The 57671-nt window shown below is 64.9% G+C and carries 48 protein-coding genes and 2 pseudogenes (2 of these 50 only partly in view); 20 read left to right on the forward strand and 30 right to left on the reverse strand.

Annotated features, from left to right (window positions below; all coding sequences use genetic code 11):
• The 11 genes from accD to leuC form a co-directional block, all read right to left on the reverse strand.
• Positions 1 to 587 carry the 5' portion of an acetyl-CoA carboxylase, carboxyltransferase subunit beta gene (accD, locus tag U5A52_RS02990; RefSeq protein WP_321909788.1) on the reverse strand. Its footprint begins 286 nt before the window's first position, so only the first 587 of its 873 coding nucleotides appear in the window; the start codon lies at positions 585 to 587; its stop codon lies off the left edge, out of view.
• Positions 588 to 717: 130 nt separating this feature from the next.
• Positions 718 to 1527: a tryptophan synthase subunit alpha gene (gene trpA, locus U5A52_RS02995; protein WP_321933861.1), complete on the reverse strand. Its 810-nt coding sequence runs from the start codon at positions 1525 to 1527 to the stop codon at positions 718 to 720.
• Between the two features lie 53 nt (positions 1528 to 1580).
• Positions 1581 to 2492 carry a site-specific DNA-methyltransferase gene (locus U5A52_RS03000; protein WP_321909792.1) on the reverse strand — a complete coding sequence of 304 codons (912 nt, stop codon included), beginning with the start codon at positions 2490 to 2492 and terminating at the stop codon, positions 1581 to 1583.
• 21 nt (positions 2493 to 2513) lie between these two features.
• Positions 2514 to 3707, reverse strand: a complete 1194-nt coding sequence (trpB, locus tag U5A52_RS03005; protein ID WP_321909794.1) for a tryptophan synthase subunit beta — start codon at positions 3705 to 3707, stop codon at positions 2514 to 2516.
• Between the two features lie 77 nt (positions 3708 to 3784).
• Positions 3785 to 4465, reverse strand: a complete 681-nt coding sequence (locus tag U5A52_RS03010) for a phosphoribosylanthranilate isomerase (protein WP_321909795.1) — start codon at positions 4463 to 4465, stop codon at positions 3785 to 3787.
• A 46-nt stretch (positions 4466 to 4511) separates the two neighbouring features.
• Positions 4512 to 5327, reverse strand: coding sequence for a tRNA pseudouridine(38-40) synthase TruA (gene truA, locus U5A52_RS03015; protein ID WP_321933863.1), 816 nt, complete (start codon positions 5325 to 5327; stop codon positions 4512 to 4514).
• A gap of 16 nt (positions 5328 to 5343) precedes the next feature.
• Complete coding sequence (locus U5A52_RS03020) at positions 5344 to 7626, reverse strand: FimV/HubP family polar landmark protein (protein WP_321933865.1); 2283 nt, start codon at positions 7624 to 7626, stop codon at positions 5344 to 5346.
• 166 nt (positions 7627 to 7792) lie between these two features.
• On the reverse strand, positions 7793 to 8914 hold the full coding sequence (gene asd, locus U5A52_RS03025) for an aspartate-semialdehyde dehydrogenase (RefSeq protein WP_321909800.1): 1122 nt from the start codon (positions 8912 to 8914) through the stop codon (positions 7793 to 7795).
• Between the two features lie 324 nt (positions 8915 to 9238).
• Entirely contained in the window at positions 9239 to 10306 is a 1068-nt protein-coding gene (leuB, locus tag U5A52_RS03030; RefSeq protein ID WP_321933867.1) for a 3-isopropylmalate dehydrogenase, read from the reverse strand.
• A 58-nt stretch (positions 10307 to 10364) separates the two neighbouring features.
• Positions 10365 to 11015: a 3-isopropylmalate dehydratase small subunit gene (gene leuD, locus U5A52_RS03035; RefSeq protein WP_158760568.1), complete on the reverse strand. Its 651-nt coding sequence runs from the start codon at positions 11013 to 11015 to the stop codon at positions 10365 to 10367.
• A 12-nt stretch (positions 11016 to 11027) separates the two neighbouring features.
• On the reverse strand, positions 11028 to 12437 hold the full coding sequence (gene leuC, locus U5A52_RS03040; RefSeq protein WP_321909805.1) for a 3-isopropylmalate dehydratase large subunit: 1410 nt from the start codon (positions 12435 to 12437) through the stop codon (positions 11028 to 11030).
• A gap of 715 nt (positions 12438 to 13152) precedes the next feature.
• Here leuC and U5A52_RS03045 point away from each other — a divergent pair.
• Entirely contained in the window at positions 13153 to 13983 is an 831-nt protein-coding gene (locus U5A52_RS03045; RefSeq protein WP_321909808.1) for a MipA/OmpV family protein, read from the forward strand.
• A gap of 12 nt (positions 13984 to 13995) precedes the next feature.
• Here the strand turns inward: U5A52_RS03045 and U5A52_RS03050 are convergent, their stop codons facing one another.
• On the reverse strand, positions 13996 to 14355 hold the full coding sequence (locus tag U5A52_RS03050) for a hypothetical protein (protein WP_321933870.1): 360 nt from the start codon (positions 14353 to 14355) through the stop codon (positions 13996 to 13998).
• Between the two features lie 200 nt (positions 14356 to 14555).
• On the opposite strand from U5A52_RS03050, the gene U5A52_RS03055 reads away from it, so the two are divergent.
• The 3 genes from U5A52_RS03055 to U5A52_RS03065 all read left to right on the forward strand — a co-directional run bounded on the left by U5A52_RS03055 (position 14556) and on the right by U5A52_RS03065 (position 16439).
• Complete coding sequence (locus tag U5A52_RS03055; protein WP_321933873.1) at positions 14556 to 15542, forward strand: TerC family protein; 987 nt, start codon at positions 14556 to 14558, stop codon at positions 15540 to 15542.
• Between the two features lie 128 nt (positions 15543 to 15670).
• Entirely contained in the window at positions 15671 to 15976 is a 306-nt protein-coding gene (locus U5A52_RS03060; RefSeq protein WP_321933875.1) for a zf-TFIIB domain-containing protein, read from the forward strand.
• 55 nt (positions 15977 to 16031) lie between these two features.
• On the forward strand, positions 16032 to 16439 hold the full coding sequence (locus U5A52_RS03065; protein ID WP_321909813.1) for a TerB family tellurite resistance protein: 408 nt from the start codon (positions 16032 to 16034) through the stop codon (positions 16437 to 16439).
• Positions 16440 to 16559: 120 nt separating this feature from the next.
• Here the strand turns inward: U5A52_RS03065 and U5A52_RS03070 are convergent, their stop codons facing one another.
• The 4 genes from U5A52_RS03070 to U5A52_RS03085 all read right to left on the reverse strand — a co-directional run bounded on the left by U5A52_RS03070 (position 16560) and on the right by U5A52_RS03085 (position 20224).
• A complete protein-coding gene (locus tag U5A52_RS03070) occupies positions 16560 to 17216 on the reverse strand; it encodes a response regulator transcription factor (RefSeq protein WP_321909815.1) in 657 nt (218 codons plus the stop codon).
• Positions 17217 to 17257: 41 nt separating this feature from the next.
• Positions 17258 to 18586: a HAMP domain-containing sensor histidine kinase gene (locus U5A52_RS03075; RefSeq protein ID WP_321933877.1), complete on the reverse strand. Its 1329-nt coding sequence runs from the start codon at positions 18584 to 18586 to the stop codon at positions 17258 to 17260.
• Positions 18587 to 18658: 72 nt separating this feature from the next.
• The gene (locus U5A52_RS03080) at positions 18659 to 19150 is read right to left on the reverse strand and encodes a hypothetical protein (RefSeq protein ID WP_321933878.1); all 492 of its coding nucleotides are present in this window, start codon (positions 19148 to 19150) and stop codon (positions 18659 to 18661) included.
• Positions 19151 to 19375: 225 nt separating this feature from the next.
• On the reverse strand, positions 19376 to 20224 hold the full coding sequence (locus U5A52_RS03085; RefSeq protein ID WP_321933880.1) for an alpha/beta hydrolase: 849 nt from the start codon (positions 20222 to 20224) through the stop codon (positions 19376 to 19378).
• A gap of 180 nt (positions 20225 to 20404) precedes the next feature.
• Between U5A52_RS03085 and U5A52_RS03090 the strand changes: the two genes are divergently transcribed.
• Complete coding sequence (locus U5A52_RS03090) at positions 20405 to 20869, forward strand: VOC family protein (protein ID WP_321933882.1); 465 nt, start codon at positions 20405 to 20407, stop codon at positions 20867 to 20869.
• Positions 20870 to 20987: 118 nt separating this feature from the next.
• On the opposite strand, the gene gltA is transcribed toward U5A52_RS03090, so the two are convergent.
• From gltA to U5A52_RS03125, 7 genes are all read right to left on the reverse strand, one after another.
• Positions 20988 to 22289 carry a citrate synthase gene (gene gltA / locus U5A52_RS03095; protein WP_158760579.1) on the reverse strand — a complete coding sequence of 434 codons (1302 nt, stop codon included), beginning with the start codon at positions 22287 to 22289 and terminating at the stop codon, positions 20988 to 20990.
• 90 nt (positions 22290 to 22379) lie between these two features.
• Positions 22380 to 22646, reverse strand: coding sequence for a succinate dehydrogenase assembly factor 2 (locus tag U5A52_RS03100; protein ID WP_321933885.1), 267 nt, complete (start codon positions 22644 to 22646; stop codon positions 22380 to 22382).
• 15 nt (positions 22647 to 22661) lie between these two features.
• Positions 22662 to 23363, reverse strand: a complete 702-nt coding sequence (locus tag U5A52_RS03105; protein WP_321933886.1) for a succinate dehydrogenase iron-sulfur subunit — start codon at positions 23361 to 23363, stop codon at positions 22662 to 22664.
• Positions 23364 to 23391: 28 nt separating this feature from the next.
• Complete coding sequence (gene sdhA / locus U5A52_RS03110) at positions 23392 to 25167, reverse strand: succinate dehydrogenase flavoprotein subunit (RefSeq protein WP_321933888.1); 1776 nt, start codon at positions 25165 to 25167, stop codon at positions 23392 to 23394.
• Positions 25168 to 25171: 4 nt separating this feature from the next.
• Positions 25172 to 25540: a succinate dehydrogenase, hydrophobic membrane anchor protein gene (sdhD, locus tag U5A52_RS03115; protein ID WP_158760582.1), complete on the reverse strand. Its 369-nt coding sequence runs from the start codon at positions 25538 to 25540 to the stop codon at positions 25172 to 25174.
• A 3-nt stretch (positions 25541 to 25543) separates the two neighbouring features.
• Positions 25544 to 25960: a succinate dehydrogenase, cytochrome b556 subunit gene (gene sdhC / locus U5A52_RS03120; protein WP_133183855.1), complete on the reverse strand. Its 417-nt coding sequence runs from the start codon at positions 25958 to 25960 to the stop codon at positions 25544 to 25546.
• A gap of 148 nt (positions 25961 to 26108) precedes the next feature.
• The gene (locus U5A52_RS03125) at positions 26109 to 26906 is read right to left on the reverse strand and encodes a GntR family transcriptional regulator (RefSeq protein WP_158760584.1); all 798 of its coding nucleotides are present in this window, start codon (positions 26904 to 26906) and stop codon (positions 26109 to 26111) included.
• A 601-nt stretch (positions 26907 to 27507) separates the two neighbouring features.
• Here U5A52_RS03125 and U5A52_RS03130 point away from each other — a divergent pair.
• The 5 genes from U5A52_RS03130 (at position 27508) to acnA (ending at position 34832) form a co-directional block, all read left to right on the forward strand.
• Positions 27508 to 28494, forward strand: coding sequence for a malate dehydrogenase (locus tag U5A52_RS03130; protein WP_158760585.1), 987 nt, complete (start codon positions 27508 to 27510; stop codon positions 28492 to 28494).
• A 238-nt stretch (positions 28495 to 28732) separates the two neighbouring features.
• Positions 28733 to 29758, forward strand: coding sequence for an HpcH/HpaI aldolase/citrate lyase family protein (locus tag U5A52_RS03135; protein WP_321914326.1), 1026 nt, complete (start codon positions 28733 to 28735; stop codon positions 29756 to 29758).
• Positions 29759 to 30045: 287 nt separating this feature from the next.
• Entirely contained in the window at positions 30046 to 30564 is a 519-nt protein-coding gene (locus U5A52_RS03140; RefSeq protein ID WP_321914327.1) for a hypothetical protein, read from the forward strand.
• Between the two features lie 22 nt (positions 30565 to 30586).
• Complete coding sequence (locus tag U5A52_RS03145) at positions 30587 to 32038, forward strand: bifunctional 2-methylcitrate dehydratase/aconitate hydratase (protein WP_321914328.1); 1452 nt, start codon at positions 30587 to 30589, stop codon at positions 32036 to 32038.
• A 76-nt stretch (positions 32039 to 32114) separates the two neighbouring features.
• Entirely contained in the window at positions 32115 to 34832 is a 2718-nt protein-coding gene (acnA, locus tag U5A52_RS03150) for an aconitate hydratase AcnA (RefSeq protein ID WP_321933891.1), read from the forward strand.
• Between the two features lie 100 nt (positions 34833 to 34932).
• Here the strand turns inward: acnA and U5A52_RS03155 are convergent, their stop codons facing one another.
• Positions 34933 to 35535: a response regulator transcription factor gene (locus U5A52_RS03155; RefSeq protein ID WP_321914330.1), complete on the reverse strand. Its 603-nt coding sequence runs from the start codon at positions 35533 to 35535 to the stop codon at positions 34933 to 34935.
• A 177-nt stretch (positions 35536 to 35712) separates the two neighbouring features.
• Here U5A52_RS03155 and U5A52_RS03160 point away from each other — a divergent pair, with 177 nt between their 5' ends.
• From U5A52_RS03160 to U5A52_RS03185, 6 genes are all read left to right on the forward strand, one after another.
• The gene (locus U5A52_RS03160) at positions 35713 to 36432 is read left to right on the forward strand and encodes a TetR/AcrR family transcriptional regulator (RefSeq protein WP_321914331.1); all 720 of its coding nucleotides are present in this window, start codon (positions 35713 to 35715) and stop codon (positions 36430 to 36432) included.
• Positions 36429 to 37379, forward strand: coding sequence for an HlyD family secretion protein (locus U5A52_RS03165; protein WP_321933893.1), 951 nt, complete (start codon positions 36429 to 36431; stop codon positions 37377 to 37379). Before U5A52_RS03160 ends, U5A52_RS03165 begins: the two co-directional genes overlap by 4 nt.
• Positions 37376 to 38329: an ABC transporter ATP-binding protein gene (locus U5A52_RS03170; RefSeq protein WP_321933895.1), complete on the forward strand. Its 954-nt coding sequence runs from the start codon at positions 37376 to 37378 to the stop codon at positions 38327 to 38329. The genes U5A52_RS03165 and U5A52_RS03170 overlap by 4 nt, the downstream gene beginning before the upstream one ends.
• Entirely contained in the window at positions 38326 to 39468 is a 1143-nt protein-coding gene (locus tag U5A52_RS03175) for an ABC transporter permease (RefSeq protein ID WP_321914334.1), read from the forward strand. Before U5A52_RS03170 ends, U5A52_RS03175 begins: the two co-directional genes overlap by 4 nt.
• A 16-nt stretch (positions 39469 to 39484) precedes the next feature.
• Positions 39485 to 40996 (forward strand): efflux transporter outer membrane subunit, encoded by a 1512-nt coding sequence (locus U5A52_RS03180; protein WP_321933896.1) that lies wholly within the window; start codon positions 39485 to 39487, stop codon positions 40994 to 40996.
• A gap of 120 nt (positions 40997 to 41116) precedes the next feature.
• Positions 41117 to 42592, forward strand: coding sequence for an amidase (locus tag U5A52_RS03185; protein WP_321914336.1), 1476 nt, complete (start codon positions 41117 to 41119; stop codon positions 42590 to 42592).
• Positions 42593 to 42654: 62 nt separating this feature from the next.
• Here the strand turns inward: U5A52_RS03185 and U5A52_RS03190 are convergent, their stop codons facing one another.
• From U5A52_RS03190 to U5A52_RS03205, 4 genes are all read right to left on the reverse strand, one after another.
• Complete coding sequence (locus U5A52_RS03190; protein ID WP_028202887.1) at positions 42655 to 43494, reverse strand: ABC transporter permease; 840 nt, start codon at positions 43492 to 43494, stop codon at positions 42655 to 42657.
• A 13-nt stretch (positions 43495 to 43507) separates the two neighbouring features.
• Positions 43508 to 44785: an ABC transporter permease gene (locus U5A52_RS03195; RefSeq protein WP_321914469.1), complete on the reverse strand. Its 1278-nt coding sequence runs from the start codon at positions 44783 to 44785 to the stop codon at positions 43508 to 43510.
• A gap of 89 nt (positions 44786 to 44874) precedes the next feature.
• Positions 44875 to 45918, reverse strand: coding sequence for an ABC transporter substrate-binding protein (locus U5A52_RS03200; protein WP_415764486.1), 1044 nt, complete (start codon positions 45916 to 45918; stop codon positions 44875 to 44877).
• Positions 45919 to 46045: 127 nt separating this feature from the next.
• Entirely contained in the window at positions 46046 to 47137 is a 1092-nt protein-coding gene (locus U5A52_RS03205) for an ABC transporter ATP-binding protein (RefSeq protein ID WP_321914337.1), read from the reverse strand.
• A 159-nt stretch (positions 47138 to 47296) separates the two neighbouring features.
• Here U5A52_RS03205 and U5A52_RS43270 point away from each other — a divergent pair.
• Together U5A52_RS43270 and U5A52_RS03210 are read left to right on the forward strand one after the other, a co-directional pair.
• A pseudogene (locus U5A52_RS43270) lies at positions 47297 to 47579 on the forward strand (GntR family transcriptional regulator); the annotation flags it as partial.
• A 71-nt stretch (positions 47580 to 47650) separates the two neighbouring features.
• Positions 47651 to 48832 (forward strand): annotated as a pseudogene (locus U5A52_RS03210) (PLP-dependent aminotransferase family protein); the annotation flags it as partial.
• Between the two features lie 38 nt (positions 48833 to 48870).
• On the opposite strand, the gene U5A52_RS03215 reads toward U5A52_RS03210, so the two are convergent.
• Together U5A52_RS03215 and U5A52_RS03220 are read right to left on the reverse strand one after the other, a co-directional pair.
• Positions 48871 to 52665, reverse strand: a complete 3795-nt coding sequence (locus U5A52_RS03215; RefSeq protein WP_321933900.1) for a DUF748 domain-containing protein — start codon at positions 52663 to 52665, stop codon at positions 48871 to 48873.
• Between the two features lie 329 nt (positions 52666 to 52994).
• A complete protein-coding gene (locus U5A52_RS03220) occupies positions 52995 to 54458 on the reverse strand; it encodes a DUF1254 domain-containing protein (RefSeq protein WP_321914340.1) in 1464 nt (487 codons plus the stop codon).
• 305 nt (positions 54459 to 54763) lie between these two features.
• Here U5A52_RS03220 and U5A52_RS03225 point away from each other — a divergent pair, with 305 nt between their 5' ends.
• Together U5A52_RS03225 and U5A52_RS03230 are read left to right on the forward strand one after the other, a co-directional pair.
• Positions 54764 to 57256: a heavy metal translocating P-type ATPase gene (locus U5A52_RS03225; protein ID WP_321933902.1), complete on the forward strand. Its 2493-nt coding sequence runs from the start codon at positions 54764 to 54766 to the stop codon at positions 57254 to 57256.
• A 265-nt stretch (positions 57257 to 57521) separates the two neighbouring features.
• Positions 57522 to 57671 carry the start of a Cache 3/Cache 2 fusion domain-containing protein gene (locus tag U5A52_RS03230; protein WP_321933904.1) on the forward strand. 1845 nt of this gene lie beyond the right edge of the window, so only the first 150 of its 1995 coding nucleotides appear in the window; the start codon lies at positions 57522 to 57524; the stop codon falls past the right edge of the window.

Here is a 57671-nt window from a genome sequence, read left to right on the forward strand (position 1 = left end):
AGCTTGGCTTCGGCCAGTTTGGTCAGCATGGCCGTGGTCTTGGCCATCTGCATGAGCGAAAGCAGGCTTTCCTGCATGCGCGCGCCGCCCGAAGCCGTGAAGCAGATGAACGGCACTTGCTGCTCGAGCGCGTTTTGCGCGCCGCGCGCGAAGCGCTCGCCGACCACCGAGCCCATCGAGCCGCCCATGAACGAGAACTCGAAGCAGGCCACCACCACGGGCAGCGTGCGGATCGCGCCGCCCATCACCACCATGGCGTCGGTTTCGCCGGTATCGTCCATCGCCTCTTTCAGGCGGTCCGGGTACTTGCGGCTGTCCTTGAACTTGAGCGCGTCGACCGGAACGATTTCCTGGCCGATTTCATAGCGGCCTTCCGGATCGAGCAGGCCGTCCAGACGCTCGCGCGCGCCAATGCGCATATGGTGATCGCACTTCGGGCAAACGTGGAGATTCGCCTCGACGTCGTTGCGGTACAGGACCGCTTCGCACGACGGGCACTTGATCCACAACCCTTCCGGAATGCTCTTGCGGCTTTTCGGATCGGTTTGCTTGATCTTGGGCGGCAGCAGTTTGTCGAGCCAGCTCATTGATGTTCCTTCCTTGACCTTCGTGATGCGCGGGCGCGGTGGATCGGTCCCGTCAACCGATCGGTAAAACCGACCGGGTTCCGACCCCGACCGCGCATGGCGAAAAGTGGATTTTACAGCAGTCTCGGAACTAGCCGACAGAGACTTCATCCAACGCCGTTCGAATGCCCGTGATGAATTGCGTGAGCGCGTCGGCGGCCGTTTCCGGCGCGGCCTGTTCGAGCAACTGGACAATGCGGCTGCCGATCACCACGGCGTCCGACACCTGCGCGACGGCAGCGGCCGTTTGCGCATCGCGAATGCCGAAGCCCACACCCACGGGCAGCGAGACATGCTTCTTGATCGCCGGAATTTTACCCGCGATGCTCGAAACGTCGAGATTGGCTGCCCCCGTCACGCCCTTGAGCGAGACGTAGTAAACATAGCCGCTCGCCGCGGCGCCCACTTCGGCGATGCGCTCATCGGTCGAAGTCGGCGCGAGCAGGAAGATCGGATCGATGTCGGCGGCCTTCATCTTCGCCGCGAACTCGACCGACTCCTCGGGCGGATAGTCCACCACGAGCACGCCGTCCACGCCCGCTTCCTTTGCGGCCTGCGCGAACGCGTCGGCGCCCATGCGCTCGATGGGGTTCGCGTAGCCCATCAACACGACGGGCGTCTTGTTGTCGGTTTCGCGAAAGCGCTTCACGTCGGCGAGCACGCTCTTGAGCGTCACGCCCTTCTCGAGCGCGCGCTCGGACGACTGCTGGATCACGGGGCCGTCGGCCATCGGGTCCGAGAACGGCACGCCGAGTTCGATGACATCGGCGCCGCCGGCGGCCAGCGCGTGCATGAACTCGACCGTGCGCGCGGGATCGGGGTCGCCCGCCGTCATGAACGGGATCAGGCCTTTGCGGCCCTGGGCGGCGAGCGCCTCGAACGTGGTCTTGATACGGGACATTTCAGGGTCCTCAGCTTTTAGGCGTTACTGCGCGTGAGTCCGGCGGCGGCGCATCAGGCGCCGGCCGCGACGGCACTTGCGGCGGCCGCGCTGACGCGTTCGCGCGCGATCGCGCAGTAACTTTCGTTAATTTCATAGCCGACGAATTCGCGCTGTTGACGCGCGCAAGCCACTGCCGTGGTGCCGCTGCCCATGAACGGGTCCAGCACGCGGCCGCCCGGCGGGCAGCTCGCGAGCACCATGCGCTCGACGATCTCCAAAGGCTTCTGGGTGGGATGATCCACGCGCTCCGCGTGCTGGCGATGCAGCCGCGAGACGGACCAGACGTCCTTGGGGTTGTAGCCGAGCTCCAGCCACTTGCTGCCTTCGAACAACTTGCGCGAACGCGCCTTCTTCGTGACGGCATCGTACGGGATGCGGACGGGATCGAGATCGAAGTAATAATCCTTCGAAACCGCGAAGAAACCGATGTTGTCGTGCACCGAAGTGAAACGGCGCGTCGTGCCGCCCATGCTGGGTACGCGACGATCCCAGACGATCTCGTTGATCATCGTGAGTTTCGACTTGAGATAGACGAAGATCTCGGGCGCGTACTGCCACGTGCAGAACACGTAGAGCGAGCCCGTGGGCTTGAGCTTCGGAATCGCCAGGTCGAGCCATTCATACGTCCAGGCGAGAAAGTTCTCGCCCGAACGCATGTCGGAGTCGTTGCCGTAGTCCTTGCCGAGCCCGTAGGGCGGGTCGGCGACGATCAGATCGATCGAGGCGTCGGGCAGGTTGGCTGCATCGGTCAGAAAATCGCGGTTCAGGAGCCGGATGGTTTCCGGCACGACCGGCACCGTGGGCAGCACGGCTGCGTTGGCGACCGCTTCGGCGGCTTCCAGAGCAGCCGCTTCTGCGTTCACCTCGGCATTCACCTCGCCCACGGGCGCCGGCACTTCCGGCTCGTCGAACTCGTCACGCATCGCTTACGTCGCTCCGGGCGCTCAGAACTGGATGCCCGATCGCTCGGCGACCGTGTGCATGTCCTTGTCGCCGCGGCCCGACAGGTTCACCAGCAGGATTTTGTCCTTCGGCAATGTCGGGGCGAGCTTCGCCGCGTAAGCGAGCGCATGGCTCGATTCGAGCGCGGGAATGATGCCTTCGATGCGACAGCAGTCGTGGAAGCCCTTGAGCGCTTCTTCGTCGTCGATCGTGACGTATTGCGCGCGGCCGCTGTCCTTGAGCCACGCGTGCTCGGGACCCACGCCCGGGTAGTCGAGGCCCGCCGAAACCGAATGCGTCTCGATGATCTGGCCGTTCTCGTCCTGCAGCAAGTAGGTGCGATTGCCGTGCAGCACGCCCACGGTGCCCGCCGCGAGCGAGGCGGCGTGACGGCCCGTTTCCATGCCGTCGCCGGCAGGCTCGACGCCGATCAACTGCACCGAAGTGTCCTCGATATACGGGTAAAAGATACCCATCGCGTTCGAACCGCCGCCCACGCAGGCGATCACGGAGTCGGGCTGGCGGCCCGTCATTTCGGGCATCTGCACGCGGCATTCGTCGCCGATCACGCGCTGGAAGTCGCGCACCATCATCGGGTACGGGTGCGGGCCCGCCACCGTGCCGATAATGTAGAACGTGTTTTCGACGTTGGTGACCCAGTCGCGCATGGCTTCGTTGAGCGCGTCCTTGAGCGTGCGCGAGCCCGACTCGACCGGAACCACGGTCGCGCCCAGCAGTTTCATGCGGTAGACGTTGGCGGCCTGGCGGCGCACATCTTCGGCGCCCATGTAGACCACGCATTCCATGCCGAAGCGCGCCGCGATGGTCGCGGTGGCCACGCCGTGCTGACCCGCGCCGGTTTCGGCGATCACGCGCGGCTTGCCCATGCGCTTGGCGAGCAGCGCCTGGCCGATCACGTTGTTCACCTTGTGCGCGCCGGTGTGATTCAGGTCTTCGCGCTTGAGATAGATCTGCGCGCCGCCCAGCAGCTCGCTCCAACGCTGCGCGTGATAAATCGGCGACGGACGGCCGACAAAATGCTTCAACTCGCGCTCATATTCGGCGCGGAAGTCGGGATCGTCCTTGAATTTCGCGTAGGCGTCGCGCAGCTCGTCGATCGCCTGCATGAGGGTTTCGGCAGCAAAAACGCCGCCATAGGGGCCGAAATGGCCACGTTCATCTGGCAAATTGTACATAAGTCACTCGCTCGGCCGGACTTGGGAAGGCCCACGTTGCGTGGACCGTGCCGGCCAAAGGGGCATCCGCCCCGGATTCATCCCGCGTCCGCTTCGCGCACTGCGCGCACGAACGCCGCCATGCGGGCGTGATCCTTCACGCCCTTTGCGCCCGGAACCTCGATGCCACTGGAGACATCGACAGCGAACGGACGCACCTGGCGAATCGCATCACCGACGTTTTGCGCGTTCAAGCCACCACTCAAAACGGCCCGACGCGCGAGCCCTGCGGGAATAAGTGACCAATCGAAGACCTTTCCGCCGCCGCCGTAACCTTCGACATGGGTGTCGAACAAGAGGCCGCTGGCTGATGAATAACGATTAGCCGATTCTATCAAATCGGCTTGCTGAGTATCGGCCGCCACTCGCAGCGCGCGCAACCAGGGCAAACCGGCAACGGAAGCCAGCGACTCGCACTGCTCGGGCGTTTCGTCGCCGTGGAACTGGAGCATGGTGAGCGAGACGTTGCTCGCCACTTCGCTCATCCACTGCGGCGTGGCGTTCACGAAGAGACCCACGACCGAGACGAATGGCGGCAGGTCGTGCGTGAGCTCGACCGCCTGCGCCACGCTCACCGAGCGCGGGCTGGGCGGATAGAACACGAGGCCGACGGCGTCCGCGCCGAGATCGATGGCGTGCGCAAGCGCCTCGGGCGTCGAAAGTCCGCACAGCTTGATGCGGGTGCGGTGCGCGGGGGCGGATGGCTCGGCTGACGTCATGATCGTAAGTGCGGTGTCGGTCTCGATGATTCAAGCAGGCGGCGCTTCAGGCGCGGCCTTCGGGCGCGTCGCTCCAGATCGCGCTCCACGGCACGCTGGCCGTATGCGGCCCAGGGACCGCGAACTCATCAGGATAGCCTACCTGGGCGAGATAGAGGCCGTCGGGCATGAAGGTCGGCGCGGCCACGGTGCGGTCGCGCCCCGCCAGCACTTCAGCCATCCACGCGGCCGGATAGCGCCCTCGCCCCACGGCCACGAGGCAACCCATCAGGTTGCGGACCATGTGGTGCAGGAACGCGTTGGCGCGAAAGCGGAAGTGGATGAAGTCGCCCTGCGGCCGGATATCGATCTGGTACAGATGCTTCACCGGCGTCTTCGCCTGGCACTCGGACGAGCGAAACGACGAAAAATCGTGCTCGCCGATGAGATGCGCCGCCGCCTCGCGCATGGCATCGACGTCGAGCGGCGTGTGGATCCAGCCCGCCCGGGCCGCCAGCATCGGCGAGCGCACGGGGTTCACGTAGAGCACGTAGTAGTACGTGCGCTCGAACGCCGCAAAGCGCGCGTGGAACGCGTCGGGCATCGGCTTGGCCCACTGCACGGCCACCGTGGAGGGCAGGAACGCGTTGGTGCCGCGCACCCACGAGAACGGCGTGCGGTCGAGATCGGTGTCGAAATGCACCACCTGGCCGAGCCCGTGCACGCCCGTGTCGGTGCGCCCCGCGACGATGGTGGACAGCGGCACGGTGGCGAACTCGCGCAGCGCGCGCTCGAGCGCGTCCTGCACCGTCTTGCCGTGCGGCTGCGACTGCCAGCCGCAGAACGCGGCGCCGTCGTACTGGATTCCTAGCGCGATACGCATACGGCTTGCGGCAGCGTCACGAAAGCGGAGCGAGCGTCGACAGCAGCGCCTGCGCGTCGCTGCGCGTGGCGGGGTCGTTCGACTCGATCACTTCGTTGATGAGCGAGCGGGCGCCGGACACGTCGCCAAGCGCGATGTATTCGTGAGCGAGATCGAGCTTGTTGCGCGCGATGCGCGCGAGCTGCTCGGGCGTGAAGACCGGCAGCGGCTCCGCCGAATCGGGCGGCAGGTTCAGGTCGAAGTCGAGCGTGAGCGCGCCAAAACGCGGCGCGCCGAGGCCTGCGAGCGCGCCCGCGCCCGCCGTCCCCGCCTCGATGGCCTCGCCCGCCATCCGCGTCGGCGGCTCGAAGAACGGCGACGAGAGCCGCGCCGAGGCCTCGGGCGTGGCGGCCGGCTCGGTCGAGAGCGGCGCCGTGGGGATGACCGGCTCTCCGATACGCGGCGGCAGGGGCAGGTCGAGGCCCCCCAGCGCTTCGATTGCATCGTGCGGGAAAGCGATCGGAACTTCGGCGTAGCTCATGTCTTCTGCGGTGACTGCGGGTACTGACGGAATTTCAGGTGCGGCATGCGACGCCGGCGGGCGCTCGAAGCCTTCGGCAACAGGCGGCGTTTGCACGACGGGCGGCTCGGCCTCTGGCGCGTGCAACGTTTGCGCGGCTTGCGGAGCGCCATCGCCGAAATCCAGCGCGATATCGGGTGTTGCGGGCTTCTGGGCGCGCGCCGGCTCTTCCAGCGTGCGCGCCAGCGCCTCGGCGTCTTCGGCTGTGCGCGGCGCACCGATGCTTTCGGGCGGCAGCGCATCCGCGCCCAGGTCCGCCGCGACGGCGAGGCTTGCGGCTTCGGTCGCGTCGGCCAGCGTCTGCGATTCGCCCGCTTCGGCGCCGTGCGGCTGCTCATGTGCTGCGTGAGCTTCCTGCTCGATAGTCGGCTCGTGCGGCGTAGCAGGATGCAGCTTCTCGGTCAGCGTAGGCGGCAGCGCTTCGTCGTGCTCGAGCGGCACGGCCGAGACGGCGGGCGTAGGCACCGGCGTGATCGCAACTTCGTTCGCCTTGGGCGCAGGCGCATTCGCGCCGGCGTCCGGCTCCTCCGCTGCGTGCGCAATCGGCTCGCGCAACACTGGCGGCGCTTCGACCACAGGCGCGGCGGCTACAGCAGCTGCGGAGGACGTCGACGGCGTCGGCTCGTGCGCTTCGGGCGAGACGTCGGACGCCTGATCGACGGGTTGCTTGCGCTTGCGCATGAGCAGCCGCACAAACAACGCCAGCAGCGCGACGACGACCGCCGCCACGCCACCCATGGCGATCGGCGAGACTTCCGGTTGAGCGCCAGCCGCGCCGGCATTCGCTGCGCCGTTCGGCACCGGTGCGCCGCCTTGCGCGGCAGGCACACCCGCGGACGCGCCGCCCGCGGTTTGCGCCGGCTTGCCGATGCCGTGCTGCTGCAACGCCATCAGCACACGGTTCTTCAATGCGAGGAGTTGCTGGAGGCTGGAGACCTTCGCGCCTTGCGCCGGCGCGCCTGCCGCGCTGCTGGCCGGGGCCGCCTGGACCGAGCCGCTCCACACGTGCGCGTCGCTGGCCTCTGACACCGGCGCAGCGGCACTCGCGCTCGTCGACGCTCCGGAGGCGCCTTGCGCGGCCGCTTCGGGGCCGCTCGTCGCAACTGCCGCCGAAGCAGGTGCCGCCGTTGCCGCGGCTGCGCTCGCCGCACTTGCGCCAGCCGTAGCGGCAGCCGCCGCCGACGATGCAGCCGCTACCGCCTCGGCGGCGGCATTTGAAGCCGCGGAGGGCGTGCTGGCGGACGCTGCGGACGCTGCAGGCGCAACAGCCGCACTCGCCGCCGCCGCAGGCGCGCTGGCGGCAGCCGAAGCCGCGGCAGCCCCACCCGGGGCCGCCGTCATGCCCGCAGCCGCGCTGGAAACGTCCGGTGTAGCCGGCACGTTCAGCGTCGCGCCCACGCGCATGCGGCTGGGATCCTGCTTGATGAACGCATTGGGGTTCGCATCGAACAGCGCCTGGCTCATGCGCGCGAGCGTGGCCTTGTCGTGCGACTGCGTGAGGTCGACAGCCACGTCATGCAGCGACTGGCCGGGACGAACGGTGTATTGCCCCGCGACGCTCACCGCAGCGGCGGCAGCGGCGGCGCTCGCAGCGCCCGGCGCCGCACTTGCGCCGCCCTGCGCGGCGGCCAGGCCGCAGAACAGGAAACTCGCCGCCGCCACAGTGGCGCGGATCGCGCGCCGCCCTTGGGCGCGCTTCGCGCGAGGCGCGGCGGAAACAGAATCAAATCGAACGATCATCAGTTGCCCTGGCATACCGCTCTTGCGGCTGTCGATCAAATAGGAGTGTGCTTCGGGGCGATTGCATCGATACATGCGGTAAAAAGCATGCAATAAAAAAAGCGCCGCGACTGGCGCGGCGCTTTTCACCCTGTCTACGCGTCATTAGCCGCGTAGTTTAATTCATTCACTTGTCGAGCAGAATGCGCAACATGCGACGCAGCGGTTCCGCCGCACCCCACAGCAGCTGATCGCCCACCGTGAAGGCCGACAGATACTCGCCGCCCATGGCCAGCTTGCGCAAGCGGCCCACCGGCACCGACAGCGTGCCCGTGACCTTCGCCGGCGACAGATCGCGCATCGAAGCCTCGCGCTGGTTCGGCACGACCTTGACCCAGTCGTTGGCCGAGGCGAGGATGCCGTCGATCTCGTCGAGCGGCACGTCCTTCTTCAGCTTGATCGTGAGCGCCTGCGAGTGGCAGCGCATCGCGCCGATACGCACGCACAGGCCGTCGACCGGAATCGAGCCCGGCTGGCCCATGGCCGGCTTGCCGAGAATCTTGTTGGTTTCCGCGCCGCCCTTCCACTCTTCCTTCGACATGCCGTTGCCGAGGTCCTTGTCGATCCAGGGGATCAGCGAGCCCGCGAGCGGCACGCCGAAGTGCTCGGTCGGCATGGCGTCGCTGTTCATCGTGGCGAGCACCTTGCGGTCGATGTCGAGAATGGCCGACGACGGGTTAGCGAGGTCGCTCGCAACCGCTGCGTTGAGCGCGCCCATCTGCGAGAGCAGCTCGCGCATGTTCTGCGCGCCCGCGCCCGAAGCGGCCTGGTACGTCATGGCCGTGATCCAGTCGACGAGGTTTTCGCGGAACAGGCCGCCCAGCGCCATCAGCATGAGGCTGACCGTGCAGTTGCCGCCGATGAAGTCCTTCTGACCCTTGACCAGCGCGTCCTTGATGACGTCGAGGTTGACCGGGTCGAGGATGATGACCGCATCGTCCTTCATGCGCAGCGCCGAGGCCGCGTCGATCCAGTAACCGGTCCAGCCCGCGGCGCGCAGCTTCGGATACACCTCGTTGGTGTAGTCGCCGCCCTGGCAGGTGATGATGATGTCGCACTTCTTGAGCTCGTCGACGCTGTTCGCGTCCTTGAGCTTCGTCTCGTTTTTGGCGAACGACGGTGCCGCGCCGCCTGCATTGCTGGTGCTGAAAAACACCGGTTCGATCAGGTCGAAATCACGTTCTTCCTGCATGCGCTGCATCAGCACGCTGCCGACCATGCCGCGCCAACCTACGAGACCTACGTTCATGACTAACCCTTGAGATGGACACTTCCCCGCTTCGCTCGCCCGGCGTGGCCGCGCGGGGAAGATGAGCGGGCACGACGAGCGATCAACGAATGGTGATCGTTTTCGTAATCGTGGTTTTCGTGCTAATGGCGAGCGAAATCGCGCGGGCCGTGCCGCGGATGTTCGTAACAGTCGTGATCGGGGAGATCTTCGCCATCGAAGCAATATACACGAAACAGTTAATTTGCGCGGAAAAAACCATACTTTCCGCTATTTGCAGCACCGTTCTTCAGGCGCGCGAAACAAAAAAGGGCACGCCTGAAACGGCGTGCCCTTCATACGACGTTACAGCGCTGCGACCACTGCGTCGCCCATCGCCGCCGTGCCAACCTGCTTGCAGTCCGGCGTGACGATGTCGGCGGTGCGATAGCCTTGCTCGAGCACCTTCTTCACCGCGCTCTCGATACGGTCCGCCTGCTCCGGGCGGCCGAGCGAGTAGCGCAGCATCATGGCCGCCGAAAGGATCGTGGCGAGCGGGTTGGCAATGCCCTTGCCCGCGATATCCGGCGCCGAACCGTGCGACGGCTCGTACAGACCCTTGTTGTTCTTGTCGAGCGAGGCCGAGGGCAGCATGCCGATCGAGCCCGTGAGCATTGCGGCTTCGTCCGAAAGAATGTCGCCGAACATGTTGCCGGTCACGACCACGTCGAAGGCCTTGGGCGCCTTCACGAGCTGCATGGCCGCGTTGTCCACATACATGTGCGACAGCTCGACGTCCGGATACTCCTTCGAGACATCGATCATGATGTCCTTCCAGAACTGCGACGTTTCGAGCACGTTGGCCTTGTCGACCGAGGTCAGCTTCTTCTGGCGCTTCTGCGCAGCCTGGAACGCCACGTGAGCGATGCGACGCACTTCGGGTTCCGCATAGCGCATCGTGTCGAAGCCTTCGCGTGCACCCTTGAAGTTGCCGTCCGGCGCTTCGCGCGTACCGCGCGGCTGGCCGAAGTAGATGTCGCCGTTCAGTTCACGGACGATCAGGATGTCGAGGCCCGAAACGATTTCCGGCTTCAGCGACGACGCCCCCGTGAGCTGCGGATAGCAGATCGCCGGGCGGAAGTTCGCGAACAGTTCCAGATGCTTGCGCAGGCCGAGAATGGCCTGCTCCGGACGCAGCGCGCGCTCGAGCTTGTCGTACTTCCAGTCGCCCACGGCGCCGAACAGGATCGCATCGGCGGACTTCGCCAGCGCGAGCGTTGCGTCGGGCAGCGGGTGGCCGCTAGCCTCGTAGCCCGCGCCGCCAACGGGCGCCTCTTCCAGCTCGAACTTTTCGCCGAGTGCGTTGAGCACCTTCACGGCTTCCTTGACGATCTCGGGACCGATGCCGTCGCCCGGCAGCACTGCAATCTTCATCCTGTGATTCCTCGCTCAGTTGTTCGGTGTGCGCTTATCTGCGTTTGTTCGCCGCGTATCAAAGCACGCGGTTGTTCAGCCACGGCTGGCGCGCGAGGCGCTCGGCTTCGTACTGGCGGATCTTGTCGGCGTGACGCAGCGTGAGGCCGATGTCGTCGAAGCCGTTCAAGAGGCAGTAGCGGCGGAACGCGGCCACTTCGAACGGATATTCCTTCGAGCCGTCGGTCGTGCGCACGACCTGCTTGTCCAGATCGACCGTGAGCTGGAAGCCGTTGAACGCGTACGTTTCGTTGAACAGGTGATCCACGTCCGATTCGGACAGCACGATCGGCAGCAGGCCGTTCTTGAAGCAGTTGTTATAGAAGATGTCCGCGAAGCTCGGCGCGATGATCGCGCGGAAACCGTACTGGTCGAGCGCCCACGGCGCGTGCTCGCGTGAGCTGCCGCAGCCGAAGTTCTTGCGCGTGAGCAGCACCGAAGCGCCTTGATAACGCGGCTGGTTCAGCACGAAGTCCGGGTTCAGCGGGCGCTTCGAGTTGTCCTGGCCCGGCTCGCCGTGATCGAGATAACGCCACTCGTCGAAGGCATTCGGGCCGAAGCCGGTGCGCTTGATCGACTTGAGGAACTGCTTCGGAATGATCGCGTCGGTATCGACGTTCTCGCGATCGAGCGGCGCCACGACGCCGGTGTGTACGATGAATTTTTCCATGATCGTGTTGCCTTACCCGAGCTTGCGAATGTCGACGAAATGGCCTTCGATTGCCGCGGCGGCTGCCATGGCCGGGCTCACGAGGTGCGTGCGACCGCCCGCGCCCTGGCGGCCTTCGAAGTTGCGGTTCGAAGTCGATGCGCAACGCTCGCCCGGCTCCAGCCGGTCGGCGTTCATCGCGAGGCACATCGAGCAACCCGGCTCGCGCCATTCGAAGCCCGCTTCCGTGAACACCTTGTCGAGGCCTTCGCGCTCGGCTTGCGCCTTCACGAGACCCGAGCCCGGCACGACCATCGCGAGGCGGATGTTCGGCGCCACGCGGCGGCCGAGTTTCTTCACGACATAAGCGGCCGAGCGCAGGTCTTCGATACGCGCGTTCGTGCACGAACCGATGAAGATCTTGTCCGGCTTGATCGACTCGATCGGCGTATTCGGTTCGAGCGCCATGTATTGCAGTGCGCGTTCCATCGCGTCGCGCTTGACCGGGTCCTTCTCGCGCTCGGGGTCCGGCACGCGGCTGTCGACCGACGTCACCATTTCCGGCGACGTGCCCCACGTGACCTGCGGGACGATGTCGGCTGCAGTCAGTTCGACCACGCGGTCGAAGTGCGCGCCTTCGTCGGTGCGGAAGTTCTTCCAGTATTCGACGGCCTGATCCCACTCCGCGCCTTGCGGCGAGAACGGACGGCCCTTCAGGTATTCGATCGTGGTGTCGTCCACGGCGACCATGCCTGCGCGCGCACCGCCTTCGATCGCCATGTTGCACACGGTCATGCGGCCTTCCATCGTGAGGCCGCGGATCATCGAGCCGCCGAACTCCATGGCGTAGCCCGTGCCGCCCGCCGTGCCGATCTTGCCGATGATGGCGAGCACGATGTCCTTCGCGGTGCAGCCGCGCGGCAGTTGGCCCTCGACCTTCACGAGCATGTTCTTGCTCTTCTTTTGCAGCAGCGTTTGCGTGGCCAGCACGTGCTCGACTTCCGAGGTGCCGATGCCGTGCGCAAGCGCGCCGAACGCGCCGTGCGTGGACGTGTGCGAGTCGCCGCAGACGATCGTCATGCCGGGCAGCGTCGCGCCCTGCTCCGGACCCACGATGTGCACGATGCCCTGGCGCTGGTCGGCCATCTTGAACTGCGTGATGCCGAAGGCGTCGCAGTTCGAATCGAGCGTGTCCACCTGCAGCTTCGAGACCGGATCGGCAATGCCGTGGCTGCGGTCGGTGGTGGGCACGTTGTGGTCGGACACCGCCAGGTTCGCGCTGATGCGCCACACAGGGCGCTCATGCATCTTCAGGCCTTCGAAAGCCTGCGGGCTGGTGACTTCGTGCAACAGATGACGGTCGATGTAGAGAATCGTCGTGCCATCGTCTTCCGTGTGGACCACATGGGTGTCCCACAATTTGTCGTAGAGCGTCTTTGCCATGATGTGCGGGGGAATTGTTTGACTGCGGGGCAATACGGTTGTGTGAATCGATTATGCCACGCGAAACCCGCCCACTACAGGGCCTTTCCTGAAAAAAAGCGATAAAAAACAGTGAGTTGGGTGGTAGTCGCGATACCTGTATCAGCGTTACCCGGCGAGCGCGGGTGTCGTGGCGCAACCGTGTCGCGCCAAAGCGTGCGCACGTCGGGGGCTCGCTGCAGGGATTCGGGATGCAAAAAGAGATGCGCCGGCCCGACCACGACCGGCGCAAGTTGGTTACCGCTGTGAGAACGGTGAAACATGGGCTTCGGAATTCGCGACACAGGGGGAGCCGCGTCACCGACGTCCATACCTGTCTAACGGCAATTTGGCGCCAGGGTTTAATCGGGGCCAATGCCGCGCTCCAAAACGGTGCGCAAGCGCCATGGCAATTTAATTAGTCATCCTGATTTTCATGATGCTTCACCCACATCTGGCGGCCGTTTCCACCGGAGAGCGCACGAGTCGCCGGAACGGACACTGCCCGATCAGGCACGAGGTTTGCGAGACGAACCCGGCCGCATGGAATTCCTGTGATTTCATCGTACTCAATAAACAACGCCGCGGCCGGCCAGCCAAACTCGGAGGCTTCATGCCACTCGCAATCTGCATTGCGCAGCACAGAACAAGCAAAATAAAACCAACGGCGCCGCGCCGCTCGCGGGCCACGCAGCGTATGTCACTTGCCGCCATGGCATGCGCCCTCGTCGCGCTGGCCCCGCGCGCCGAGGCGCAAACCCCCTCGCCGCTTGGCGAATGGCAGTATTCCGCCGGCATTCCGCTCGAAAAGATGTTTGAGCCAAACCGTCCCGACTTCGAAGCGCGGCTTGGTGTGGGCGCGACTTTCGAACCGCGCTACGACGGCTCGGACCGCTATCACACCCTGGTCGGCCCGAGCATCGACCTGCGCTACAAGGACATCCTGTTCGGCTCGACGGGCGAAGGCTTCGGCGCCAACGTGCTGCAGGGCCCAAACTGGCGCGTGAGCGTCGCCGCGGCCTACGACCTCGGACGGCGCGGCCAGGACGACCCGACGCGGCTGTACGGGATGGGCAACATCAACCCGGCGCCGGAATTGAAGATCGCTGGCGAGTATGTGATCTCGAAGGACTTCCCGCTCGTGCTGCGCACCGCCTTCACGCGCAGCTTCGGCGGCTCGAATGGCTGGACTGCGGACCTCGGCGCCTATATGCCGCTGCCGGGCAGCAACGAGAACTTCTATTGGTTCGCCGGCCCCTCGGTCACGTTCGCCGATTCCAACTACATGCAGAGCTGGTTCGGCGTGACGCCGCAGCAGGCGGCTGCATCCGGTTACCGCCAGTACGACGCGAGCGCGGGCCTCAAGTCGGCCGGCTTCGGCATCACGATGGTCTACTTCGTCAACAAACATTGGTTCGTGAGCGCCGACGGCGCGATCAAGCGCCTGCTCGGCAGCGCCGCGCACAGTCCGATCATCCAGACGAAGACGGGCGGCGTTTGCGACGTTTCGATCAATTACCAGTTCTAGCGCTGCCGTGCGCTACCGGCAGCCAAGATCGTCGAACTCCTTCTCCGCGTCGCGGCGCTGGTTGTAGCGCTGCAGCGTGTTTTCCTGTTCCCCGTAGTGTCCGTAATTCGGCACGACGGCGTTCGCCTGATCGGTCCCTGCCGGTCTGAATGCGTGGTCATACTCCGCCGCAACCTCCTTGCAACGCCTCGTCAGATCGTTCGCCCGATCGCTCCTGGAAGGCGCGGTTGCCACGCCGAAGTTCTTCTGTAGAGGGCTCAGATATTGCCGCGACGTCGAGTCCGGTGCGGCGGGTTGCTCGACCGTCTGTGCTGAAGCGCGGCTCGCCAGCGTGAAAAGACAAAGTAGTACGAAGAGAATGCGGGCGGTCATGTTCGTCGGTCCGGAAAAAAGGCGGAATCGTATCCGCGTCGCACCAACTCACACGTGACCTGTGTCAAGCCACGGCGCTCATTCCCTGCTCATTCTTCGCCACTATGCTGACCCAATGGGCCAAAGGCCCATGAGGCCGGCTGTGCCCGCAAAAACCGCGCACGAAGGTCACATTCCTCTCTACGTTCAAAGGAACAACCATGCTTGCGCCGATCGTCACGGCCTCCTTCCTCGGTCAGCCCGCGTGGCTCTGGGTCGCCTTCCTGGCAGTGGTGATCGTGCTGCTCGCGCTCGATCTCGGCGTGCTGCACCGTGACGACCACGAAATCGGCATCCGCGAAAGCCTGTGGCTCTCGCTCGGCTATATCGTCGTGGGAGTGCTGTTCGGCGGCTTCGTCTGGTGGCAGCTCGGCGCGCAACCGGCCACCGAATACATCACCGGCTATCTCATCGAAAAATCGCTCTCGCTCGACAACGTGTTCGTCATCGCGTCGATCTTCGGTGCGCTCGCGGTGCCGCGGCAGCTTCAGCATCGCGTGCTGTTCTGGGGCATTGTCGGCGTGCTGGTGCTACGCGCATTGATGGTCGGACTCGGCGCGGCGCTCGTCACGCAGTTCGAGTGGATGCTGTACGTGTTCGGCGTGTTTCTTGCCGTGACGGGCGTGAAGATGCTGCTGGGCCCGAAGGAAGAGGCCAGCGTGGACGACAGCGCCCTGCTGCGCTGGCTGCGCCGCAAGCTGCCCGTCACGCCGCAGCTCGAGGGGCGCGCGTTTCTCGTGCGGCAAGCGCATCCGCGCACCGGCAAGCTCACGCTGCTCGCCACGCCGCTACTGCTCGCACTCGTGATGATCGAGTTCGCCGACCTGATTTTTGCTGTCGATTCGATCCCCGCGATATTTTCGATCACGACCGACCCCTTCATCGTCTATACGAGCAACATCTTCGCCGTGCTGGGTCTGCGCGCGCTCTACTTCGCGCTCGCGGCGATGGCGCACCGCTTCTATTACCTCAAGCATGCGCTCGCGCTCGTGCTCGTGTTCATCGGCGCGAAGATCTTTCTGGTGGGCATCATCGGCAAGATTCCCGCCCTGTTCAGCCTTGGCGTGACGGCAGCGCTGCTCGCGGGCGGCGTGGTGGTGTCGCTCGTCAAGACACACAAGCCGGAAGGCACGCTCGGCGCTTCATGAAGGCAAGCTGCGCGTTCCTCATTCTTCGCTCATTTTGCTCTGCGAGGATGGTTTCCATCGAGGCCGCGCTGCCCTTCAAGCAAGACGGCACGGGCCTCGATGACCTGTCACTCATCACGGAGCGCATCATGAAATGCCCCAACTGCCCTGACGTCACCCTCTCGCTCACAGAGCGTCAGGGCGTCGAACTCGACTACTGCCCGCAGTGTCGCGGCGTCTGGCTCGATCGCGGCGAACTCGACAGGCTGATCGAACGCAGCGGCACCCGGCAGTATCGCAACGAAGACGATGCACACGCATCGCGCCAGCATGGTTCGAAGCACGGCTCGCAACATGGCGCGCAACATGGCGACTACGCCCCGCGCCGCGCGCACGACAGCTACGGCGGCAACGGTCATCGCCGCAAGTCGTGGCTGCAGGACATCTTCGACTGAGCCACGGCTGCGCCAACCGTTCCATCGCCATCACGTTTTAAGAGGATTCCTGAACATGCGTACCTATACCTGCAACAGTCCGCAAGCCGCTGGCCGCATCGTCGCCGTCGCGATGCTCGCCGATGGCCACCTGAGCAGCGAGGAGCTGGCAGCCGTCCATCGCGCGCGCCTTGCCGACCGGCTCGGCCTCGCGCCGGGCGAATTCGGCGAAATCCTCAAGGGCCTGTGCGAGGACTTGCAGACCACCTCGCACCTGAACTGGAGCGACGCATGCAAACTCGACTCCGACGTGATGCAGCAAATCATGCGCGAACTCGACGACCCCGCGCTGCGCGCCGAAGTGCTGAATCTGTGCCATGTCGCGGTGTATTCGGACCGGCACGTTGCCGAAAACGAAGTCGCGCTGCTCGCTTCGCTTAGCCGCGCCTGGCAGAAGGAACCCTGGCAGCGCCTGCTGGCATAAGTTCGCGCGCAATGCGTGCCTTCCCCCATGCATTGCGCTATGCGGCGAGCCCCGCGCTCGCCGCGGTTTTTTACAGCGCGCAGTTCCTTGCGCGCTTTTTTTATTCGAACGTTCCGCCGCTCACGTGCAAACGGCCCAACCCAGCCCGCGCACGTTGCGGATCACCGCCTGTCCGAACTTGCGGCGCACGCTGTAAATCACGGCATCCACCGCGTTGCTTTCCACTTCCTCGCCCCAGCCATAAAGCCGCTCCTCGAGTTGCTGACGCGACAGGATCGCGCCCGGCCGCTCGAGCAGCGCGAGCATGAGCGCGTACTCGCGCGCGGAAAGGTCGTCGGACTGGCCGTCGAACGTGAGACGGCGCGCGTTCATGTCGAGCGTCACGCGGCCGCTGCCCATGGTCGGCGAGGCGAAGCCCGATTTGCGCCGCACCACGGCGCGGATGCGCGCGAGCAGTTCCTTGCTCTCGAACGGCTTCACGAGATAGTCGTCGGCGCCGAGATCGAGGCCTTCCACGCGCGTGTCCACGTCGTCGCGAGCGGTGATGATGAGCACGGGCGTGGCGTCTTGCGACTCGCGCAGGCCGCGCAACACGTCGAGCCCGCTCATATCGGAAAGACCGAGGTCGAGCAGGATCGCCGTGTACGAGCCGTCGCGAATCGCGGTGCGGCCGCTCTCGCCCGTGCGCACCCAGTCGACGCTGTATGACGCGTCCTTCAACGCGCGCAGCAGCGCGGGCCCGATCAGCAGATCGTCTTCGATCAGCAGAATGCGCATCGTGTCCGTCCTTTGTTTCGCATGCTTCCCGGAATTTTGCCTTACCGGCTTGCACCGGATTGGCGCGGCAACTCGATTCGCGCGACGATGCCGCGTTGCCCATCGCGCCGGTTCGCGAGCGTCACGCAACCTCGGTAGCTCTGCGCCACCGCCTGCGCGATGGCGAGGCCAAGGCCGCTGCCGTGCGCATCATGACCGCCTGCGCGGAAAAACCGGTCGAATACACGCGGCAAGTCGGCCTCGGCAATGCCGGGCCCGTTGTCGGTCACCTCGATGACAACGCCTGTGCCTTCGCGGCGCACCGCTACGTCCACATTCGCGCCTTCCTGACTGTAGCGGATCGCGTTGTCCACGAGATTGCGCACGAGCACGCGCATGTCGGTTTCGGTGGCGCGCACCGTCACGTCGTCGAGACACGTCACGCCCAGATCGACACCGCGCGAGTCGGCGAGCGGGAGCAGGTCAGCCAGCACGTCGGTGACGACCTGCGGCAGCGGCACCTCCGCCAGCACGCGTTGCGCACTGCCGATTTCGGCACGCGCAAGACCGAGCAGCTGCGAGACGAGCGCGCCCGTGCGCACGATGCCGCGCCGCAACTCCTCGAAACGCTCGGGGTACTGTTCGGGCGGCGCATTGCGCAGGTTGTCGATCTGCAACTGCATGGCGGAGATCGGCGAACGCAGTTCGTGCGCGGCATCGGCGATGAACATGCGCTCGGCGTTCACGAGCACCGAAAGGCGCTCGATCATGCGATTGATCGATTCGACGAAAGGCCGCAATTCGACGGGCGCCTGCCCGGCTTCGAGCGGTTTGAGGTCGTGCAGATCGACGTTCGCGGCGCGGTGCCCGATGCGCTCGAGCGGCCGCAGCGAAACGCGCACGGTCACGGCGATCGTGAGCGCGAGCAGCGGCAGCAGCGCGAGCATGGGCAGCAGGCTCCAGAACGCCACGCGCAAGGCGTTGCGGTTGCGCATGCTGCGCGATTCGGCCACCTGAATGTATTCGTCGCCGGCGGCGAGTGCGAACACGTCCCAGGCCTCGCCGTCATAGTCGATCGACGAGAAGCCGCTTTGCGCGCGCGGCAGCGCGACGTTCGCGTTGCTCGTGCGGCTCGGTGCTTCGCCGTCGCCCTCGGACCAGATCTGCACGACGAAATCGTCGGCGGGCGAGCGCTCGCCGCGCTCCGTTGCGCGATGGGGCACGCCCGTCTGAACGTGCGCGGCCGCGTCGCGCAAAGTCGTGTTGAACTCGGCGGCGAGACTGCGCACCACGAGGAAGGTGCCGAGCGCGCCCAGCACGCCGACGAGAATCGCGAGCGTGCCGATCGCAATGCTCAGGCGGCGATGCAGGGAATGCGCGGCGAAGAACATGGAGCGTCTCGGGTTGGGAGGCGCGCTCCATCATAAAGGATTCGCGGCGTGCGTTCGGCTGCCTGGTGGGGTTCAACGATGCCCGCCGCCCATGCCGCCTCCGCCCCCATGCCCCATGCCGCTCCAGACGCCGCCGTGTCCGCCATGCCCGCCATGAAAGCCGCCATGCATGCCTGACACCGGATGCATATGCGGGCCGCCCGGGAAGACATGATCCATGTGATGAAAGTGATGGAAATGGTCAACGAACACGAACGAGCCGCCCACGAATACCGGCGGCCACCAGCCATACCACGGCCCGGCGTAGTAAGCCGTCGCGTCGGGCCAGGCGACCGGATAGACGAGCGTGTCGTCGCTCTGCATGATCTGCCATGTGCCGTCGGGTTGCAGGCATGCGACGCCGCTGATCTGCTGCGGCGCGCCGTCGATCTCGGCGGTGCCGGTAACGGGGCGGCATGGCGCCCCTGACGGGTAAGACCCATACGCGGCCTGCTGCGACGCGACCGGCGTCGTACAGGCGCTCAGCAGGCAGGCCAGCACATTGAAGGCGAGAAGTTTGCGCATGATGTCGCCCCTCGCGATGGTCCGGCCTCGTGGCGCGCGGGTTGCGTGCCGGCGCCGTGAAGACTCCATCGGTACGCCTCGCACGCGGCGCGCGAATGTGTCGGCGCGCCAGCGTGTCATCTGCAAAACGAGGGGCGTGGCAGCACTATTCCTTTTCTGGTGCGCGCTCGGGGCGAGAATGGCCCTTGCCCTGATTACCGCTTGTTTCGGCGCCGCCGAACTGCGTCAGGCCTGCCACCGCGTAACGAACGCGCGAATGTCCGCGTTCACGCGCGCCGCATGGTTGAAGTACATGCCATGCGTGCCGCCCTCATAAACCTTCAGCGTCGCGCGTTCAAGCGCGGCCGCCGTCGGACGCCCTGTGATCTCCAGTGGCGCCGAAGCATCGCAGTCGCCGTGCAGCACGAGCGCGGATACGTCGATCGCGGCCAGTTCGCGGCGGAAGTCGGTGACCATCTGCACGCGGCTCAACTGCGCGGCTGCGCACAAAGACGTGCCCAGCATCATGTCCGCCGTCCACTGAATGACCGTGCGCGACGTGCCGGGGCTGAAGTAGGCGTCGGCGCGCCGGTCGATCCAGTCGGGAAACGACGTGAGCATTTCCGCGATCGACGCTTCGAAGAGGCTCGCGTCGAGCCCGCCGGGATTGTCGGCAGTCTTGAGCAAACAAGGCGTAGAAGCCGGCGAAACCAGCACGATGCCGGCTACGCGGCGCGAGCCGTGACGGCTCAAATAACGCACGATCTCACCGCTCGCGAACGAATGACCGACCAGCGTCACGCGCGCCAAACCTCGTGCGTCGAGTACCGCTTCGAGATCGTCGGCGAGCGTGTCGTAGTCGTAGCCACGGCCCGGGTCGCTCGAACGTCCGTGCCCGCGGCGGTCATACGCCACGCAGCGAAATCCCGCGGCTGCGAGCGGCGCGCATTGGTAGTTCCACATGTCGGCATTGAGCGTCCAGCCGGAGAGAAACACGAGCGGCACCCCATCGCCCCAGTCGCGATAGTGCAGTGCGGTCTCGTCGTCGATGCGGATCAAGCCGGGTTGGCGGGCATTGAGGGTGTCGCGTGCCATGGTCGTCGCTCCTTGCGGTTGGGGTGGGCCGATGAGGACCATGGTCGCCGATGCCGTGCGCGCCGACGATTACGTCGGAGGTAATGGCCGTGCGCCCGTGGCAAGGACGCTTGCGCGCGCTACGCGCAATCGCACCACGCCGGTGCTAGATTCGTCGCACGTACTGCCCAGGAGACGCTCATGAGCAACACTTCGCCGCGACCGGCCTTCGGCTCCGCCATCTACTATCGCGACCCATTCGCCGCGCTCGACTGGCTGGAAAAGGCGTTCGGTTTCAAGCGTCAGTTCGTCGTCACGTCGCCGGACGGAAAGCTCGGTCACTCGGAAATGCGCTTCGGGGACGGCTACGTGATGATTTGTGGCGGCTGGCCGGGCATGCCCTACACGAGCCCCGCCGAACTGGAAGGCAAGAACACGCAGTCGGTGCACGTGCAGTTGAAAAGCGGTCTCGACGCGCATTGCGAACGCGCCCGCGCCGCGGGTGCGAAGATCATTCGCGAACCGGCCGACCAGTTTTACGGCGATCGCGTCTACGCGGCTTGCGACCCCGAAGGCCATGTCTGGAGCTTCGGCGAAACCGTGCGCGAGGTCACGCGCGAAGAAGCGGAGCAGGCCAGCGGGCTGAAGATCGACGGCTGGGTTTGAGCGCGGGTGTGAGCACGACGGCGTACCTCGCGCGCAAAAGAAAAACGCCCCGACGAGTGATAGCCCGTCGGGGCGTTTGCATGACGGCTTGCGCGCAGCGCGCGCAAATCGAAATGGCTTAGCGTTGCGCGATCGGCTTGGCTTCGCGCGGCGTTTCGCCGATGAACAGCTGACGCGGACGGCCGATCTTCTGTTCGGGGTCGGCGATCATTTCGTTCCACTGCGCAATCCAGCCCACCGTACGCGCCATCGCGAAGATACACGTGAACATCGAGGTCGGGATGCCGAGTGCGCGCTGCACGATACCCGAGTAGAAGTCGACGTTCGGGTACAGCTTGCGCGACACGAAGTATTCGTCTTCCAGCGCGATCTTTTCGAGCTGCATGGCGAGCTTGAAGAGCGGATCGTCGTGCAGACCGAGTTCGTTCAGCACTTCGTAGCACGTCTCGCGCATGAGCTTCGCACGCGGGTCGTAGTTCTTGTACACGCGGTGACCGAAGCCCATCAGCTTCACGCCCGAGTTCTTGTCCTTCACTTGCTTGATGAACTCAGGAATCTTGTCCGGCGAGCCGATTTCTTCCAGCATGTTCAGTGCGGCTTCGTTCGCACCACCGTGCGCCGGGCCCCACAGACAGGCGATACCGGCCGCGATACACGCGAACGGGTTCGCGCCCGACGAGCCAGCCAGACGCACCGTCGAGGTCGAAGCGTTCTGCTCGTGGTCGGCGTGCAGAATGAGGATACGGTCGAGCGCGCGCACGAGCACGTCGTTGACCTTGTACTCTTCGCACGGGTTCGAGAACATCATGCGCATGAAGTTCGCGCTGTACGACAGATTGTTCTGCGGGTACACGAACGGCTGGCCGATCGAGTACTTGTACGCCATGGCGACGAGCGTCGGCAGCTTCGCGATCATGCGGATCGCCGACACTTCACGATGCTTCGGATTGTTGATGTCGAGCGAGTCGTGATAGAACGCCGACAGCGCGCCGACTGCGGCGACGAGAATCGCCATCGGGTGCGCGTCGCGGCGGAAGCCGCGGAAGAAGAACTGCATTTGCTCGTGAACCATCGTGTGCTGCGTGACGGTCTTGACGAACTCTTCCTTCTGCGCTGCGTTCGGCAGTTCGCCGCGGTACAGCAGGTAGCAGGTTTCGAGGAAGTCGGCGTTTTGCGCGAGGTTGTCGATCGGGTAGCCGCGGTACAGCAGTTCGCCCTTGTCCCCGTCGATGTACGTGATCGCCGAGTTGCACGACGCCGTCGACATGAAGCCCGGGTCATACGTGAACTTGCCGGTCTGACCGTACAGTTTGCGGATGTCGATCACATCCGGGCCCATCGTGCCCTTGTAGATCGGCAGTTCGACGCTCGGCGAATTGTCGCTGAACGATAGCGTGGCTTTTACATCAGACGGGGTCATAGCACATCCTCAATCGAAGATAAACACGGGATTCGATAGTTTTGTACGTCCGGCGCGGCGCCTGCAAGACAACTGCGGACGCCACCGCGCTCAGACGTTCCGAAGCAGCTCCAGCACCCGCTTCACGTCCGGGTCGGCAAGGTCGCCTTCTGGTTCCTTGCGCGCGAGCAGCAAGTCCATCAGGTCGTTATCGCTCAGCTCGAGCAGGCGCGTGAGAGCGCCCACGTCGGCGTCGCTGAGTTCATGCTCATAGCGCTCGAAAAACCGCTCAAAAATCAGATCATTTTCGAGCAGGCCGCGCCGCGCGCGCCAACGAAGGCGCGCGCGGCGAAGGGGGTCGGACTGATGCGATTCCATTTCAGAACAGCAACATCAAACCGCGCGGCGGAACATCAGTTCCTTGATCTTGCCGATCGCCTTCGTCGGGTTCAGGCCCTTCGGGCAAACGTCGACGCAGTTCATGATCGTGTGGCAACGGAACAGACGGTACGGGTCCTCGAGGTTGTCGAGGCGCTCGCCGGTGGCTTCGTCGCGGCTGTCCGCGATGAAGCGGTAAGCCTGCAGCAGACCTGCCGGGCCGACGAACTTGTCCGGGTTCCACCAGAAGCTCGGGCACGACGTCGAGCAGCTTGCGCACAGAATACACTCGTACAGGCCATCGAGTTCGTCACGCTGCTCAGGCGACTGCAGACGCTCCTTCTCGGGCGGCGGCGTGTCGTTGATCAGGTACGGCTTGATCGAGTGGTACTGGTTGAAGAACTGCGTGAAGTCGCAAATCAGGTCGCGCACGACGGGCAGGCCCGGCAGCGGACGCAGCACGATCTTCTGCGGCAGCTCGTTCAGGTTCGTCAGACAGGCGAGACCGTTCTTGCCGTTGATGTTCATCGCGTCCGAACCGCACACGCCTTCGCGGCACGAGCGGCGGAACGACAGCGTTTCGTCCAGTTCCTTGAGCTTGACCAGCGCGTCGAGCAGCATGCGCTCGTGCGTGATTTCCAGCTCGTACGTTTGCATGCGCGGCGCTGCGTCCTTGTCCGGGTCGTAGCGATAGACTTCAAAAATGCGTTTGGCCATTTCCAATTCCTTTTGACTGGCGTGTGCCTTAGAACGTACGCGCCTTCGGCGGCACGGACTCGACGGTCAGCGGTTGCATGTGGACCGGCTTGTAATCGAGTCGGTCACCTTCGCTGAACCAGAGCGTATGGCGCAGCCAGTTTTCGTCGTCACGGTGTTCGAAGTCGCTCTGTGCGTGTGCACCACGGCTTTCCTTACGAGCTTCAGCCGAAACCATCGTTGCGCGCGCAACTTCGACCAGGTTCGCCACTTCGAGCGCTTCCACGCGCGCCGTGTTGAACACCTTCGACTTGTCCTTCAGGTGGATGTGCTTCGCGCGCTCAGCGATCTGCGCGATGTCCTTCACACCGTCTGCCAGCAGCTTCGACGTGCGGAACACGCCTGCGTGCTTCTGCATCGAACCACGGATGTCGTTCGCGACGCTTTGCGCGTACTCGCCCGAGGTCGACTTGTCGAGCTCGGCGAGGCGCGAGAGCGCGAAGTCGGCGGCGTCGGCCGGCAGCGGCTTGTGCTCCTTGAGCTCCTTGACGTGCTTGACGATGTGGTTGCCAGCCGCACGGCCGAACACCACGAGGTCGAGCAGCGAGTTCGTGCCGAGGCGGTTCGCGCCGTGCACCGAGACGCACGAGCATTCGCCCACGGCGTAGAAGCCGTTGACGACTTCTTCGTGACCCTTCGGCGTGCCAACGACCTGGCCGTTGATGTTCGTCGGGATGCCGCCCATCTGGTAGTGGATGGTCGGCACGACCGGGATCGGCTCCTTGATACAGTCCACGTTCGCGAACTTGAGCGCGATTTCGCGAATCGACGGCAGACGCTTCATGATCGTCTCGGCGCCGATGTGCGAGAGGTCGAGCAGTACGTGGTCCTTGTGCGGACCCACGCCACGGCCTTCCTTGATTTCCTGGTCCATCGAACGCGAAACGAAGTCGCGCGGCGCCAGGTCCTTCAGCGTCGGCGCGTAACGCTCCATAAAGCGCTCGCCGTTCGAGTTACGCAGAATGCCGCCTTCGCCGCGCACGCCTTCCGTGATCAGCACGCCCGCGCCGGCCACGCCGGTCGGGTGGAACTGCCAGAACTCCATGTCCTGCAGCGCGATGCCCGAACGGGCCGCCATGCCAAGGCCGTCACCGGTGTTGATGAACGCGTTGGTCGATGCCGCGAAGATCCGGCCTGCGCCGCCCGTGGCGAACAGCGTGGTCTTGCCTTCGAGGATATAGACGTCGCCCGTTTCCATTTCGAGCGCGGTCACGCCGAGCACGTCGCCTTCGGCGTCGCGAATCAGGTCGAGCGCCATCCATTCGACGAAGAACGTGGTCTTCGCCGCGACGTTTTGCTGATACAGCGTGTGCAGCAGCGCGTGGCCGGTACGGTCAGCAGCAGCACAGGCGCGCTGAACCGGCTTCTCGCCGTAGTTGGCCGTGTGGCCGCCGAACGGACGCTGGTAAATCGTGCCGTCGGCGTTGCGGTCGAACGGCATGCCCATGTGTTCGAGCTCGTACACGGCGTTCGGCGCTTCACGGCACATGAACTCGATCGCGTCCTGGTCGCCGAGCCAGTCGGAGCCCTTGATCGTGTCGTAGAAGTGATAGTGCCAATTGTCTTCGCTCATGTTGCCGAGCGAAGCGCCGATACCGCCTTGAGCGGCGACCGTGTGCGAACGCGTCGGGAACACCTTCGAGAGCACGCAAACCGACAGGCCGGCACGCGCGAGTTGCAGCGAAGCGCGCATCCCCGAGCCGCCAGCACCGACGATGACCACGTCGAACTTGCGACGCGGCAGTGAATTCTTGATTGCAGCCATTCTTTTACACTCTCCAGAGAATCTGAGCGGCGTAGCCGAGGCTGCCCAGCAGCCATGCGATCGTGAGGACGTCCAGCGTGATGCGCAGGCCGACCGGCTTGATGTAGTCCATCCAGATGTCACGCACGCCAACCCACGCGTGCAGGAACAACGCGACCAGGGTGACGAACGTGGCGAGCTTCATCCACTCAGCGGAGAAGATCGACGCCCAGCCGTCATACGAGAAGTCGTGCGCGCCGAAGAACAGGACGAGCAGCACGACCGTGTAGATCGCCATGATCACGGCGGTGGCGCGTTGTGCGATCCAGTCGCGAATGCCGTAGTGAGCGCCGACGACGTGGCGCTTCGGACCGATACCGTTTTTAGCCGACATTTTTTAGAACGCTCCGAAGAGTTTTGCCGCAAAGGCGATCGTGAGAACCGTGGAGATGATCACGACGACCAGGGAGGTCGACTTGCCTTTTTCCTTGCTCACGAGGCCATGGTTGAAGTCCATGCACAGGTGACGCACGCCAGCGCAGAAGTGAAACAGGAACGCCCACCCGAGGACCAGCACGATGAGCTTGACGATGATGTTGGAAAGGAAGCCCTTGAATACCTCGAAGCTAAGCTCCGAAGTGAGGCTCTGGTCCAACAGGAACAAGATGAAAGGCAGGAACAGGAACAAGAGCACACCGCTGATGCGGTGGCCGATCGACACACGACCTGCCAACGGCAGGCGGTATGCGAACAAGATCTGCCCAAGCCCGATGTTCCGGTATTCCGGCCTCGGTTTTTTTGCGGCTTCTGCCATGCTAGACCCCTACTATGTGTTAACACTAATTCGCAATTTTAGCGCCTTTTCATATCGCGCTGCAGCGAAATCCACGTCGGGTACGGCGGTGGTGCGCGCAAGCAAAGGCACTCTGGGGAAGGGCTGCGCGTCTTTCGCGCGGCGCTCGTCAACTCAAATCATTCTGATAGTAGTACCCGGTTGTGACATACCATCCGCGGCGTACCTCGACCGGCCGGTCTCCATAGGTATAGGACACCCGCTCGACCGATAGCAAAGGAAAACCCGCCGGCACCTTGAGCAGATCGGCCACGGTAGGCTCGGCGGCCACGGCGCGGATCTTCTCGGTCGCGCGTATCATGCGCGTGCCGAACTCCGCCTCGAACATGGCGTAGAGCGGGCCTTTGTAGTCGGCGAGGCGCTCGCTCGTCAGGCCGCGGAACACACCGCCCGGCAACCAGATTTCGTCGAGCACGGTGCTTTCGCCATCGAACTGCAGCAGACGCCGGATCAGCACCACCGGGTCCGAGGGCTTGAGGTCGAGCTGGCGCGCGATCTCGGCCGAAGCGCGCAGGCGCCGGCACTCCAGCAGCTTGCTCACGTGCGGGTGCTCCGCGCCGTCATCGGCGAGCAACCTGAGGAAGCGAAACTGGGCGCGCTCTTCGTTGTGCGTTGCAACAAAAGTGCCCTTACCCTGACGGCGCACCAGCAGATTGTCGGCAGCCAGTTCGTCGATCGCCTTGCGTACGGTCCCCTGACTCACCTTGTAACGGGCGGCCAGTTCGACTTCGCTGGGGATGATTTCACCGGGCTTCCACTCGCCGGACTCGAGGCTCTGTGTAATGAGCCCCTTGATCTGCTGGTACAGCGGACTGAAGGTCGGGGACGGGGGCACCGCGGGCGCAGACGCTGGAACCCCGCTCTCGGGAGCGGTGGAATTCGCGTTGCTGGCCGGGTTTGCACTCATGGCGCGCATTTCAACATAAAGCCCCCCACGCATCAAGCGTTTTGCCTGCAATAGTTATGTCTTATATAAGACATAAGATACTGTTGACTTTGACCCTGACGACTCCTACACTCCCGATCGAGCAAGGGTTTGCGGGCAGGCTGCATGCTAATTTCAGGACATGAAACCGGCATGACGAAGAGGAGCCGCCGGCGGCATCCACCTCGTGGCGAATGCGCTGCGAGCCGCCTTGCACGATGCTGTTCCCTCACGCAGTAAACGCAGTAGAGGTTTCATCCGCCCAGCCGGCACGCGTGAGTCATCGCGCGCCGCGCATCTGTGGGAGAGCCCGAGCGAGCTGTTGCAGGAGTCGGCACACGCGAAGCGGCCAGCGTCCGGCGTCCCTCGAAGGGCGCTCCGTTCACCTCTTGCCATGTTGCACAGGTTACCGGCACGGCGGTCCGCGCCGGCGGCGCACGCGTCACGGCTTGTCAGTCATTGCTGTTCCAGTGAAGCGCGCACGCCAGCGAGAAAGACCGCCGGTTTCACCTACGCTTCGTGTATCGCGCATATAGAATGGCGTTTTACCCTGGCGTCTAACGCATCATCCTGGAGATTTTCAATGGCTAAGCCCGCAAAGCGCGTTGCCGTCACCGGCGCCGCAGGTCAGATCGCTTACTCCCTGCTGTTCCGCATTGCGAATGGCGACCTGCTCGGCAAGGATCAGCCCGTCATCCTGCAACTGCTTGACCTTCCGCAAGCGCAAGCCGCCGTCAAGGGCGTCGTGATGGAACTGGACGACTGCGCATTCCCGCTGCTCGCGGGCGTGGTCATCACCGACGACCCGAAGGTCGCGTTCAAGGACGCCGACGTCGCCCTGCTGGTTGGCGCACGCCCCCGCTCGAAGGGTATGGAGCGTAAGGACCTGCTCTCGGCCAACGCTGAAATCTTCACGGTTCAGGGCAAGGCGCTGAACGACGTCGCCAGCCGCGACGTGAAGGTGCTGGTCGTCGGCAACCCGGCCAACACGAACGCCTACATCGCCATGAAGTCGGCTCCGGACCTGCCGAAGAAGAACTTCACCGCCATGCTGCGTCTGGACCACAACCGCGCGCTCTCGCAACTGGCCGCCAAGTCGGGCAAGCCGGTCGCTTCGATCGAGAAGCTCGCCGTGTGGGGCAACCACTCGCCGACGATGTACCCCGACTTCCGTTTCGCCACGGTCGACGGCCAGTCGCTCAACGCGCTGATCAACGACGACGTGTGGAACCGCGACACGTTCATCCCGACGGTCGGCAAGCGCGGCGCTGCGATCATCGAAGCGCGCGGCCTGTCGTCGGCAGCGTCGGCCGCCAACGCAGCCATCGACCACGTGCGTGACTGGGTTCTCGGCACGAACGGCAAGTGGGTCACGATGGGCATCCCGTCGGACGGCTCGTACGGCATTCCCGAAGACATCATCTACGGCGTGCCCGTAACCTGCGAAAACGGCGAATACAAGCGCGTGGAAGGCCTGGAAATCGACGCGTTCTCGCGTGAAAAGATGGACGGCACGCTGAACGAGCTGCTCGAAGAGCGCGAAGGCGTGGCTCACCTGCTCGGCAAGTAAGCCTGCTGTATGAACGGAACGCGCGATTAACGCCCGTTCCGTTCTGCTTTATGGGCGCGCGGGGCTAGCTCCGCGGGCCTGAGTGGGCCGACCTGCGCGGGCCGCCCTAGGCGGCCCCACCTACGCGGCCCGCCCCAGGCGGCCCCACCTACGCGGCCCGCCCGATCCGCATGCGCCTTGCTCGCAGGACGCATCCGAATCCGGTATCTCCTACAAAACTCGACTCCCGACGCCGAAGATGCGCGCCATGCTCCCAGCCGAAGTGCTGTTTGACGGCGAAGCGCCGCCTGCCATCCTGCCCGCATGCGACCACTACGCGGGCAGTGAGAAGCTGATGCTCAAATCGCTCGCGCTGCAGCAGCAGTTGGGCCCGGTATTCGACATCACGCTCGACTGCGAAGACGGCGCGCAGGTAGGCCGCGAGGCCGAACACGCCGAGCTCGTGGCGTCGTTCATCGGCGGCGAGCACGACCGCTTTGGCCGCGTTGGCGTGCGCATCCACGATTTTCATCACCCGCACTGGCGCGACGACGTGCGCATGATCCTGCGCGCCGCCAAACGTGCGCCGGCCTTCATCACGCTGCCGAAGATCCGCGCCGTGGGCGACGCCGCCGAAATGACGGCCTTCATCGAAGCCACGCGCGTCGAGATGGGCATCGACACGCCCATTCCCGTTCAATTGCTAGTCGAAACGCACGGCGCGCTCGCGCGCGTATTCGACCTCGCTGCGCTGCGCGGCGTCGAGTCGCTGAGCTTCGGCCTGATGGACTTCGTCTCCGCGCACGACGGCGCCATTCCCGACACGGCCATGCGCTCGCCCGGCCAGTTCGATCACCCGCTCGTGCGCCGCGCGAAGCTCGAAATCGCGGCCGCGTGCCACGCTTTTGGCCGCGTCCCCTCGCACAACGTGAGCACGGAAGTGCGCGACATGGAAGTGGTGGCGAACGACGCGCGCCGCGCGCGTAACGAGTTCGGCTACACGCGCATGTGGAGCATTCACCCGGCGCAGATTCCCGCGATCGTGGCCGCTTTCGCGCCGCGCGACGAGGAAATCGCCCTGGCCGCCGAAATCCTGCTGGCCGCGCAGCACGCACAATGGGGTCCGACACGCCACGGCGACACGCTGCACGACCGCGCGAGCTACCGCTATTACTGGTCCGTGCTGCGCCGCGCGCGCGCCACCGGCCGTGCCGTGCCGGCCGAAGCGGCACCGCTGTTCGCGTCGGGCGTCGCTACATCCGGCGAGAAGGCGCAGAAGGCGTGACGTGCGCCACGAACGGGCGCGGAAAACGTTTTCAACGTATTGCGCCAGAGCAGCAACGCGGGGCGCGCACCGCATAGCGCAGCACCGGCAGTCACGCACAGTTACAGGCAGTTACTAGCGAACCAAGGCGCAAACAACACCGGGCCTGAGAAATTGAAGTTCATGGCGATAAATAGGTGAAAATAGCGTCCGCTGCGCGCTTTCGGGGCGCGCGCAGTGCAAACGGCGGTTGCCTGTTCAACCGCGCACTGATCAACCGCATTTAGATAGATAAAGGTTTGACACTCATGAAGAAACTGCTGATCGCCGCTGTCATCGGCACGCTGTCCTCGACGCTGATGCTGGCCGCTACCGACGCCGCCGCACAAGGCACGACCACGACCGAAAAGAAGCCTGCTCCGAAGCATCGCATCATCAAGCGCAAGGCCAATCCGGCCAAGGAAGCGAAGGTCGATCCGGTCCCGGCAGGCTCGGAGCACTGGAGCTGCGCTGAAGGCGTGCAATTCGACCTGAAGGGCGACATGGCGCGTGACCAGATCGTCACCGTTCACTGGGCGAACAAGAACTACAACCTGCCGCGCCAGACCACGACCACGGGCGCCGACCGCTTCCACGACGCCGCCACCGGCCTCGACCTCGTCGTGATCCCGACGAAGGCCATGCTGTTCTCGGACAAGGACAGCTCGCGCCTCGCCGACGAGTGCAAGACCGTTGCCATGCAACAAGGCGCCATGGCGCCGACGCAGGCCAACGCGCTGAACCCGGCCAACCGCGCCGCACCGGCTAGCGGCGCAGCAGGCCAGTAAGCCTCGGCCAGGGACCGCCTCGATGTCCGCCCTGATCTCCAACGTCAGGCCGCATCCGGACCAGGTACTGGTCGATATCGTCGACTATGTGCTGAATTTCCGGGTAGACAGCGCGCTCGCGCTGACAACGGCCCGGCATTGCCTGATCGACACCCTCGGCTGCGGACTCGAGGCGCTCTCCTACCCTGCCTGCACCAAGCTGCTGGGACCGATCGTGCCGGGCACGATCGTCCCTCACGGCGCGAAGGTGCCAGGCACGTCATTCCAGCTCGACCCGGTTCAGGCCGCGTTCAACATTGGCGCGATGATCCGCTGGCTCGACTTCAACGACACGTGGCTCGCCGCCGAATGGGGCCATCCGTCGGACAACCTGGGCGGCATTCTCGCGACCGCCGACTGGCTCTCGCGCACCGCCATCGCTCAGGGCAAATCGCCGCTCACCATGCGGCACGTGCTCGAAGGCATGGTGAAGGCGCACGAGATCCAGGGCTGCATTGCGCTGGAGAACTCGTTCAACAAGGTCGGTCTCGACCATGTGCTGCTCGTGAAGCTCGCCTCGACCGCCGTGGTCGGCCACCTGCTCGGGCTCACGCGCGACGAGCTGATCAACGCCGTCACGCTCGCGATGGTCGACGGCCAGTCGCTGCGCACCTACCGCCATGCGCCCAATACGGGCTCGCGCAAGTCGTGGGCCGCCGGCGACGCCACCTCGCGCGCCGTGCGCCTCGCGCTCATGGCGAAAACGGGCGAGATGGGCTATCCCTCGGCGCTCACGGCGAAAACGTGGGGCTTCTACGACGTCTCGTTCAAGGGACAGCCGTTCAGCTTCCAGCGCCCCTACGGCACGTACGTGATGGAAAACGTGCTGTTCAAGATTTCGTTCCCCGCTGAATTCCACGCGCAGACCGCAGCCGAAGCTGCGATGACGCTGCACGGCGTGCTCGCGCAACGCGGCAAGACGGTTGCGGACATCGAGCGCATCACCATCCGCACGCATGAAGCGGCAATCCGCATCATCGACAAGCGCGGCCCGCTTGCCAACCCGGCCGACCGCGACCACTGTATCCAGTACATGGTCGCCGTGCCGCTGATCTTCGGGCGTCTCACCGCCGCCGACTATGAAGACGAAGTCGCGAGCGACCCGCGTATCGACGCCCTGCGCGCAAAAACGGTATGCGTGGAAGACCCGCAGTTCACGAAGGATTATCACGATCCGGACAAGCGTTCGATCGCAAATGCGCTCACCATAGCGCTAAGCGACGGCACGACGCTCGACGAGGTCGTCGTGGAGTACCCGATCGGCCACAAGCGGCGCCGCGAAGCAGGCATCCCGCTATTGATCGAGAAGTTTCGAATCAACCTCGCGCGCCGCTTCCCCGCGAAGCAGCAGCAGGCGATTCTCGATGTCTCGCTCGACGAAGCACGGCTGTGCGCCCTGCCCGTCAACGAGTACGTCGACATGTATGTGATCTGAGCAATCAGGCAGGTATCCGTGACAGCAGCAAATGAGCAGTAAGCGTTATTTCCGCGATTAAACGAAGGAAAACACTATGGCCCACAATCTCCACAAAACGCTAAAAGATTTCGACAGCGGTTCCGGTAAAGGCAAGTTCTACTCGCTGCCGCAGCTCGGCAAGCAGCTTGGCGTGAAGATCAATCGCCTGCCGGTCTCGATCCGTCTGGTGCTCGAGTCTGTGCTGCGTAACTACGACGGCAAGAAGATCGCGGAAGAGCACATCGAGCAACTCGCGAACTGGAAGCCGAACGCCACGCGCGTCGACGAAATCCCGTTTGTCGTCGCCCGCGTCGTGCTGCAGGACTTCACCGGCGTGCCGCTGCTCGCCGACATCGCCGCCATGCGCGGCGTGGCCAAGCAGGTCGGCAAGGATCCGAAGGTCATCGAGCCGCTCGTGCCGGTGGACCTCGTCGTCGACCACTCGGTGCAGATCGACTACTTCCGCCAGAAGGACGCGCTCGACCTGAACATGAAGCTGGAATTCCAGCGCAACAACGAGCGCTACCAGTTCATGAAGTGGGGCATGCAGGCGTTCGACACGTTCAAGGTCGTGCCGCCGGGCATCGGCATCGTCCACCAGGTCAACCTCGAATATCTCGCGCGCGGCGTGCACAAGAAGGCTGAAGGCGGCGATACCGTCTACTACCCGGACACGCTCGTCGGCACCGACAGCCACACCACGATGATCAACGGCATCGGCGTGGTCGGCTGGGGCGTGGGCGGCATCGAAGCCGAAGCCGGCATGCTCGGCCAGCCGGTGTACTTCCTCACGCCGGACGTCGTGGGCGTCGAGCTGAAGGGCAAGCTGCGCGAAGGCTGCACGGCAACCGACCTCGTGCTGACCATCACCGAAATGCTCCGCAAGGAAAAGGTCGTCGGCAAGTTCGTCGAGTTCTTCGGCGAAGGCACGGCCTCGATCGGCGTGCCCGACCGCGCGACCATCGGCAACATGGCGCCGGAATACGGCGCAACGATGGGCTTCTTCCCGGTCGACGAAAAGACGATCGACTACTTCAAGGGCACGGGCCGAACGGAAGCCGAGATCTCGGCATTCGAGAACTACTTCAAGGCCCAGGACCTCTTCGGCGTGCCGAAGGCCGGCGACATCGACTACACGAAGACGCTCGTGCTCGACCTCGGCACGGTCGCGCCTTCGCTGGCCGGCCCGAAGCGCCCGCAAGACCGCATCGAAATCGGCCACGTGAAGTCGACCTTCACCGACCTGTTCTCGAAGCCGGTCGCCGAAAACGGCTTCAACAAGAAGGCCGCCGACCTCTCCGCCGAATACGCGGCGGGCGAGAAGGTCAAGCTGCACAACGGCGACGTGCTGATCGCCGCGATCACGTCGTGCACGAACACGTCGAACCCGAGCGTGCTGCTGGCCGCCGGTCTGCTCGCGAAGAAGGCCGTGGAAGCGGGCCTGACGGTCGCGCCGCACATCAAGACGTCGCTCGCGCCGGGATCGCGCATCGTCACGGAATACCTGACGAAGACGGGCCTGCTGCCCTACCTCTCGAAGCTCGGCTTCGAACTCGCGGCCTACGGCTGCACGACCTGTATCGGTAACGCCGGCGACCTGACGCCCGAGCTGAACGAGTCGATCGTCAAGAACGACGTCGTCGCGGCTGCGGTGCTCTCGGGCAACCGCAACTTCGAAGCGCGTATCCACCCGAACATCCGCGCGAACTTCCTGGCCTCGCCGCCGCTCGTCGTCGCTTACGCGATCGCGGGCAACATCACGCGCGACCTGATGACGGAGCCGGTTGGCAAGGGCAAGGGCGGCCGCGACATCTACCTCGGCGACATCTGGCCGACGAGCGACGAAGTCAACGCGCTGCTCAAGTTCGCGCTCGACCCGGAAGCGTTCCAGAAGAACTACAGCCAGCTCACGAAGAAGGGCGACCTGTGGAGCAAGATCGAAGGCGAAGAAGGTCAGGTCTACGACTGGCCGAAGTCGACCTACATCGCCGAGCCGCCGTTCTTCGGCAGCGACTTTTCGATGACGCCGTCGTCGGAAGTGCCCGAGATCAAGGGCGCGCGCGCACTGGGCATTTTCGGTGACTCGGTCACGACCGACCACATCAGCCCGGCTGGCTCGATCAAGGAAGACTCGCCCGCAGGCAAGTGGCTGAAGGAAAACGGCGTGCAGAAGGCCGACTTCAACAGCTACGGCTCGCGCCGCGGCAACCACGACGTGATGATGCGCGGCACCTTCGCGAACGTGCGTATCAAGAACCTGATGATCCCGGCAAAGGCCGACGGCACGCGCGTGGAAGGCGGCCTGACGATTCACCAGCCGAGCGGCGAACAGCTGTCGATTTACGACGCCGCCATGAAGTACATCGACGCCGGCACGCCGACCATGGTGTTCGCAGGCGAAGAGTACGGCACGGGTTCGTCGCGTGACTGGGCAGCCAAGGGCACGCAGCTGCTGGGCGTGAAGGCCGTGGTCGCACGCAGCTTCGAGCGTATTCACCGCTCGAACCTGGTCGGCATGGGCGTTCTGCCGCTGCAGTTCAAGGGCGCGGACAGCGTGCAATCGCTCGGCCTGACGGGCGAAGAGACGTTCGACATCGAAGGCCTGACGGACGACTTCAAGCCGCAACAGGACCTGACGCTCGTGATCCACCACAAGGACGGCAAGGATCAGCGCGTGCAAGTGCTGCTGCGTATCGACACGCCGATCGAAGTCGACTACTACAAGCACGGTGGTATTCTGCCGTTCGTGCTGCGCTCGCTGCTCGCGGCGTAAGCAAGCCGTTTTTTGCAGGTGCCGCGCCCGGCAACGGGTGCGGTCACACTTGGAGCCCGACGCAAGTCGGGCTTTTTTTTCGACCGCGCTTCCGGTTCAGCTATTCGATCAGCTTGTTCAACGTCGCAAACTCGATCAACGCCGCGAGCGACGACACGCCGAGCTTGTCCAGCACGCGGGTCTTATATGTGCTGACGGTCTTATCTGAAAGCCCGAGCCGCCCGGCAATGCCCTTGTTGCTCATGCCGCGCGCAAGGTATTGCAACACTTCGACTTCGCGTGGCGACAGCCCATTGAGCGCCACGTCGCGGCCGCCGCCGCAACTGCCCGCCGGGAAGCAGTCGTAGCCGAGCAGCACTGCCTTGACCACGCCGCACAGCTCCTCGACGCCTCGATTCTTGTTCACATAGCCGTTCGCACCCGCCACGCGCGTGTGATTGGCCATGACCAGCTCGGGCTTCGCAGAGAGCACGAGAATGCGCGCGCCGGGCTGCTTCGCGCGAATGCCTCGGATGACGGAAAGGCCGTCGAGCTTCGGCAATTCGAGGTCGAGGATCACCAGATCGGGATGCAATTCCTGCACGAGACGCAGGCCCTCTTCGCCGTCGCTGCACTCTCCGACCAGTTCGTACTCCGTATTCAGCACGTTGGCGAGCATCTTCAGCACGATGGGATGGTCGTCGATGACAACGATGCGTTTCATTTTTTGTTCCATGGCGGAGTTATTTATTTAAGCCTTCAGCGGGAATCTCACAGCCTGAACGACGCGCCATTGTTTTTGTATAGGAAAGTTCTGAAACGGCTCATGGGGCACCGCCGCAGGGTTAACCCATTGCGCGCGGAGTTTGAATTTAACTAACGCGTGAATTAAAGTAAGACGATGATCACACGCTCCCGCACCGCCGCCGCTGTGGCGCCCCGCCCGCGCGGCCGGCGCCGCGCCGCCGCCGACCTCGACATGCGCGAGCGGCTGCTCGCCAGCGCCACGCAACTGTTCGGCGAACAGGGCATTGCGGCCACCACCATGGCGCAGATCGCCGAGGCCGCGGGCGTGACGTCCGCCATGGTTCACTACTACTTCACGAACCGCGAAAAGCTGCTCGACGCCGTGGTCGACGAGCGCATTGCGCGCTCGATTGCGTTCGTGTGGGAGAGTGTGGAGGGAGACGTTGCGCAAGACCCTCACGCGCTCGTGGAGGAACTGGTCGCGCGGCTCTTCGAAGTCACCTCGCGCATGCCCTGGCTGCCGCCGCTCTGGCTGCGCGAAATCGTCAACGAAGGTGGCTTGCTGCGCGAGCGCATGCTCAAGCGGCTACCCATTGAGCATTTACAGCGCTTTGCCGCGCGCATCGGCGAGGCGCAGCGCGACGGCAGCGTGAATGCCGAACTCGAAGCACCGCTGCTCTTCATCTCTATTCTTGCGCTCGTCATGCTGCCGCTCGCGACTTCGAAGATCTGGCAAAGCACGCGCGGCTTTCCGAAAATCGAGCGCGAGGCACTGCATCGGCATGTGAGCGCGCTGTTGAGTGCGGCCTTGCGCCCGGCGCCGCAGGACAAGCGCGGGCGCCGCGCCGCGGCCCGCAAGGAGAACGCGTCATGAAGCTTGGCATGGCCTGCCTGTGCGCCATGGCGTTCGTGCTCGCCGCTTGCTCCCGGCATGAACCGTCCGGCTGGCAGGGCTACGCAGAGGGCGAGTATGTCTACCTCGCGTCGTCGCAGTCGGGCACGCTCACGCACCTGGAAGTACAACGCGGACAAACCGTGGCCGCCAACGCACCTGCCTTCGCGCTCGACGCCGTCGAGGAAGCCGCCGCGCGCGACGAGGCGCAGCATCGGCTCACGGCCGCGCAGCAGCAACTCGCCGATCTCCAGACCGGCAAGCGCCCACCCGAAGTGCGCGTGACCGAGGCGCAGCTCGCGCAGGCCGAGGCGAACGCGCACAAGGCCGCGCTCCAGCTCACGCGCGACGAGACGCAACTGCGCGCAGGCGGCATTGCACAGGCACAACTCGACGATTCGCGTGCGCAGGCGGCCTCCACAGCTGCCCAGGTGCGCGAGCTGCAAAATCAGGTGCGCGTGGCGAATCTGCCGGGGCGTACCGCGCAAATCGCCGCCCAGGCCGCCGACGTCGAGGCCGCGCGCGCCTCACTCGCGCAGGCGCAGTGGCGGCTCGACCAGAAGCGCGTGAGCGTGCCGAGCGGCGGCCTCGTCTACGACACGCTATTTCGTGTGGGCGAGTGGGTGCAGGCGGGCAACCCAGTCGTGCAGATGTTGCCACCGCAGAACGTGAAGGTGCGCTTTTTCGTACCGGAGACGATCGTCGGCTCGCTCGCGCCAGGCCGCAAAGTCAACGTGCGTTGCGACGGTTGCGCCGCCGACGTCCCCGCCACCATCACCTGGATCTCGAACGCCGCCGAATATACGCCGCCTGTCATCTACAGCAACGAGAACCGCGCGAAGCTCGTTTTCATGATCGAGGCGCGGCCTTCCACACAAGATGCCGTCAAGCTGCATCCGGGCCAACCGGTCGAGGTGACGCTGCAATGAGCACACCTGATCAATCGGCCGGCGACTACGCCATCGACGTGCGCAATCTCAACAAGCGTTTCGGCAGCAAGCATGTTGTGAACGACGTGTCGCTGCGCGTGGCGCGCGGCGAGATCTTCGGCTTTCTCGGCCCCAACGGCAGCGGCAAGACCACGTCGATCCGGCTCATGTGCGGTCTGCTCACGCCCGATTCCGGCTCGGGCACGTGCCTTGGCTACGACATCCTGCGCGAGAGCGCGCAGATCAAGCGTCACGTAGGCTACATGACGCAGCGCTTCTCGTACTGGGAAGACCTGACGATTCGCGAGAACCTCGACTTCGTCGCGCGTATCTACCAGATGCCGAACCGCCGCGAAGCTGTCGATCGCGCGCTCGAGTCGCTCGGGCTCGCAAGCCGCGCGAGCCAGCTCACCGGCGCGCTCTCGGGCGGCTGGAAACAGCGTCTCGCGCTCGCGGCCTGCATGCTGCACGAGCCCGAACTGCTGCTGCTCGACGAACCGACTGCGGGCGTCGATCCTACCGCGCGCCGCGACTTCTGGGAGGAGTTGCACCGGCTTGCCGCGCAGGGCATTTCGGTCCTCGTGAGCACGCACTACATGGACGAAGCCGAGCGCTGCCACAAGCTCGCTTATATCGCCTACGGCAAGCTGCTCACGCAGGGCACCGCCGCCGAGGTGATCGCCGAACAGAACCTCGAAACGTGGGCGATTCATGGCGAGCGCCTGACCGCGCTGGCGGCGCAGTTACGCAACGCACCGGGAATCGACCAGACAGTGGTGTTCGGCTCCGCGCTGCATGCGAGCGGACGCGATCATGCCGCGCTCGCTACAGCGGTCGCGCACGCGGTGGAGGGCCAGCCGTTGCGCGCCGAACGCATCGACACCGGTCTCGAAGATGTCTTCATCTATCTGATGAGCCATGCCCAGGACAACTACGGAGTGACGTCGTGAGCGCGTCGTTTCCGTTTTCCGTGGCGCGCTGGTGGAGCATCGTGCTCAAGGAGTTCTTGCAGCTCAAGCGCGACCGCATCACGTTCGCGATGATCGTCGGCCTGCCGATCATCCAGCTCACGCTGTTTGGCTACGCGATCAACACCGACCCCAAGCATCTGCCCACCGCCATTGTCGTGGGCGAGGACAGCGTGTTCGCGCGCAGCTTCGTCGCGGGCATGCGCAATTCCGCCTATTTCGACGTGGTCGAAACGCTGCCCGACGAAGCCTCGGCGCGCCGCGCGCTCGCGCGCGGCACGGTGCAGTTCGTGCTAAGCATTCCTGTCGATTTCTCGCGGCGCCTGCTACGCGGCGAAAGACCCTCGCTGCTCGTCGAAGCCGATGCGAGCGATCCCACCGCCATTACCACTGCGCTCGCCGCATTGCCGGGCCTTGTTGGACCCGTGGCCGCGAAAGACCTCACCGGCCCACTCGCGCACCTGAACGGCACGCCTGCCGCGTTCGACGTGCAGGTGCACCGGCTCTATAACCCCGAGGGCATTACGCAATACAACGTGGTGCCAGGCCTCATGGGCGTGATCCTCACAATGACGATGGTGATGATGACGGGCCTTGCCATCACGCGCGAGCGCGAGCGCGGCACGATGGAGAATCTGCTCGCCACGCCAGTGCTGCCTATCGAGGTGATGACGGGCAAGATCATTCCGTATGTGGCGATTGGACTGATCCAGGCGACCATCATCGTGCTCGCCGCGCGCTACGTGTTTCATGTGCCGTTCGCGGGCGGTCTCGTGACGCTCTATCTTTCAGCGCTGCTCTTCATCGCCGCGAACCTCACAGTGGGCATCACGCTCTCGTCGCTCGCGCAAAACCAGTTGCAGGCCATGCAGCTGACAATGTTCTACTTCCTGCCAAGCCTGCTGCTCTCCGGCTTCATGTTCCCGTTCGGCGGCATGCCGCGCTGGGCGCAGTGGCTCGGCAATCTGCTGCCGCTCACATATTTCAACCGGCTCGTGCGCGGCATCCTGCTCAAGGGCAACGGCTGGACCGACCTGTGGCCGGCGGTCTGGCCGCTCGCCATCTTCACGGTCGCGGTCATGGCGATCGCCGTGCGCTTTTACCGGCGCACGCTCGATTAGCGCGAGGCCCATCATCATGACGCGCGACGCCGCCTTTGCCTGCCTGCTTGTGCTCACGCTCTCGGGCTGCACCGTGGGCCCCGATTTCCATACGCCAGCCGCTCCCGACGCCACGGGCTGGACGCGTAAGCCCGTGCCCGCGACAACCGCTAGTGCAACAGGACCCGGCGGCGGTGCGCAGACCTTCGCCACGGCGGAACACGCGCCGAACGCGTGGTGGACGCAATTCGGCAGCGCGCAGTTGAACGCACTCGTGGATCAGGCCTTGCGCGCGAGCCCTACGCTCGACTCGGCGCGCGCGAAGCTCGTCGAGGCGCGCGAAAACTACAATGCGCAAGCAGGCGCGGCAAACTTTCCCTCCGTCGATCTGAAGCTTTCCGGCACGCGCCAGAAGGTCGATCTCGCCGCGTTCGGCATTACACAAGTGCCGAATCCACCGCCGTTTACGCTTTACAGCGCATCGGTGAGCGTCTCGTACGTATTCGACGTGTTCGGTGCCAACCGTCGTGCGCTCGAAGCCGCACTCGCCCAGGTCGATTATCAGGCATACGAAATGGAGGCTGCGCGACTCTCGGTGGCCGGCAACGTGGTCGCTACGGCCATACGCCGTGCGTCGCTCCAACGCCAGATCGACCTCACAACGCAACTCGCGCAGGCACAGGCACGCCAGCTCGCGATCATGCAAGCGCGCTACACGGCCGGCGGCGCAGCGGAGATCGACGTGCGAAGCCAGCGCACGCTGCTCGCGCAAACACGCGCCTCGCTGCCGCCGCTCGAAACGCAGCGTGACGCCGCGGAGCATCAGCTCGCAACGCTGCTGGGCGTTGCGCCTTCGCAGTTCGCCGCGCCGCTCGACGCACTGGCTCTCGATACCCTGCATCTGCCCGACACGGTCTCGCTCACCGTGCCTTCCACGCTGGCGCGCGAGCGTCCCGACATACGCGCCGCCGAAGCGCTGCTGCACCAGGCTGGCGCGAACGTCGGCGTGGCCACCGCCAATCTCTTTCCACAGATCTCGCTTTCCGCAGGCATAGGATCGGAGCGCACGCACATCGAGGACGTCGTCAACGGACTCAATATCTGGAACCTGGGTCTCGGCCTCACACAGCCGCTGTTCCATGGCGGCGAATTGCGCGCGAAGAAGCGCGCGTCGGAAGCCGCATATGAAGCCGCCTTCGCCGACTATCGTCAGACTGTTCTGCAAGCCTTGCAGCAGGTCGCCGACTCACTGCAGGCGCTCCAGAACGATGCGACCGAACTGCAGGCGCGCGACGACGCCGCCCGCGAGGCCCAGGCCAACGCGGCGATCACACACACTCGCTACAGCGCAGGCGGTGTGAGCGAGTTTTCGCTGATCGATGCACAACGCCAGGCACTCCAGACGATGCTCGATCGCACGCGCGTTCATGCGGACCGGCTAACGGACACAGCAGCGCTCTATCAAGCGCTCGGTGGCGCCCCACTTCCTGCTGTAGAGCCAGCTACAGCGGGCAACGACACATCGGCACCCATCGCCCCCGTTCGATAGCCCGGCCGCCCCACGCGGCAACCATCAGCCCATAACGGCAACCATTCGTTTCCTTTCGCTTGCGCCGTGCCTGCGCGACAATGACTCTCCCCTTGTTCCATCCGCAAACGAGAGACACGTATGAACCAGGCACAGCCGTCCCCCGCACAACTGTCCCCCAACGATCTCGTCGCGGCCGACGCGCTCCAGCTTTCGGAATGGATACGGCTGCGCAAGGTGTCCTGCCGCGAGGTGATGACCGCGTTTCTCGATCATATCGAGCGCGTGAATACGCCGGCCAACGCCATCGTCTCGCTGCGCGAGCGCGCCACGCTGCTCGCGCAGGCCCGCGAACGCGACACCCAGCTCGCGCGAGGCGAGTACCTGGGCTGGATGCACGGCATGCCGCAAGCGCCGAAGGATCTCACGGCCACGGCCGGCATTCCCTATACGCAGGGCTCGCCGCTGTTCCGCAACGAAGTGCCCGCTGCCGATTCCCTGATGGCCGCGCGCATGCGCGCGCAGGGTGCGATCTTCATCGGCAAGACGAACACGCCGGAATTCGGCCTCGGCTCGAATACCTACAACACGGTCTTCGGCACCACGCTCAATGCTTACGATCCCACGCGCAGCGCGGGCGGCAGCAGCGGCGGCACCGCAGTGGCGCTCGCGCTGCGCATGCTGCCCGTGGCGGACGGCAGCGACATGATGGGGTCGCTGCGCAACCCCGCCGGCTGGAACAACGTGTTCGGGTTCCGTCCGTCGCAAGGGCGCGTGCCTTCCGTGCCCGCCCACGAACTGTTCTTCCACCAGCTCGGCTATGCGGGGCCGATGGCCCGCAACGTGCCCGACCTCGCAATGCTGCTCTCCACCCAGGCGGGCTACGATGCACGCGCACCGCTTTCCATTGCCGAAGATCCCGCGCAGTTCGCGGGCCCGCTCGAACGCGACTTTGGTTGCGCGCGCATCGGTTGGCTAGGCAATTACGACGGCTATCTGCCGATGGAAGACGGCGTGCTCGCACTGTGCGAAACGGCGCTCAAGGACTTCGAATCGATCGGCTGCAAGGTCGAGGCCGCGCGCCCCGACTTCGCCATGGAGCGCCTGTGGCAAACCTGGCTCACGCTGCGCCACTTCTCGTGCGCGGGCACGTTGGGCGCGCTCTATCGCGACCCGGAAAAGCGCGCGCAACTCAAGCCGGAAGCGCAATGGGAAGTGGAAGGCGGCCTGAAGCTCTCGGGCGAAGACGTGTGGAACGCCACGGTCACGCGCAGCCAGTGGTACAACGCGCTGCTCGCCCTCTTCGAGCATTACGACTACCTCGTGCTGCCAAGCGCTCAAGTCTTCCCGTTCGACGCGAGCGAGCATTGGCCGAAGTCGATCGCGGGCCGCACGATGGACACCTATCACCGCTGGATGGAAGTCGTGATTGGCGGCAGCCTTGCCGGACTGCCCGTGATCAGCGTGCCTGCGGGCTTCAATGCGCAAGGCCTGCCGATGGGGCTGCAGGTGATCGGCAAGCCGCAGGCGGATCTTTCGGTGCTGCAACTCGCCCATGCGTACGATCAGGCCACGCATTGGGTCAAGCGACGCGTGCCGGCGCTGCTTCAGGCGTAACGCGCGGAAACTAAAAAGGCAGCGCCGCGGCGCTGCCTTTTTTCCGTCAACCGCTCACACGATCAAGCCTTCACCGCGCGCGCCGCATTCCTGCCGCGCAACCATTCGAGCGCGAGCAGCAGACACGTGGAGAACACGATCAGGATCGTTGCAAGCGCAGCGATCGTCGGGCTGATGTTCTCGCGAATACCCGTGAACATCTGGCGCGGCAAGGTGGTCTGGTCGGCGCCCGCGAGGAACAGCGTCACGACCACCTCATCGAACGACGTCGCGAACGCAAAGAGCGCGCCCGAAATCACACCCGGCGCGATCACGGGCAGCGTGATGCGGAAGAACGTCGTGACCGGATTGGCCCCGAGCGAAAGGCTCGCACGCACGAGATTGTGATTGAAGCCTTGCAGCGTGGCCGCGACAGTCGTCACGACGAACGGCACGCCCAACGACGCATGCGCGAGGATCAGCCCGAGATACGTATTGGCGAGGCCGAGCGGCGCGAAGAAAAGGTACATGCCCACACCCACCACCACCACGGGCACGATCATCGGCGAGATGAGCACGGCCATGAGCAGCGCCTTGCCGCGGAAATCGGCCTTCGTGATACCGATGGCCGCGAGCGTGCCGAGCACGGTTGCAACGAACGTTGCCGCCGGGCCCACGATGAAGCTGTTCTTCGCGGCCATGCGCCATTCGTCGGACATCACGAGGTTCTCATACCAGCGCAGCGACCAGCCCGGAATCGGATAAACCAGGAATGTGCTCGACGAAAACGACAGCGGCACGATGGCGAGCACCGGCAGGATCAAATACAGCAACGTGAGCACGACGAGCGCGCGCAACGCGAAGTACCACACGCGTTCGACGGCGGACGTATGCGGCGCAAAAAGCGGTTTGGCGAATTTCATGATTGCGCCTTCCTCAGCCAAGGCTCAGTTGCGTGCGCGTGAAGCGCGCGTAGACGAAATAGAGCACCGTGGTCGCCGCGAGCAGCAGCGCACCGAGCGCGCAGGCCATACCCCAGTTGATCGACACGTTGGTGAAGTACGCCACGTAATAGCTGACCATCTGGTCGCCCGGGCCGCCGAGCAGCGCCGGCGTGATGTAGTAGCCAATCGAGAGAATGAACACGAGCAGCACGCCCGCGCCCACGCCAGGGTACGTCTGCGGCACGTACACGCGCCAGAAGGCCGCGAACGGATGGCTGCCGAGCGACACCGCCGCGCGCTGGTACGTGGGTGGAATCGACTTCATCACGCTGTAGAGCGGCAGCACCATGAACGGCAGCAGGATGTGCGTCATCGAGATATAGACGCCCACACGGTTGAACAGCAGCGTCAATGGCTGCGAGATCAGACCCGTGCCCAGCAGCGCCTTGTTGACGAGGCCCTCGCCCTGGAGAATCACGATCCACGCGGCCACGCGCACGAGAATCGATGTCCAGAACGGAATCAGCACGAGGATCATCACGAGATTCGCGCGGCGCTCGGAGAGCGTCGAAATCCAGTAGGCGAGCGGGTAGCCGAGCAGCAGCGCGAACAGCGTCACGAACACGCTGATGACGAAGGTGCGGGCGAATACGTCGAGATAGATCTGCTGATCGGGGTCGGCGGCCACGATATTGCCGAATGCGTCCTGCCGGTGGTCGAGCGAGGCGAGCAGATAGAACGGTGAGTAACGCGAACTATTCTTCGCGATGGCCTGCCAATACGCGACGTCGTTCCAGCGGTCGTCGAGTTCGACGATCTTGGCGCGCGTTTGCGCGGGGGTGAGCGTGAGCGGTTTGCCGTTGTCGTCGGCAAGCGGCATGGCGCGCGCGGTCTTCGCGACCAGCGAGCGGAAGCCCGCGATTTCCACGTTCAGGCGTCGTGCCAGCGCGCCCATCGCGTCGCCGTCCTTCACGACAATCAGGTCTTGCGCAAGCGCCGCGTAGGCCGCGTCGGGCGGCGCGCTCTTGCGGTCCCAGTCGCGCAGCGCCGTGATGGTATGCGGCAGCGCCGTCGCCACTTCGGGATTCTGCACCGCGCGTGTGAGGAGCGCGGCGATCGGCACCACGAAAATCAGCAGCAAAAAGATCGCGAGCGGCGCGATCAGCATGAGCGCCATCGTGCGCTTCTTCGCTTGCGCCACGCGCAGTTCGCGCTTCAGGCGCGCGGTTTCTTCGCGTGCCGCGCCGGTAACGTTGGTCACGGTCGTCATTGTGGTCACTTACTGTCTCCAGCCTCTGGGCCGCACGAAGCGGCCAAACGCTCCGGCGCGTGGTGCACCGGAGCGTCGCTACTTCACGCTTACTTCGCGGCCCACGAGGCGAAGCGCTGCTCCAGCTCGTCGCCGTGGTCGGTCCAGAACGTCAGGTTCTCCTGAATGGCGTTCTTGCCATTGGCCGGCGAATTCGGCAGGTTGGCGAGCGTCTTCGCGTCGAGCGCCTTGATCGCATTCGCGTTCACCGGGCCGTAGGCGATGTGCTGTGCGTACGCTTGCTGCGGCTTCGGCGAAAGCGTGTAGGCGATGTACTGCTCGGCCAGCGCCTTGTTCGGCGCGCCCTTCGGGATCGCCCAGTAGTCGAGGTCGTAAATGCTGCCGGTCCACACGACCTTGAGGTTCTTGCCTTCGCGCTGCGCGGCATCGATACGGCCGTTGTACGCCGTGGACATCACCACGTCGCCCGCGACCAGGAATTGCGGCGGCTGTGCGCCGGCTTCCCACCACTGGATGTTCGGCTTCAGTTCATCGAGCTTCTTGAAAGCGCGGTCCTGACCGGCCTTCGTCGCGAGCACCTTGTAGACGTCCTGGGGCGCCACGCCGTCGGCCATCAGCGCGAATTCCATGTTGTAGCGCGCGCCCTTGCGCATGCCGCGCTTGCCCGGGAATTTCTTCACGTCCCAGAAGTCGGCCCAGTTCGCAGGTGCGGTCTTGAGCTTGTCGGCGTTATAGGCGAGCGCCGTGGACCACACGAAGAAGCCTGCGCCGCAGGGCTGCTGCGCCGCCGGCATGAAATCGCCCTTGTTGCCGAGCTTGGCCCAGTCGAGCTTCTCGTAGAGACCTTCGTCGCAGCCGCGCGCGATGTCGCCGGTTTCGACTTCCACCACGTCCCAGTCCACGTGCTTCGCGTCGACCATGGCCTTCACCTTGGCCTGCTCGCCGTTGTACTCGACAGCGGTGATCTTGTTGCCCGTCTGCGCCTGGAACGGCTCGTTGAACGCCGCCTTCTGCGCATTGCCATTGGCGCCGCCAAAGTTCACGACGGTCAGTTCCGCGGCATTCGCCACGCCGAACGAGAGTGCGAGCGCGGCCGCGACCGCTGCAACGCGCATGTTGCCGATCTGCTTCATGGTTGAGTCCCTTCTCCTTGGTGGTTTGTCTTGCCGGGCCCTTCGGTGCGAGAGATGTGGCCCGATCGTCGAGACGCCTGCTTCGCGAAGCGACGGCGCGCGAGATTGCGCGCCGCGCCCGCACGCCTCATGCGAACACGCGCAAATGCTCAGGCGCGAATTCGAGTGCGACCGGCTGACCGGGCGCGAAGCCATCGAGCGCCTCGGTGCCGAGCGGCACCTTCACGAAGCACTCGTCCTGCTGGGGCAGGCCACAGCGCATGCGCACGTGGTCGCCGAAATAGATGAGGCCGCGCGCTTCGCCCGCCAGCGCGTTTGCGCCATAGCCCTTCGAACCGTTCGCGAGCTTCATGCGCTCGGGGCGAATGCACGCGATAGCCGCGGCACCGGCCTGCGCCCCCGCGACATTGCGGCCCTTCAGGCGCGTGCCGTCGGCGAGATGCATTTCGCAGTACTCGCCATCCACGGCGGCGATGGTGCCGCGCAGCCGGTTGCTGTCGCCGATGAAGTTCGCCACGAACTCGTTGCAAGGCGACTCGTAAAGCCGGTCCACGGTGTCGAGCTGCTGCACGATGCCCTTGTCGAACACGGCCACGCGGTCCGACATCGTGAGCGCCTCACCCTGGTCGTGCGTGACGTAGACGAAGGTAACGCCGAGCTTCTCGTGCAGCGACTTCAGTTCGTACTGCATATGTTCGCGCAATTGCTTGTCGAGTGCGCCGAGCGGCTCGTCCATCAGCACGAGCTTGGGCTGGAACACGAGCGCGCGGGCGAGCGCAATGCGCTGCTGCTGGCCGCCCGAAAGCTGCGCCGGATAGCGCTTCGCGAAGCCTTCCATGCGCACCATCCTGAGCGCGTCATCTACGCGCTGCGCGCGTTCCGCAGTGGGCACCTTGCGCACGCCCAGCGGGTAAGCCACGTTCTGCTCGACCGTGAGATGCGGAAAGAGCGCATAGTTCTGAAACACCATGCCGATGTCGCGCTTGTGCGGCGGCACGTTGTTAAGCAACTTGCCTTCGAGGCGGATCTCGCCCCCGGTGGGAAACTCGAAGCCGGCAAGCATCATCAGGCAGGTGGTTTTGCCCGAGCCGGAAGGTCCGAGCAGCGTCAGAAACTCTCCCTGGTAAATATCCAGGTCAAGTTGTTTGACGACCAGTGTCTCGCCGTCGTACGTCTTGCGTACGCCGCGAAAGCTGACGATCACATCCGAGGTCTTCATTCGCCCTGTCTCCATTGCATGCTCTTTCTCCCGGCCCGCCTCTTCTGACGCGATTAAATAAATGCTGTCACAGGCTTTAACCGAAACTGACGTGCGAATTACTATAGATGGTCCCGGCTCTATTCAATGGAGCCATTTCATTATTATCGATGGAACCACTTGGCCATGGTCATCCTGTCCGAATGGCTCGCCGCGCAACTCGACAAGGAAAGCGCCGAGCCCGCCTACCGTCAGCTGCTGCAGCTCATGCAGCAGGCCATCCTGACGGGCCGGCTCGCGCCCGGCACCAAGCTGCCCAGCTCGCGCACGCTGGCCGGCGACCTCGGCGTGGCGCGCAATACCGTGCTGCACGTGTACGACCAGCTGAGCGCCGAAGGCTACGTGATCTCGACGACGGGCAGCGGCACCTATGTCGCCGACACACGCCCGGACTCGGCGGCCGTGAGCACGGCGGCGCCGGCCGCCACCGACGACGACAATGAGGAAGACGATGCGAACGGCGCCTCCCCGCGCGGCGACATGTCGATGCGCGGCCAGCGGCTCATCGACGGGGCGGGCGTGTCCGCCAAGCAGTGGGGCGCGTTCATGCCGGGTGTGCCCGACGTGGCCGAATTTCCCGCGCGCACGTGGAGCCGCCTGCAGGCGCGGCTGTGGAAATCGGCGAATCATGGTTTGCTAACTTACGCGCCAGGCGGCGGCTACCGGCCGCTGCGGCGCGCGCTTTCCGACTACCTGCGCGTGGCGCGCTCGGTGCGCTGCACGCCGGACCAGATCATTATCACGACCGGCATTCACCAGTCCATCGATCTGGCCGTGCGCCTGCTCGCCGACGTGGGCGACACCGCGTGGGTGGAAGAACCGTGCTATTGGGGCGCGCGCAGTGTGTTGCAGTCCTCAGGGCTGAAGCTCGCGCCCATTCCCGTCGACGACGAAGGGCTCAACCCGCGCGAGCAGGACCTGCGCGACCCGCCGCGCATCGCGCTCGTCACGCCTTCGCACCAATACCCGCTCGGCATGGTGATGAGCCTTGCGCGCCGCCGCACGCTGCTCGAATACGCGCGTCAGCACAAGGTGTGGATCATCGAGGACGACTACGACAGCGAGTTCCGCTACGGCAGCCGCCCGCTTGCGTCGCTGCAGGGTCTCGACGAGTCCGACCGCGTGATCTACGTGGGCAGCCTTGGCAAGCTGCTGTTTCCGGGCCTGCGCATCGGCTACATGGTCGTGCCCGAGCGGCTCGCGGCCACCTTCCGCACGGGCGTGGCTGAGTTGTATCGCGAAGGCCAGCTCATGCAGCAAGCCGTGCTCGCCGAATTCATCATGGACGGCTATCTCACCTCGCACGTGCGCCGCATGCGCACGCTCTATGGCGAGCGCCGCCAGTTGCTGATCGACGCGGTCACGCACCATTTCGGCGACGCGCTGCCGGTCATGGGCGACGAAGCGGGCCTGCACTTCGTGCTCGGCCTGCCCGATCACGCCAACGATCGCGTCGTCGCCACAGCCGCCTTCGATGCGGGCGTCATCGTGCGTCCGCTTGCGGCCTACTACAGCATGCGCCAGGATCGTAAAGGATTGCTAACGGGTTACGCGTGCGTGCCGCACGAGGAAATCGCGCCGGCCTTTGCAACGCTCGCGCAAGTGATCGAGAAACACGCGTTTGCGAGGCCGGAAAAACTGCGGCGCGCCGGTTGAACCGAAGCGCGCCGCTGCGTTGAGTCGCGAAAAAATGCCTATTTCAGCCCGAAATCCACACGCGTGGTCGCGCCCTTGTCGTCGATGCCCTTCGCATCCAGCTTCGGCGCCACGACGAACACGCGGCTCGGATCCACCTTGCCTTCGAAGTACTGCTGCACCGCTTGCGCGCGCTGCTGAGCGAGATTGCGCAAGGTCGCGTCGTCAACGGGCGCGTGCTCGGCCAGCGCCTGCTTCATGTCGTCCACGGGCAGCGTCTTCGTGAAGCCGATCATATTGTGCGGCTTCTTGAAGTCCGCATCCTTGTAGACCTTGGTGAGGTACTTCTCGTACTCCTTGTCGTCGACCTTCACCTGCGAGGTATCCACGCTCTCGCCGTTGCCCACCGTGTCCTTCACCTTCTGAAGCCGCACGAGGCGATCCACGTATTGCTCGCGCAGCGCGGGCGTGTCCACAGCCGGATCGACACGGCCGATCAGGTCGATCTTGATCGAGGGCTTGTCGTCGAGCGCCTTGACGATCGTGTCGAGCTTCTTCTGGTCGTCATCGGTCAGCTTTGCCGTGCCCGCTGCGAATTCGACATAGCCCAGATCTTCGCCGCCGCCGCCAAATGCGTTGGCGAGCAGCGTGAACGGCGCGGTCACGGCCTTCGCGATCAGGTTGAGCACCGCCTTCCAGATCAGGCCGCCCAGGCTGAACTCGGGGTTCGAGAGCGAGCCCGACACCGGAATGTTCACGTCGATCTCACCCTTGCGATTCTTCAGCAGCGAGATCGCGAGACGCACCGGCAGCTTGGTCGCTGTGTCGTTGTCGATGTGATCGCCGAACGTGAGCTGGTCGATGAAGATATGGTTGTTCGCCGAGAGCTGGTCGTTTGCGAGCTGGTAATGCAGGTCGACGTTGAGCTTGCCCTTCGTGATCGGGTAGCCCGCGTACTTCGCCGAGTACGGCGTGAGGTTCGTGAGCTCGATGTCATGCGCGCTCGCCGTGAGGTCGAGCGAGGGCTTCTCGATGAGCGGGTTCACCGTACCCTTGATCGAGAGCGGACCGTTCGCCGCGAGCTTCGCGGAAATGTCCACCGGCGCGGGCGTCGTCGACTCCGTGCCGAACGCGCCCACCGTGCCGTGGATCTGCACGAGGTCGGCGGTGTAATTCGGCTTGATGAAGTTGTCGGTGTAGTTCACGCGGCCGTCTTGCAAAACGAGCTCGCCGAAGTGCAGGCGCACGGGGGTCTTCGGCGCCTGCGCGGCCACGACCGTGGCAGGCGCGGAAGCCGGCGCGGGTGCGGAAGCGGTCTGCACCGGCGCGCTCGCCGCTTGCGGCGTGAGCGGCACGGGTTCGCGCGCACCTGGCTTCGCGCTCGTGTCCTGCGTGAGCGACTGCGCCGCGCCGGTTTGATGCGCAACCACGTCCTTGAGATTGAGCTTGCCTTGCGCGTCGAGCAGCACGCGGCCATAGAAGCCGGAGAAGGTCACGCGGCTCGCGTCCACGTCGGTGCCGCGCGCGTCGTCGTAGTTCGCCTTCAGGTTCGTGAGCGCGAGCGAGCGCCAGCCTGCGAACGGGCCGGACGTGGCCTTGTCGAGCATGCGCACGTCCACGAGCGCCGCGTCGCCGCGATAGTTGGCCTTGAGCGCCTTGCCCTGCTCCACGGAAAGCTGCCCGTTCATGTTGAGCAGCGCGCTTGCGACCACCGCATTGAGCTGGTTGCCGAAGTAAGGCTCGAACGCGGCGGCGTCGAGCCGGTTCGCGTCGATCTTGAGTTGCGCCGTAAGCGGCGTGGGGTTGATCTTGCCGCTCAGCGCCAGGGTGCCCTTGCGGTTGACGGTCGCCTTCAGGTCGATCGGCAGCGGGTGCCGCAGATCGTCGCTGATCTGCTGGATCTTCAGGTCGAGCGGCGTGACGGCGAGCTTCGCCGGGCGCTGCGTCGAGTTGTCCGTGAAGTTGATCGTGCCGTTACTGAGCGTGAAGGCATCGATCGTGTAGCGCCACGCCGGCCCTTCCTGCACCGACTTCTGGGCCGCGTGAATCGCCGTGCGCTCGGGCGCCGCCTGATGCGTGGAGGCGAGCTGCGCCAGATCGATCTGGCCGTTCTTCTGACGCTCGGCATTCACCACAAGGCCGGTCAGGTCCACCGAGGCGATCTGCGCCTTGCGCGCGTTGAGGTCGATTCCCGTCACCTGCACGGTGCCCTGGGCGAGCGCGATGGCAGGCGCCTTCGCGCCGCGCGCCGCGAGCTTGAGCGACTCGAGGCCGAGCGTGCTCTGGCCGACCTGCACGACGGCAGGCTGCTGCGCCCAATCGGCCTTGAGCGTGGACGTGAGGTTCAGCTTGCCGTCCACGACCTGCGCGCTGCTCAGGTTGTCGATATACGGCTGCATCTGCGGCAGGCCCAGGCCCGCTAGCGCGATGTTGGCTTCGGCGTTTTTGCCCGCCATGCTCAGCGTGCCCGACGCCTTGACCGTGCCGCCGTCATTCGCGGTCGTGGCAAACGTAAACGGCGCGCCTTCCTTCGAGGTACTCGAGAATTTTTCGAGCGTGGTGGAGAGCTGGGTGAGGTCGATGTTCACCGTGCGCGAAGGCACATCGTCGCGCACGTGCACGGTGCCGTTCGTGAGCGCGAACTGGCGGATCGAGAGATCGAGCGGCGCGGGCTTCGCCTCTTCGGGCGCGGCCTGCGCGTTCGCCGCACCCGAGGCAGCCGTGGCGCCCGATGCCGGCGCGGCGCTCGCAGCAGCCTTGCTCCCAGCCGGCGCATTTTGCGCCGCCGGCGCGCCCAGCAGCTTCTCGACGCTCAGCACCCCTTGCTTGTCGCGCGCGACCCAAGCGGTAGGCGCGTCGAGCCGGATATCGTCGAAGCGATAGACGTTGCTGAACGGCTCGAGCGAGGCCGCCGCCACGTGCAGGCTGCGCGCGCCGAAAAACGGCGCGTTGGCGTTGTCGGTCGAGTCGAAGTCATTCAGGTCGGTCGTGCCCGTCACGCGCAGCGTGGGCTTCTCGCCCGACATCACGAAATCGAGTTTGAGGTTGGTCGAGAGCTTGCCGCTCTTTACCATGACCGGCAGCTTCGTCGGTGCGTAGGTGAGCAGCTTCGGCACGTCCAGATCGGTCAGGCGCAGTTCCACTTCCGACTCGCGCGTCGCGGAGAACGGCTTGGTCTTGCCGTCGATGGCGAGCGTGCTCGCACCGTCAATGCGCGCGCGCAGCATCGGCTCGACGAAGATGTCGGTCTTGGAAGGCAGCGTGGCGATGAACGGGATGCCGAGCGACCAGCGATCGATCACGTGCTTTTCATTGAGCAGGCGATCGTCGAAAGTAATCTGGCCGTTCTCGACGCGAATGTTGGAAACCGAAAACTGCGCGGGCTTGCTGTTCGGTTTCGAGGGCGTCGAGAACTTGTCGATGAGGTCCGAAAAGTTGAAGTGCTGCGCGTCGAGCCGCACGATCGTGGCCTGCGGCGAGTCGAGCCGCAACTCTTCGACGATGGGCGCCGCGCGAAAGATCGACGACCACGACGCCTGCACAACGGCACGCGACACATCGAAGAAGTCGCCATTGCCACCGCGCTCGCCGATATGCACGCGGTCCGCTTCGAGACGCAGCGTATACGGATTGAGCGCGATGCGGCCGATCGTGACGGGACGCTCGAGCTGCTTGCTCAGTTGCTGTTCGGCGACGTGACGAATGATGGGCGGCGCGGCGAAGAAGCCGACCAGGCCGAACACGATGAGAAAGATGACGACGCCCGTGAGGATGCGCCGGGTGCGGGGCGCACGCGCGACGGCGCGCACCGATTGCAAGGAAGAGTTGAGCGACGCTTTGTTGAGGCTTGCCATGCTTGCTTGCGGATGAGGCGGCAACAGGCCCGCCGCGGAATGTGGGTCTGAAGTCGGAAATCCGGGGATGCCGACAGCCGGAAGTATAGGTCCGATAGAAGATCGGACGGCGGGAAAACGCCGCCCGCGGCGCAGGATTTGCGCAACAAGACGTAACAACGGAAGTGAGATTGCCCGGTATCTGTCGCGCGTGTTGCGCGATGCATAAGAATGCGGGCGGGGAGCGCGGGCGTTGCGCGTTTGAGCAGGCTTATGCGGCGCAAAAAAAGCGTTGGCGGGAGAAAGTCCCGCCAACGCCTGTTTCAGCTTGGTTCGGCCCGGCTCAGCGCTTACTGGCGCTCGACGGCGGGCGGCTGCCAGCTGCCATCGGTCGCTTGCGGCTTCGCGGCGTAGAGCCGCATCACCAGGCGGAAGTCGCCATGCGGCGCCGGCACCCAGTTCGCGCCGCCGCGCGGCCGTTCGGCGCTCACGTGCACGTCGAGCGAGCCGTCGCGGTTGCGCCGCGCGCCGCTGCGGTCGCCGAACGCCACGCGCACGGGCGTGTCGGCGTCGAGCGCGCCGTCGGTCGTATAAGCCGTGATCGACCAGAAACCGCGCACCGGCGGCAACTGCTTCGCCGTGAAGTGCATCGTGTAACGGTTCGCGCCGTTGAGCGCATGACCGTCGCTGTCCTGGCTCACGCGGGCGCGCACTTCGTCGCGGGTAGTCGGAAGACCCGGCGACGTGTACGCGGCGTAGGCGCGCAGCGCGTAGTCGGGGCCGTAGTTGCCCGCGTCGTCACCCACCCAGAGCCAGCCGTTGCCCGCCAGCAGGTTGTTTGGCGGCGTCGCGAGGCGCGCGCGGCCGTCCGCGAGACCCGCCTTCACGACCGCGGCGTCCTTCGTGCCCGAGGGCAGTTCGGCCGGGTCGCCCGGATGCACGCCAATGTCGCCGAGAATCTTGATCGCGTGCGCGTCGTCCGCCGTAGGCGGGTTGTCTTCCAGTGCCTGCGCGAGCCGGTTGAAGAAACCGTTCGCGTCGAGCGCTGCGACCTGGGCGGAAGGCGTGCCCGGCGCCACCGGATCGCCGCTCTGCGTCGCGCCGGACGGCTCGTTACCGCGTGCGCCCCCGTTGCCGCGAGCGCCTGCCTTGCCGCGCGCGCCGCGATCGTCCCAGTCGGAAAGCGTCGTAACTTGCAGACCGTGCTGCAGCCGCCGCACGGCCGCGAGGTCGCCGCCGCCGCGCGTCTGGATGCGCGCGAGGAACCACACGTAGCGCGTCGTCACGTCCACGCGCTTCACGCGCGCGGGCAGCGTGCCCTTCCAGCCGGCCGGAACGAATGCAATCGTTTGCGCTTTCAGACCGCTGACGCGTTCGCCGGTTTGCGCGGCGCCCGTCGACCAGACGACATTCGTCCACATGTCGAGCGCGCGCGCGTCCATGTAGCGGCCGTGCGTATCGGGCAGCGTGACCAGCACCGGCTCGCTCGAAACGTCGAGCCAGCCGCTGGAAGCCAGCGTGTCGAGATTGGGTTCGGGCGGGTTCGAAGCCCCGACTGGCGGCAACGACTGCGCGTGGCGCAGCGTGTTCGGCGCAGCCTGGCCGGGGCCCGTGCCCGTGGCGGCTGTACGCGACAGGTCCATCAGCACGAGCGGATAGCCGAACACGTACGAGTCGGAAACTTCGTCCTTCATCCAGCCGTTGCTCTTCGGCGCGACGTCGCTCGGCGCCGAGGCGCATCCGGCGATCAGGGCAACGCAGGCAAGCACGGAGCCGCTACGGTACGACGAGAATGCTCGATGTATTGTTGTCATTTGTGTGTTGTATTCGGTGCGGGCGGTCCATGAAGTGACGTCGACCGGCTACCCACTCCGCGCGCGGGCCCCCCCAGGGCCGTGGTGAAAGGCGCGCGGCAAGGCGCCAATGCCGCCGGTTGGTATCGTATCGCTCGCGCATGGGCCTGAAAAGACTACAGCGTGGAATATTGCCTTACAGCCGTGTAGCTTGCTCTCAGGCCCTCTATCTGAAACGAAAGTGACGCAGTGTCGCTGCCCCTTGACCTTCCCACGATGGGAACGTAGATACTGCTTAACATCGATTACAGCCTCGCACCCTCACCATGAACGACCCCCTCGTTGCAGAGCGCGCCGATACCGCCGTGGCCGAACTCGAGGTCCACGGCATGACGTGCGCCTCGTGCGCCATGCGCGTCGAAAAGGCGCTCGCCAAAGTGCCGGGCGTCACGCGCGCCTCGGTCAACCTCGCCACCGAAAAGGCCACCGTCGAGGCGAGCGGCGGTGTCGCGGCCGCCACGCTCGTCGCCGCCGTCGAAAAGGCCGGCTACGAAGCCGTGCCGGTCGCCACGGAAACCGCCACGCTCGCCATCGGCGGGATGACTTGCGCGTCCTGTGCGAACCGCGTCGAGAAGGCGCTCGCGCGCGTGCCCGGCGTAGCCGGCGTGAGCGTGAACCTTGCCACCGAGCAGGCCACCGTCAACACACGCTCGCCACTCACGGGCGAACTGCAGGATCAGCTCGTCGCGGCCGTCAGGAAGGCCGGCTATGAAGCCACGCCGCTCGCCGCCGACGTCGACGCCACCCCGGCGAAAAGCGCCGCCGCCAGCGACGAGGCACGCCGCGAATGGCGCGCCGTGCTGGTTTCGGCCGTGCTCACGGCCCCGCTCGTGGTGCCGATGTTCGGCCACTGGCTCGGCTTCGACTGGATGTTGCCCGCAGCCGTGCAACTCGCGCTCGCGAGCGTCGTGCAGTTCGTGTTCGGCGCGCGCTTCTACCGCGCCGCCTGGAAAGCCGTGCGGGCGGGCGCGGGCAACATGGATCTGCTGGTTGCGCTCGGCACCTCGGCCGCGTACGGCGTGAGCGTCTATGCGATGCTCGCCGATCCTGGCAACGGCGCTGGCAACGGCGCTGGCGACATGGCACATCTGTATTTCGAGGCTTCGGCGGTGGTCATCACGCTCGTGCGCTTCGGCAAGTGGCTCGAAGCGCGCGCGAAGCGGCAGACCACCGACGCGATCCGCGCCCTCAACGCGCTGCGGCCCGATCGCGCGCGCATCCGTATCGATGGCGTAAATGGCGCTCAAGCAGAGGAGCGCGAAGTCCCGCTCGCCCAGGTGCGCGTGGGCTCGATCGTGGTCGTGCGTCCCGGCGAGCGCCTGCCCGTGGACGGCGTCGTGCTCGAAGGCCGCAGCCATATCGACGAATCGCTCATCACCGGCGAAAGCCTGCCGGTGCCGAAAGCGCCCGACGATCCTGTCACCGCCGGCTCGATCAACGGCGAAGGCGCGATCGCCGTGCGCACCACGGCCATCGGCGCGGAAACCACACTCGCACGCATCATCCGCCTCGTGGAAAGCGCGCAGGCTGAAAAGGCGCCGATCCAGCGTCTCGTCGACCGCGTGAGCGCCGTGTTCGTCCCCGCGATTCTCGTGATCGCGGCCATCACGCTGGGCGGCTGGCTGCTCGCGGGCGCGAGCGCCGAAACGGCAACTCTCAACGCCGTGGCCGTGCTCGTGATCGCCTGCCCGTGCGCGCTCGGCCTCGCCACGCCCGCCGCGATCATGGCGGGCACCGGCGTCGCCGCGCGCCATGGCGTGCTCATCAAGGACGCCGAAGCATTGGAAACCGCCCACAACGTGAGCGTGGTCGCGTTCGACAAGACCGGCACGCTCACGCTCGGCCAGCCGTCGCTCACTGCGTTCGAGGCGGCCGAGGGACTTGATCGCAACGAGGCGCTCGCGCTCGCCGCCGCCGTGCAGCGGCAAAGCGACCACCCGCTCGCGAAGGCCGTGGTGCAGGCGTATGAGGCGCAAGCGCAAGGCGCCGCCGCCTGGAGCGCCGCGGCCCACGCGCGCGCGGTGCCGGGGCGCGGCGTGGAAGCCGAAGTGAACGGGCGGCGTCTCGCGATCGGCAGCGGCCGCTGGCTCGACGAGCTGGCGCTGGCCGTGCCGCCCACGCTCGCGGCGCGCGCACGTTCGCTCGAAGAGGCGGGCAATACGGTGTCGTGGTTGTTCGATCCGCACGGCGGCGTCCTCGCGTTGCTCGCGTTCGGCGACACGGTGAAGCCCACGGCGCGCGCAGCCATTGCTAACCTCAAGACGATGGGCATCCGCAGCGTGCTCGTGACCGGCGACAACGCGGGCAGCGCGGCGGCCGTGGCCGCGCAGCTCGGCATCGACGAAGTCCACGCGCAGGTGCTGCCCGACGACAAGGCGCGCACGATCCGCGACCTCAAGATCGAAAGCGGCGGCATCGTCGCGATGGCCGGCGACGGCATCAACGACGCCCCCGCGCTCGCCGCCGCCGACATCGGCATCGCCATGGCCACCGGCACCGACGTCGCCATGCACGCGGCAGGCATCACGCTCATGCGCGGCGACCCGGCGCTCGTCGCCGCCGCAATCGATATTTCGCGGCGCACGTGGCGCAAGATTCAGCAGAACCTGTTCTGGGCGTTCATCTACAACCTGATCGGCATTCCGCTCGCCGCCTTCGGCCTGCTCAACCCCATGCTCGCAGGCGCGGCGATGGCGTTTTCGAGCGTGAGCGTCGTGACCAACGCGCTGCTGCTCAGAACGTGGCGGGCAAAGCGCTAACGCAGCCATTCACCACGCGACGTATCGTGCTGAATATAACGAAAGGGCGCTTCATGCGCCCTTTTCTTCATTCCGGCCTTCTCTTTGGAATCCGAATCGTCCCATTTTTTGCGACACAAGATCGCATGACCATTCGCATGCCGTATGAAATTGTAAGGATTTTCGCGTTTACCCCTAAAGGATCGCTCGCGCGCGCCGTAATGCGTCATGCCAGCGCCTCGAAGGCGCAGGTTCCTTCCTCACAAGCTACTCCGGAACCGAACTCATGCTTTCACGCTTATCAAGCCGCGCGAGCGTCGGCGTGCGTCTCGCCTTGCTATCGTGCGTGCTCGTCGCGGCAATATTTGCCGCCTTCACGTGGGCGATCACGCACTCGGCGGCAACGCAGGTCGGCGACCAGGTGCGCGCGCGCATC

The sequence above is a fragment of the Paraburkholderia sp. J8-2 genome, from assembly GCF_905220195.1.
In the GTDB taxonomy this organism is placed as follows: domain Bacteria; phylum Pseudomonadota; class Gammaproteobacteria; order Burkholderiales; family Burkholderiaceae; genus Paraburkholderia.

Bases quoted from the DNA above. Each gene is read 5' to 3' on its own strand.
- trpA (WP_321933861.1), bottom strand. From the start codon at position 1,527: ATGTCCCGTATCAAGACCACGTTCGAGGCGCTCGCCGCCCAGGGCCGC.
- U5A52_RS03000 (WP_321909792.1), bottom strand. From the start codon at position 2,492: ATGCGTGACGAGTTCGACGAGCCGGAAGTGCCGGCGCCCGTGGGCGAG.
- trpB (WP_321909794.1), bottom strand. From the start codon at position 3,707: ATGTACAATTTGCCAGATGAACGTGGCCATTTCGGCCCCTATGGCGGC.
- U5A52_RS03010 (WP_321909795.1), bottom strand. From the start codon at position 4,465: ATGACGTCAGCCGAGCCATCCGCCCCCGCGCACCGCACCCGCATCAAG.
- truA (WP_321933863.1), bottom strand. From the start codon at position 5,327: ATGCGTATCGCGCTAGGAATCCAGTACGACGGCGCCGCGTTCTGCGGC.
- U5A52_RS03020 (WP_321933865.1), bottom strand. From the start codon at position 7,626: ATGATCGTTCGATTTGATTCTGTTTCCGCCGCGCCTCGCGCGAAGCGC.
- asd (WP_321909800.1), bottom strand. From the start codon at position 8,914: ATGAACGTAGGTCTCGTAGGTTGGCGCGGCATGGTCGGCAGCGTGCTG.
- leuB (WP_321933867.1), bottom strand. From the start codon at position 10,306: ATGAAGATTGCAGTGCTGCCGGGCGACGGCATCGGTCCCGAGATCGTC.
- leuD (WP_158760568.1), bottom strand. From the start codon at position 11,015: ATGGAAAAATTCATCGTACACACCGGCGTCGTGGCGCCGCTCGATCGC.
- leuC (WP_321909805.1), bottom strand. From the start codon at position 12,437: ATGGCAAAGACGCTCTACGACAAATTGTGGGACACCCATGTGGTCCAC.
- U5A52_RS03045 (WP_321909808.1), top strand. From the start codon at position 13,153: ATGTCACTTGCCGCCATGGCATGCGCCCTCGTCGCGCTGGCCCCGCGC.
- U5A52_RS03050 (WP_321933870.1), bottom strand. From the start codon at position 14,355: ATGACCGCCCGCATTCTCTTCGTACTACTTTGTCTTTTCACGCTGGCG.
- U5A52_RS03055 (WP_321933873.1), top strand. From the start codon at position 14,556: ATGCTTGCGCCGATCGTCACGGCCTCCTTCCTCGGTCAGCCCGCGTGG.
- U5A52_RS03060 (WP_321933875.1), top strand. From the start codon at position 15,671: ATGAAATGCCCCAACTGCCCTGACGTCACCCTCTCGCTCACAGAGCGT.
- U5A52_RS03065 (WP_321909813.1), top strand. From the start codon at position 16,032: ATGCGTACCTATACCTGCAACAGTCCGCAAGCCGCTGGCCGCATCGTC.
- U5A52_RS03070 (WP_321909815.1), bottom strand. From the start codon at position 17,216: ATGCGCATTCTGCTGATCGAAGACGATCTGCTGATCGGGCCCGCGCTG.
- U5A52_RS03075 (WP_321933877.1), bottom strand. From the start codon at position 18,586: ATGTTCTTCGCCGCGCATTCCCTGCATCGCCGCCTGAGCATTGCGATC.
- U5A52_RS03080 (WP_321933878.1), bottom strand. From the start codon at position 19,150: ATGCGCAAACTTCTCGCCTTCAATGTGCTGGCCTGCCTGCTGAGCGCC.
- U5A52_RS03085 (WP_321933880.1), bottom strand. From the start codon at position 20,224: ATGGCACGCGACACCCTCAATGCCCGCCAACCCGGCTTGATCCGCATC.
- U5A52_RS03090 (WP_321933882.1), top strand. From the start codon at position 20,405: ATGAGCAACACTTCGCCGCGACCGGCCTTCGGCTCCGCCATCTACTAT.
- gltA (WP_158760579.1), bottom strand. From the start codon at position 22,289: ATGACCCCGTCTGATGTAAAAGCCACGCTATCGTTCAGCGACAATTCG.
- U5A52_RS03100 (WP_321933885.1), bottom strand. From the start codon at position 22,646: ATGGAATCGCATCAGTCCGACCCCCTTCGCCGCGCGCGCCTTCGTTGG.
- U5A52_RS03105 (WP_321933886.1), bottom strand. From the start codon at position 23,363: ATGGCCAAACGCATTTTTGAAGTCTATCGCTACGACCCGGACAAGGAC.
- sdhA (WP_321933888.1), bottom strand. From the start codon at position 25,167: ATGGCTGCAATCAAGAATTCACTGCCGCGTCGCAAGTTCGACGTGGTC.
- sdhD (WP_158760582.1), bottom strand. From the start codon at position 25,540: ATGTCGGCTAAAAACGGTATCGGTCCGAAGCGCCACGTCGTCGGCGCT.
- sdhC (WP_133183855.1), bottom strand. From the start codon at position 25,960: ATGGCAGAAGCCGCAAAAAAACCGAGGCCGGAATACCGGAACATCGGG.
- U5A52_RS03125 (WP_158760584.1), bottom strand. From the start codon at position 26,906: ATGAGTGCAAACCCGGCCAGCAACGCGAATTCCACCGCTCCCGAGAGC.
- U5A52_RS03130 (WP_158760585.1), top strand. From the start codon at position 27,508: ATGGCTAAGCCCGCAAAGCGCGTTGCCGTCACCGGCGCCGCAGGTCAG.
- U5A52_RS03135 (WP_321914326.1), top strand. From the start codon at position 28,733: ATGCGCGCCATGCTCCCAGCCGAAGTGCTGTTTGACGGCGAAGCGCCG.
- U5A52_RS03140 (WP_321914327.1), top strand. From the start codon at position 30,046: ATGAAGAAACTGCTGATCGCCGCTGTCATCGGCACGCTGTCCTCGACG.
- U5A52_RS03145 (WP_321914328.1), top strand. From the start codon at position 30,587: ATGTCCGCCCTGATCTCCAACGTCAGGCCGCATCCGGACCAGGTACTG.
- acnA (WP_321933891.1), top strand. From the start codon at position 32,115: ATGGCCCACAATCTCCACAAAACGCTAAAAGATTTCGACAGCGGTTCC.
- U5A52_RS03155 (WP_321914330.1), bottom strand. From the start codon at position 35,535: ATGAAACGCATCGTTGTCATCGACGACCATCCCATCGTGCTGAAGATG.
- U5A52_RS03160 (WP_321914331.1), top strand. From the start codon at position 35,713: ATGATCACACGCTCCCGCACCGCCGCCGCTGTGGCGCCCCGCCCGCGC.
- U5A52_RS03165 (WP_321933893.1), top strand. From the start codon at position 36,429: ATGAAGCTTGGCATGGCCTGCCTGTGCGCCATGGCGTTCGTGCTCGCC.
- U5A52_RS03170 (WP_321933895.1), top strand. From the start codon at position 37,376: ATGAGCACACCTGATCAATCGGCCGGCGACTACGCCATCGACGTGCGC.
- U5A52_RS03180 (WP_321933896.1), top strand. From the start codon at position 39,485: ATGACGCGCGACGCCGCCTTTGCCTGCCTGCTTGTGCTCACGCTCTCG.
- U5A52_RS03185 (WP_321914336.1), top strand. From the start codon at position 41,117: ATGAACCAGGCACAGCCGTCCCCCGCACAACTGTCCCCCAACGATCTC.
- U5A52_RS03190 (WP_028202887.1), bottom strand. From the start codon at position 43,494: ATGAAATTCGCCAAACCGCTTTTTGCGCCGCATACGTCCGCCGTCGAA.
- U5A52_RS03195 (WP_321914469.1), bottom strand. From the start codon at position 44,785: ATGACGACCGTGACCAACGTTACCGGCGCGGCACGCGAAGAAACCGCG.
- U5A52_RS03200 (WP_415764486.1), bottom strand. From the start codon at position 45,918: ATGAAGCAGATCGGCAACATGCGCGTTGCAGCGGTCGCGGCCGCGCTC.
- U5A52_RS03205 (WP_321914337.1), bottom strand. From the start codon at position 47,137: ATGAAGACCTCGGATGTGATCGTCAGCTTTCGCGGCGTACGCAAGACG.
- U5A52_RS03215 (WP_321933900.1), bottom strand. From the start codon at position 52,665: ATGGCAAGCCTCAACAAAGCGTCGCTCAACTCTTCCTTGCAATCGGTG.
- U5A52_RS03220 (WP_321914340.1), bottom strand. From the start codon at position 54,458: ATGACAACAATACATCGAGCATTCTCGTCGTACCGTAGCGGCTCCGTG.
- U5A52_RS03225 (WP_321933902.1), top strand. From the start codon at position 54,764: ATGAACGACCCCCTCGTTGCAGAGCGCGCCGATACCGCCGTGGCCGAA.